General features: G+C 55.9%; 55 protein-coding genes, 1 tRNA gene and 2 pseudogenes (2 of these 58 running past the window's edge). 26 read left to right on the plus strand and 32 right to left on the minus strand.

Features of this window, described 5'->3' with window-relative positions; genetic code table 11:
- The 8 genes from MELB17_RS10855 to argH all read right to left on the minus strand — a co-directional run.
- A protein-coding gene (locus tag MELB17_RS10855; RefSeq protein ID WP_007350288.1) for a transporter substrate-binding domain-containing protein crosses the window boundary here: on the minus strand, positions 1-2,604 show its 5' portion. 240 nt of this gene lie to the left of the window's left edge; the window shows 2,604 of its 2,844 coding nt (coding positions 1-2,604); the start codon lies at positions 2,602-2,604; its stop codon lies beyond the left edge, outside the window.
- A 56-nt stretch (positions 2,605-2,660) separates the two neighbouring features.
- Positions 2,661-4,043 carry a GGDEF domain-containing protein gene (locus MELB17_RS10860; protein ID WP_007350289.1) on the minus strand — a complete coding sequence of 461 codons (1,383 nt, stop codon included), beginning with the start codon at positions 4,041-4,043 and terminating at the stop codon, positions 2,661-2,663.
- 39 nt (positions 4,044-4,082) lie between these two features.
- Positions 4,083-5,057 carry a tyrosine recombinase XerC gene (xerC, locus tag MELB17_RS10865; protein WP_007350290.1) on the minus strand — a complete coding sequence of 325 codons (975 nt, stop codon included), beginning with the start codon at positions 5,055-5,057 and terminating at the stop codon, positions 4,083-4,085.
- 3 nt (positions 5,058-5,060) lie between these two features.
- Positions 5,061-5,804: a DUF484 family protein gene (locus tag MELB17_RS10870; RefSeq protein ID WP_007350291.1), complete on the minus strand. Its 744-nt coding sequence runs from the start codon at positions 5,802-5,804 to the stop codon at positions 5,061-5,063.
- Between the two features lie 15 nt (positions 5,805-5,819).
- Positions 5,820-6,686, minus strand: coding sequence for a diaminopimelate epimerase (dapF, locus tag MELB17_RS10875; RefSeq protein WP_264673230.1), 867 nt, complete (start codon positions 6,684-6,686; stop codon positions 5,820-5,822).
- Positions 6,687-6,802: 116 nt separating this feature from the next.
- On the minus strand, positions 6,803-8,053 hold the full coding sequence (gene lysA / locus MELB17_RS10880; protein ID WP_007350293.1) for a diaminopimelate decarboxylase: 1,251 nt from the start codon (positions 8,051-8,053) through the stop codon (positions 6,803-6,805).
- A gap of 13 nt (positions 8,054-8,066) precedes the next feature.
- Positions 8,067-8,252, minus strand: a complete 186-nt coding sequence (gene lptM, locus MELB17_RS10885) for an LPS translocon maturation chaperone LptM (protein ID WP_007350294.1) — start codon at positions 8,250-8,252, stop codon at positions 8,067-8,069.
- A 4-nt stretch (positions 8,253-8,256) separates the two neighbouring features.
- A complete protein-coding gene (gene argH / locus MELB17_RS10890; protein ID WP_007350295.1) occupies positions 8,257-9,675 on the minus strand; it encodes an argininosuccinate lyase in 1,419 nt (472 codons plus the stop codon).
- Between the two features lie 115 nt (positions 9,676-9,790).
- Between argH and MELB17_RS10895 the strand changes: the two genes are divergently transcribed.
- The 6 genes from MELB17_RS10895 (at position 9,791) to MELB17_RS10920 (ending at position 15,907) form a co-directional block, all read left to right on the plus strand.
- Positions 9,791-10,861 (plus strand): sensor histidine kinase, encoded by a 1,071-nt coding sequence (locus MELB17_RS10895; protein WP_036184443.1) that lies wholly within the window; start codon positions 9,791-9,793, stop codon positions 10,859-10,861.
- A gap of 22 nt (positions 10,862-10,883) precedes the next feature.
- Positions 10,884-11,633, plus strand: coding sequence for a LytR/AlgR family response regulator transcription factor (locus MELB17_RS10900; protein ID WP_007350297.1), 750 nt, complete (start codon positions 10,884-10,886; stop codon positions 11,631-11,633).
- Between the two features lie 130 nt (positions 11,634-11,763).
- A complete protein-coding gene (gene hemC / locus MELB17_RS10905; protein ID WP_007350298.1) occupies positions 11,764-12,705 on the plus strand; it encodes a hydroxymethylbilane synthase in 942 nt (313 codons plus the stop codon).
- Positions 12,686-13,492 carry a uroporphyrinogen-III synthase gene (locus MELB17_RS10910; RefSeq protein ID WP_007350299.1) on the plus strand — a complete coding sequence of 269 codons (807 nt, stop codon included), beginning with the start codon at positions 12,686-12,688 and terminating at the stop codon, positions 13,490-13,492. The genes hemC and MELB17_RS10910 overlap by 20 nt, the downstream gene beginning before the upstream one ends.
- Positions 13,493-13,505: 13 nt before the next feature.
- Positions 13,506-14,669 (plus strand): uroporphyrinogen-III C-methyltransferase, encoded by a 1,164-nt coding sequence (locus MELB17_RS10915; protein WP_007350300.1) that lies wholly within the window; start codon positions 13,506-13,508, stop codon positions 14,667-14,669.
- Positions 14,666-15,907, plus strand: coding sequence for a heme biosynthesis HemY N-terminal domain-containing protein (locus MELB17_RS10920; protein ID WP_007350301.1), 1,242 nt, complete (start codon positions 14,666-14,668; stop codon positions 15,905-15,907). The genes MELB17_RS10915 and MELB17_RS10920 overlap by 4 nt, the downstream gene beginning before the upstream one ends.
- 20 nt (positions 15,908-15,927) lie before the next feature.
- Here the strand turns inward: MELB17_RS10920 and MELB17_RS10925 are convergent, their stop codons facing one another.
- From MELB17_RS10925 to rho, 3 genes are all read right to left on the minus strand, one after another.
- Positions 15,928-16,929: a 2Fe-2S iron-sulfur cluster-binding protein gene (locus MELB17_RS10925; RefSeq protein ID WP_007350302.1), complete on the minus strand. Its 1,002-nt coding sequence runs from the start codon at positions 16,927-16,929 to the stop codon at positions 15,928-15,930.
- Between the two features lies 1 nt (position 16,930).
- A complete protein-coding gene (gene ubiD / locus MELB17_RS10930) occupies positions 16,931-18,442 on the minus strand; it encodes a 4-hydroxy-3-polyprenylbenzoate decarboxylase (RefSeq protein ID WP_007350303.1) in 1,512 nt (503 codons plus the stop codon).
- Between the two features lie 178 nt (positions 18,443-18,620).
- Entirely contained in the window at positions 18,621-19,883 is a 1,263-nt protein-coding gene (rho, locus tag MELB17_RS10935; RefSeq protein WP_036184446.1) for a transcription termination factor Rho, read from the minus strand.
- 453 nt (positions 19,884-20,336) lie between these two features.
- Here rho and moaB point away from each other — a divergent pair, with 453 nt between their 5' ends.
- The 4 genes from moaB (at position 20,337) to MELB17_RS10955 (ending at position 22,956) form a co-directional block, all read left to right on the plus strand.
- Complete coding sequence (gene moaB / locus MELB17_RS10940) at positions 20,337-20,909, plus strand: molybdenum cofactor biosynthesis protein B (RefSeq protein WP_007350305.1); 573 nt, start codon at positions 20,337-20,339, stop codon at positions 20,907-20,909.
- An 83-nt stretch (positions 20,910-20,992) separates the two neighbouring features.
- On the plus strand, positions 20,993-22,207 hold the full coding sequence (glp, locus tag MELB17_RS10945; RefSeq protein WP_007350306.1) for a gephyrin-like molybdotransferase Glp: 1,215 nt from the start codon (positions 20,993-20,995) through the stop codon (positions 22,205-22,207).
- 2 nt (positions 22,208-22,209) lie between these two features.
- Positions 22,210-22,470: a molybdopterin converting factor subunit 1 gene (moaD, locus tag MELB17_RS10950; RefSeq protein WP_007350307.1), complete on the plus strand. Its 261-nt coding sequence runs from the start codon at positions 22,210-22,212 to the stop codon at positions 22,468-22,470.
- 3 nt (positions 22,471-22,473) lie between these two features.
- The gene (locus MELB17_RS10955; protein WP_007350308.1) at positions 22,474-22,956 is read left to right on the plus strand and encodes a molybdenum cofactor biosynthesis protein MoaE; all 483 of its coding nucleotides are present in this window, start codon (positions 22,474-22,476) and stop codon (positions 22,954-22,956) included.
- A gap of 23 nt (positions 22,957-22,979) precedes the next feature.
- On the opposite strand, the gene mobA is transcribed toward MELB17_RS10955, so the two are convergent.
- Complete coding sequence (mobA, locus tag MELB17_RS10960; protein WP_007350309.1) at positions 22,980-23,570, minus strand: molybdenum cofactor guanylyltransferase MobA; 591 nt, start codon at positions 23,568-23,570, stop codon at positions 22,980-22,982.
- A 205-nt stretch (positions 23,571-23,775) separates the two neighbouring features.
- Positions 23,776-24,102: a thioredoxin TrxA gene (gene trxA / locus MELB17_RS10965; RefSeq protein ID WP_007350310.1), complete on the minus strand. Its 327-nt coding sequence runs from the start codon at positions 24,100-24,102 to the stop codon at positions 23,776-23,778.
- Positions 24,103-24,379: 277 nt separating this feature from the next.
- On the opposite strand from trxA, the gene ppx reads away from it, so the two are divergent.
- On the plus strand, positions 24,380-25,906 hold the full coding sequence (ppx, locus tag MELB17_RS10970) for an exopolyphosphatase (RefSeq protein WP_007350311.1): 1,527 nt from the start codon (positions 24,380-24,382) through the stop codon (positions 25,904-25,906).
- An 80-nt stretch (positions 25,907-25,986) separates the two neighbouring features.
- On the opposite strand, the gene MELB17_RS10975 is transcribed toward ppx, so the two are convergent.
- Positions 25,987-27,927, minus strand: a complete 1,941-nt coding sequence (locus MELB17_RS10975) for an ATP-binding cassette domain-containing protein (RefSeq protein ID WP_007350312.1) — start codon at positions 27,925-27,927, stop codon at positions 25,987-25,989.
- A 37-nt stretch (positions 27,928-27,964) separates the two neighbouring features.
- On the opposite strand from MELB17_RS10975, the gene MELB17_RS10980 reads away from it, so the two are divergent.
- From MELB17_RS10980 to MELB17_RS10990, 3 genes are all read left to right on the plus strand, one after another.
- Positions 27,965-28,525, plus strand: coding sequence for a TIGR02444 family protein (locus MELB17_RS10980; protein ID WP_007350313.1), 561 nt, complete (start codon positions 27,965-27,967; stop codon positions 28,523-28,525).
- A complete protein-coding gene (locus MELB17_RS10985) occupies positions 28,522-28,902 on the plus strand; it encodes a DUF4124 domain-containing protein (RefSeq protein ID WP_007350314.1) in 381 nt (126 codons plus the stop codon). Before MELB17_RS10980 ends, MELB17_RS10985 begins: the two co-directional genes overlap by 4 nt.
- Positions 28,903-29,095: 193 nt before the next feature.
- Positions 29,096-29,812 (plus strand): FKBP-type peptidyl-prolyl cis-trans isomerase, encoded by a 717-nt coding sequence (locus MELB17_RS10990; RefSeq protein WP_007350315.1) that lies wholly within the window; start codon positions 29,096-29,098, stop codon positions 29,810-29,812.
- Between the two features lie 68 nt (positions 29,813-29,880).
- Here MELB17_RS10990 and MELB17_RS10995 read toward each other — a convergent pair whose 3' ends face one another.
- A complete protein-coding gene (locus MELB17_RS10995; protein WP_007350316.1) occupies positions 29,881-30,363 on the minus strand; it encodes an Rsd/AlgQ family anti-sigma factor in 483 nt (160 codons plus the stop codon).
- Positions 30,364-30,477: 114 nt separating this feature from the next.
- Positions 30,478-31,008 carry a disulfide bond formation protein B gene (locus tag MELB17_RS11000; RefSeq protein ID WP_007350317.1) on the minus strand — a complete coding sequence of 177 codons (531 nt, stop codon included), beginning with the start codon at positions 31,006-31,008 and terminating at the stop codon, positions 30,478-30,480.
- 59 nt (positions 31,009-31,067) lie between these two features.
- Here MELB17_RS11000 and fliL point away from each other — a divergent pair, with 59 nt between their 5' ends.
- Positions 31,068-31,511 (plus strand): flagellar basal body-associated protein FliL, encoded by a 444-nt coding sequence (fliL, locus tag MELB17_RS11005; RefSeq protein ID WP_007350318.1) that lies wholly within the window; start codon positions 31,068-31,070, stop codon positions 31,509-31,511.
- Between the two features lie 15 nt (positions 31,512-31,526).
- On the opposite strand, the gene gshA is transcribed toward fliL, so the two are convergent.
- The 3 genes and pseudogenes from gshA to MELB17_RS11020 all read right to left on the minus strand — a co-directional run bounded on the left by gshA (position 31,527) and on the right by MELB17_RS11020 (position 35,728).
- The gene (gene gshA / locus MELB17_RS11010) at positions 31,527-33,083 is read right to left on the minus strand and encodes a glutamate--cysteine ligase (protein ID WP_007350319.1); all 1,557 of its coding nucleotides are present in this window, start codon (positions 33,081-33,083) and stop codon (positions 31,527-31,529) included.
- Positions 33,084-33,122: 39 nt separating this feature from the next.
- Positions 33,123-35,482 (minus strand): annotated as a pseudogene (locus MELB17_RS11015) (Tex family protein).
- A 60-nt stretch (positions 35,483-35,542) separates the two neighbouring features.
- On the minus strand, positions 35,543-35,728 hold the full coding sequence (locus MELB17_RS11020) for an EAL domain-containing protein (protein WP_227498877.1): 186 nt from the start codon (positions 35,726-35,728) through the stop codon (positions 35,543-35,545).
- Positions 35,729-35,912: 184 nt separating this feature from the next.
- Between MELB17_RS11020 and rep the strand changes: the two genes are divergently transcribed.
- Complete coding sequence (gene rep, locus MELB17_RS11025) at positions 35,913-37,931, plus strand: DNA helicase Rep (protein ID WP_007350323.1); 2,019 nt, start codon at positions 35,913-35,915, stop codon at positions 37,929-37,931.
- Between the two features lie 45 nt (positions 37,932-37,976).
- Here the strand turns inward: rep and MELB17_RS11030 are convergent, their stop codons facing one another.
- On the minus strand, positions 37,977-38,390 hold the full coding sequence (locus MELB17_RS11030) for a c-type cytochrome (RefSeq protein WP_007350324.1): 414 nt from the start codon (positions 38,388-38,390) through the stop codon (positions 37,977-37,979).
- Between the two features lie 198 nt (positions 38,391-38,588).
- Here MELB17_RS11030 and MELB17_RS11035 point away from each other — a divergent pair, with 198 nt between their 5' ends.
- Positions 38,589-38,924: a hypothetical protein gene (locus tag MELB17_RS11035; protein ID WP_007350325.1), complete on the plus strand. Its 336-nt coding sequence runs from the start codon at positions 38,589-38,591 to the stop codon at positions 38,922-38,924.
- A gap of 58 nt (positions 38,925-38,982) precedes the next feature.
- A complete protein-coding gene (locus tag MELB17_RS11040) occupies positions 38,983-40,152 on the plus strand; it encodes a phospholipase A (protein ID WP_007350326.1) in 1,170 nt (389 codons plus the stop codon).
- Between the two features lie 117 nt (positions 40,153-40,269).
- Here the strand turns inward: MELB17_RS11040 and MELB17_RS11045 are convergent, their stop codons facing one another.
- The 12 genes from MELB17_RS11045 to MELB17_RS11100 all read right to left on the minus strand — a co-directional run bounded on the left by MELB17_RS11045 (position 40,270) and on the right by MELB17_RS11100 (position 51,712).
- A complete protein-coding gene (locus MELB17_RS11045) occupies positions 40,270-41,625 on the minus strand; it encodes a phosphomannomutase/phosphoglucomutase (RefSeq protein ID WP_036184448.1) in 1,356 nt (451 codons plus the stop codon).
- Positions 41,626-41,634: 9 nt separating this feature from the next.
- Positions 41,635-42,111 carry a bacterioferritin gene (bfr, locus tag MELB17_RS11050; protein WP_007350328.1) on the minus strand — a complete coding sequence of 159 codons (477 nt, stop codon included), beginning with the start codon at positions 42,109-42,111 and terminating at the stop codon, positions 41,635-41,637.
- A gap of 94 nt (positions 42,112-42,205) precedes the next feature.
- Positions 42,206-42,412 (minus strand): bacterioferritin-associated ferredoxin, encoded by a 207-nt coding sequence (locus MELB17_RS11055; protein ID WP_007350329.1) that lies wholly within the window; start codon positions 42,410-42,412, stop codon positions 42,206-42,208.
- Between the two features lie 76 nt (positions 42,413-42,488).
- A complete protein-coding gene (gene pepQ, locus MELB17_RS11060) occupies positions 42,489-43,793 on the minus strand; it encodes a Xaa-Pro dipeptidase (protein WP_007350330.1) in 1,305 nt (434 codons plus the stop codon).
- A complete protein-coding gene (locus MELB17_RS11065; protein WP_007350331.1) occupies positions 43,783-44,700 on the minus strand; it encodes a LysR family transcriptional regulator in 918 nt (305 codons plus the stop codon). Before MELB17_RS11065 ends, pepQ begins: the two co-directional genes overlap by 11 nt.
- Before the next feature lie 73 nt (positions 44,701-44,773).
- Positions 44,774-45,787, minus strand: a complete 1,014-nt coding sequence (locus MELB17_RS11070; protein ID WP_007350332.1) for an ABC transporter ATP-binding protein — start codon at positions 45,785-45,787, stop codon at positions 44,774-44,776.
- Positions 45,784-46,782, minus strand: a complete 999-nt coding sequence (locus MELB17_RS11075) for an ABC transporter ATP-binding protein (RefSeq protein WP_007350333.1) — start codon at positions 46,780-46,782, stop codon at positions 45,784-45,786. Before MELB17_RS11075 ends, MELB17_RS11070 begins: the two co-directional genes overlap by 4 nt.
- Positions 46,783-46,786: 4 nt before the next feature.
- Entirely contained in the window at positions 46,787-47,719 is a 933-nt protein-coding gene (locus MELB17_RS11080) for an ABC transporter permease (RefSeq protein WP_007350334.1), read from the minus strand.
- On the minus strand, positions 47,716-48,765 hold the full coding sequence (locus tag MELB17_RS11085; RefSeq protein WP_007350335.1) for an ABC transporter permease: 1,050 nt from the start codon (positions 48,763-48,765) through the stop codon (positions 47,716-47,718). The genes MELB17_RS11080 and MELB17_RS11085 overlap by 4 nt, the downstream gene beginning before the upstream one ends.
- A gap of 113 nt (positions 48,766-48,878) precedes the next feature.
- Positions 48,879-50,441 carry an ABC transporter substrate-binding protein gene (locus tag MELB17_RS11090; protein WP_007350336.1) on the minus strand — a complete coding sequence of 521 codons (1,563 nt, stop codon included), beginning with the start codon at positions 50,439-50,441 and terminating at the stop codon, positions 48,879-48,881.
- 178 nt (positions 50,442-50,619) lie between these two features.
- Positions 50,620-51,351, minus strand: a complete 732-nt coding sequence (locus MELB17_RS11095; RefSeq protein ID WP_007350337.1) for an LrgB family protein — start codon at positions 51,349-51,351, stop codon at positions 50,620-50,622.
- Positions 51,344-51,712: a CidA/LrgA family protein gene (locus tag MELB17_RS11100; RefSeq protein ID WP_007350338.1), complete on the minus strand. Its 369-nt coding sequence runs from the start codon at positions 51,710-51,712 to the stop codon at positions 51,344-51,346. Before MELB17_RS11100 ends, MELB17_RS11095 begins: the two co-directional genes overlap by 8 nt.
- A gap of 102 nt (positions 51,713-51,814) precedes the next feature.
- Here MELB17_RS11100 and MELB17_RS11105 point away from each other — a divergent pair.
- From MELB17_RS11105 to MELB17_RS11140, 8 genes and pseudogenes are all read left to right on the plus strand, one after another.
- Positions 51,815-52,126 (plus strand): annotated as a pseudogene (locus MELB17_RS11105) (YaeQ family protein); the annotation flags it as partial.
- A gap of 179 nt (positions 52,127-52,305) precedes the next feature.
- Positions 52,306-53,559, plus strand: a complete 1,254-nt coding sequence (locus MELB17_RS11110) for a site-specific integrase (protein ID WP_007348454.1) — start codon at positions 52,306-52,308, stop codon at positions 53,557-53,559.
- Positions 53,538-54,503 carry a tyrosine-type recombinase/integrase gene (locus MELB17_RS11115; protein ID WP_227498758.1) on the plus strand — a complete coding sequence of 322 codons (966 nt, stop codon included), beginning with the start codon at positions 53,538-53,540 and terminating at the stop codon, positions 54,501-54,503. The genes MELB17_RS11110 and MELB17_RS11115 overlap by 22 nt, the downstream gene beginning before the upstream one ends.
- Positions 54,500-55,510 (plus strand): tyrosine-type recombinase/integrase, encoded by a 1,011-nt coding sequence (locus MELB17_RS11120; protein ID WP_007348452.1) that lies wholly within the window; start codon positions 54,500-54,502, stop codon positions 55,508-55,510. Before MELB17_RS11115 ends, MELB17_RS11120 begins: the two co-directional genes overlap by 4 nt.
- A 4-nt stretch (positions 55,511-55,514) precedes the next feature.
- Positions 55,515-55,823 (plus strand): YaeQ family protein, encoded by a 309-nt coding sequence (locus tag MELB17_RS24360; protein WP_007350340.1) that lies wholly within the window; start codon positions 55,515-55,517, stop codon positions 55,821-55,823.
- A 134-nt stretch (positions 55,824-55,957) separates the two neighbouring features.
- Positions 55,958-56,034, plus strand: a tRNA-Arg gene (locus tag MELB17_RS11130).
- 276 nt (positions 56,035-56,310) lie between these two features.
- Positions 56,311-57,387 carry a type II toxin-antitoxin system RnlA family toxin gene (locus tag MELB17_RS11135; protein WP_007350341.1) on the plus strand — a complete coding sequence of 359 codons (1,077 nt, stop codon included), beginning with the start codon at positions 56,311-56,313 and terminating at the stop codon, positions 57,385-57,387.
- Between the two features lie 4 nt (positions 57,388-57,391).
- On the plus strand, positions 57,392-57,516 hold the 5' end (the start) of the coding sequence (locus MELB17_RS11140; protein ID WP_007350342.1) for a type II toxin-antitoxin system RnlB family antitoxin. Its footprint extends 214 nt past the window's final position; 125 of the gene's 339 nt are visible here — the first part of the coding sequence; the start codon lies at positions 57,392-57,394; the stop codon falls past the right edge of the window.

Genomic DNA, 57,516 nt, shown 5'->3' on the forward strand with positions numbered 1-57,516 from the left:
CCGCTCGTGCATACTCAACGTCTGTGCCAGCAGACGCTCACCTTCTTCCGGTTTGCCTTCCTCCTCGACTTCTTCGCCGGTAGAGGCCACATCAGGAAGAATAAGCTTGAACACCGAGCCTTCGTCAAGGGTGCTTTTCAGGGTCAGTTCTCCGCCCATCATCAGCGCCAGTTTACGGCTGATCGCCAGCCCCAGACCAGTGCCGCCGTAGCGCCTTGAGTTCTGGCCCTCCTGCTGCTCGAACGCATCAAACACTCGCTCTTGCTGATCCGTCGCAATACCAATTCCGGTATCGGTAACGGTGATTTCCAGCCGGTAACGCGGGTGCTCGGGCTCCCCTGGTTTGGTGCCCGGCGGATAGCTCTGCTTTGGCAAAGGGCTGGCCTTGGCGCGCACCGTCACCCCACCTTCATGGGTGAATTTTATGGCGTTACCGGCCAGGTTGAAAAGCACCTGGCGTAGCCGTGTTTCGTCCAGCATCAGCGCTGCCGGCATTTTCTTACCCACGCTGACCTCCAGAGTAACGCCCTGGTCGCGGGCACGCAGATCGAAAATGTGCAGCACATCGCCGAGCATTCTGCGCATCGATACCGGCGCATAATCCAGCCGCATTTTGCCCGCTTCAATTCGCGACAGGTCCAGAATGTCGTTAATCAGCATCAGCAGAGCGCGGCTACCCGCACGAATGGCGTCCAGATAATTACGCTGTTGCGGGTCTGTTACCGTATTGCTCAATAAGTCGCTATAACCAATCACCGCATTCATCGGGGTACGGATCTCGTGGGACATATTGGCCAGAAATTCACTTTTGGTTCGGCTGGCAGCTTCCGCTTCCCGCGCCAACCGCTCGGCCTCGATCTTGGCCGCCCGCAGCTCATCCTCACTGCGCCGCAACGCGTTTTCCGAGCGGATTCGCTCGTCTACTTCCCGCGACAGTTTGCGATTCCAATACAAGAATATCAGCACCACCACCACCGCCAGCAAAATCACCCGGCGCACCACGGTGTAATCGGTCGCCTGCTCAATATCCAGATGAATCCAGCGGTTATAGATGGTTTCGGTTTCCAGGCTTTCCATGCTGCTCAGGGCCTTGTTGAGGATGCGCTGCAAATCCGGATTGTCTTTGCGCACCGCCAGTCGCAATTCGTACTCGTAAGGCGTCACGCTGGTGATTCGCAGATTGGTTAATCCCAGGCGGGTAACGGTGTAACTGACCGCCGGAATGTGCGTTACCATCACGTCCAGATCGCCGTTCGACAGCGCCAGCAAACCCTCTTCCACGTTGGTCATGGGGTAAATATTCAGATTCGGATGATTAATCAACAGGTAATCGTGAGCGGCATGGCGATTCACCACCCCCACTTTTTCCTGGCGTAATTCGCGCAAGTCGCCGATGAAACGGCCGTCGTCACGGATCGCCAAGGCAATAGGCACGGTCAGGTAGGGCCGGGTAAACAGAAAATCCTGTTCTATGCGTGGGGTGCGTGAAATGCCCGGTAAAATATCCACCTCGCCGGTTTTGAGCTGTTCTTCAGCCTGCAACCGGCTAGTCGGCATGGTGTTCTGAAAGCGCACGCCCAGCTTGGCTTCCAGCCGCGACATTAAATCCGGTACCAGGCCTGCGGGTTTTCCATCTTGCTGAAACTCGAAGGGTGGCCAGTCTGTGCGGTACGCCACGACCAAATTAGCGTTGTTCTTGAGCCAGGCCAAATCCCGCGCCGACAGGTCGTTGCCGGGCTTTTCCTGGGGCGGCACTTCCGTAGTCAGCCAGGCTTCCAGCACCTGGCGGTGCTCGTTACGGTCAATGCGGGCTATGGCATCGTTGAGCAGCCGTAACAGGGGTGCGTCAGCTTCGCTCGCGGGCAATCGCAGCACAACATCAATGGTTTTCTGATCTGGCAGGACAGCCAGGCTAATGCCATTCACCCGCGCCGATTGCAGATAATCCGATACCACCGGCACCGGCCCCAAAAAACCCACCGCCTGCCCGGATAGCACCACGTTCACCGCCTCGGCAACGTCGGCGACCATAACCGGCTCAAAGTTCTCAACCGGGTCTAGTAGCGGATATTGATTCACATCGTTGTTAATCACCGCGACCCGGCTGTTTTCCAAGTCTGCCAGGCTGCGAATAATGCCGTCACCGGCGCGGGCGAACAAGCCGTAAGTTAACGACATCAAAGGCTGGGTATGAACAAAATCAGTGGCTGGCGGTGCATCGCTGAAACGGGTCACCAGTGCGGCATCCACCTCACTGCCCGGCGGCCGCGGCTCTACCGGCACACCCAGTTTTATTGACAGTTTGGCCAGGTAATCAATATAGATGCCGGCCAGGGAACCACTCCCGGTGTTGAACACCAGCGGCACCTGCTCCGCTTTAACCGACACGGTAACCCGCTCGTGTTCGGCCAGCCATAACCGGTCAGGGCTTTCGGGCGCCAGGCCCAAAGGCGGTTTAGAGGCAGGTTCATTCGATCGGCTATCGCTGGCAGGCAGGGTGCTGGCGGCAACCGGAGTACCCTGTCGCTCCACTGGTTCGGCGCGAAGCGGCGTGTGAAGCCCGCTTAACAGCCAGCACAATAACAGTGCATGTGCAGACTTCACTGAAGTTCCTCAAGATCTTTAGGTAACTGAACGCGATAATAGCCAGGCTGATTCGCTTATTCCTCGCTAATCATCACCTGGTTACGGCCGGCATTTTTGGCCTTGTAGAGCGTGCGATCGGCGCGTTCAAACAAGGTGTCTTCGTTATCACCGTTTCTGATGCTTGCAAGCCCTGCCGAAAAGGTAATAGTTACCGGCTGATTGCTAAAGTGGAACGGCAACTTGGCGACATTGTCGCGCAGGCCATCCATCACTTTTTTGGCCTGAGCACCCGTGGTTTCTGGTAACAGCACCACAAATTCCTCTCCGCCAATACGGGCAATGAAGTCTGTCGAGCGCAGCCCTTTTTTCAATTCCCGTGCCAGCAGTTGCAGCACCCTGTCACCCGCTTTATGGCCGAAGGAATCATTAATGCGCTTGAAGAAGTCGATATCGACAACGGCGATTGTTATGTCACCTTTATAACGCTGCCAACGGTCTACCTCGAATTGCAGTCGGTCTTGCCAGGAGTCACGATTGGGCAGCTGGGTGAGCATATCGGTGTTGGCTCGCCGGCGCTCCTTAAGAACCTGTTCCTGCATTAGCTCAGATTCGGTTTCCATGGTGACGATTTTCTGCTGCATGGCCTCCAGCTGCGCTGCCAATCCTTTTTCACGATCACTTTCGCGCTCGCGAAACTGAACCACTGACTGGGCTATGCAGTCTAAGTGAGTGGTCACAGAATGTTTCAACTGCCCGAGATTGTTACTGCTCTGAATATGCTCGCTCAGGCGTGTTATCCCACCTCGCAAATCCCGGCCCAGCGCCGCTGATGCACTCAGCCGGCCACTTTGAGCCGACGTATGCGCTACAAAGCTCTGGCGCAGCACCGCCAGACGGTCGTCAAGCTGTTGAATAAACTCATCAAACTGGGCCCGGCACTGCTTAATGGCTACCATCACCAGTTCCGCCACATCGCGCAGGCATTTACGCAACGCGCTCCAATCGTCGCTGTGGAGCAGAATATGCTGCAGAGCGCGGGCCTTTTTTTCCGCCTCTGCACCTATCGGTATCTCGCTGACGATTTGATCTATTAACTGACCAACCCGGCGTGCAATGCGCAGGCGTTCGCCGTTTTGGCTAAGGTCCATAGATTCTGCAGCAGGGCCTGCAGCGGAACCTTGTGAAGCAGATTCTGCTTGCTCCAGAAGCACCATCTGGTGATCAATCTTTGTTTGCAACAGCTGCCAGTTATCAACATTAATAGAGGGTTTGCGTACCTCGTCACGAACGCTATCCAGCAGCTCATCAAGCTCGCCAGACTGCCCTTTCAGACCCAGGCTGGTGCGCACCAACATGCGTTCAAGCAACATTCGGTGCTGTTGCCAATGTTGCTGACGGTGTTCGGCCGCATCCAATTCCTGTAGGTACTGGTCTTTCCAGGACAACTCTGCGCTCATTGGACCCCCTGCGCGCTACACGGCCGTGTGTTGATCAGCTTATTCATGATTAATTCGTCGCCGTTTTGCTCTGGGGTGGCTTTGATCATACACACTGGCAAGGTGTTGAAAGTCTAAATGAGTATAGACCTGAGTGGTTGCAATGTCAGCATGGCCCAGCAACTCCTGAACCGCTCGCAGATCGCCGCTGGATTCCAATAAATGGCTGGCAAATGAGTGCCGCAGCATGTGCGGGTGCAGTTTCTGGTCGGCGCCTTTAACCAAACCCCAGCGAGCCAGTCGCGCCTGAATACTTCGGTGGCTGAGGCGGTCGCCGCGGCGGCTGACAAATAATGCCTGCTGCCCGGCACCAGCAAGCCCGGGCCGAACCGCTAACCAAGCCTGCAGCGCCGCCAGCGCTGGTCGCCCTACGGGCAAAACACGCTGCTTATTACCCTTGCCAGTCACTTTTACTTGGGCGGCTGCCAGTTCTACAGTGCCCAAATCCAAAGCGGCTACTTCTGCCAACCGTAACCCGGCGGAGTACAGTAATTCAAAAATGCACACATCTCGCAATTCCAGCGGATCATCCGCCTGGGCATCCAGCAAGTGTGTCAGCTGGTCAACATCGGCCACCACAGGCAGTCGCCTCCCGCTTTTTGGCGCGCGAATAGCTTCCGCCGGGCTATTGTCGACCAGGCCTTCGCGTAACAGATAATGATAAAAACGGCGTATAGCGGAAAGGTGGCGGGCAATGCTGCGGCCGTTCAGGCTGGCACGGCTCAAGTGTGCAACGTAGCGGCGGATGTCGTGACTATTGAGGCTTCGCCAGCTGATTTCCGAGTGTTCTTGAGAATGATTCAGAGAGTATTCTTGATAGCCCTCTTGGAGCCAACGCTGCAGGCGCAGCAGGTCTCGCTGATAATGCTCGCAAGTGAGCGGGGACAGGCGTTTTTCAGAAGCAAGGTGGCGAATGAAGCCATCAACGCCTTGAAACAGGCCGGTGTTTTGCGGTTTGTCACCGGCCCAGTGCATGAGTCAACGAGACTCGGCAATATCGGTGAGCGGCAATGCTACCAGATGGCGCTGTACCATGGGGGGCAGCAACCGGCTTAGCGTGTCGCTGATATAGCTCAAAAACAGAGAGCCCATGCTCTGGTCAAAATAACCCGGCACACAGCTGCCGATGGCAAACACACCGACAAGTTCATGGTTGCGCAACGGCACAAGTGCCACCGAGGCAACCGGCTCGTCGCGATCAGGGAACAGAAAAGCGCGCTCGCTTTCGCGAAACTGGCCACATACTGCGCGGCCGCCATCCAGCAAATTACCCAGCCGTTTGTGCGCTACCGCCGGCGACACCACGTGCAAAGCGCCTTGAGCCGCCTGCGGCAGGGGGCCATCGGTAAACAAAATCACACTGGCCGCGTCCAGACCAAAATCACCGCGAATACTGTCATCGATCACCGCCGCCATGTCGTTCAGATTTTTGGCTTCGATAATCTGCATCAGCAAGCGTTTGCTTTTCTGGAACAACTGGTCGTTCTGGCGCGCTATGCCCACCAACTCAACCAGCTCATGGCGCAGCGTGTCGCGCTGCTCGCGAAAAAGATGAACCTGGCGCTCGACCAACGAAATAGCTCGCCCGCTATCGTGGGGTAAAGTCAGGTCGCGCAGCAGGTCGCTCTGTTCAACAAAAAAATCAGGGTTGTCACGCAGGTATTGCGCCACCTGTTCTGCATTTAGAACGCCGGCCTCTTGGCGGGCCGCTGAATCTGTCATCGTGTGCTCCTGGTTTCAGGATCGTTGCCTACCGGTTCTGGCGGGTTTACGGCGGCGCATGCCGGGCTCTGCGGGCAGTCGAAGCTGACCCTCAAAAACGCTGGCAACGGGGCCATCCATCATAACAGCGGCTCCCAGCCCCTGCCATTCGATAATCAGCCGTCCTCCGGGCAGTTCTACTTCTACCCGTGAATCGAGCAAACCTCGTAAACATCCTGCAACAACCGCAGCGCAAGCGCCAGTGCCGCAAGCCAAAGTTTCACCACAACCGCGTTCGAACACCCGTAAACGAATATGACTGCGATCCACAATCTGCATAAACCCGATGTTAGCTTTGGCGGGAAAACGCCAATGCTTTTCTAACAAAGGCCCCAGCGTTGCAACCGGAGCACTGTCGACGTCGTCGGTCAGTATAACGCCGTGGGGGTTGCCCATAGACACCACCGACAACTCTATGTTCTGGCCATTTACGTCTAGATTGTAAACCGGTGCAAATTCGTCAGCGCTGAACGGCACCGTGGCGGGTTCGAGCCTTGGCACACCCATATCAACCTTCACCAGCCCGTCTTTTCCCACCCGCAGCTCAATAATGCCGCCGGCTGTTTGCACCCGCATCACTTTTTTGTTGGTCAGGCGCTGATCGCGCACAAAACGGGCAAAACAACGGGCTCCATTACCACATTGCTCCACTTCCGAGCCGTCGGCATTGAAAATCCGATAGCGGAAATCCACATCGGGCAGCCCTGGCGGCTCCACCACCAGCAGCTGATCAAAACCGATGCCAAAATGGCGATCGGCCAGCTCGCGAATCATTTCCGGGCGCAGGCGAAACATCTGGCTGATGGCGTCAACCACCATAAAATCGTTACCCAGGCCGTGCATTTTTGTAAAACGCAGAACGCCCCCGAGAGCGGCGCTCGGACTACCAACAAAGGCGCCGCCAGCGCCGAGCCGGGAGGCAGGGCCGTCAACGTTGACCAAAGGTTCCCCGTCGCCACTCATAGCGGCAGGCAACTCTCGGGAGCCAATTGTTCTTCCACAGTTTCGCGGCGGCGAACCACATGCACCTGATCGCCATCGACCATCAATTCAGGCGGGCGATTACGGGTGTTGTAATTAGAACTCATCACAAAGCCATAAGCCCCGGCCGAACGTACCGCCAGCAGGTCACCGGCGTTCAAGCTAAGCTGGCGATCTTTGCCCAGAAAATCACCGGTTTCGCACACCGGGCCCACCAGATCCCAGGCTTTTTCGTCGCCGTTGCTATGAGGAGCCACCGGCACAATCGCCTGCCAGGCGCCGTAGAGCGCTGGGCGAATCAGGTCGTTCATGGCGGCGTCAATAATCGCGAAGTTACGGTGCTCTGTACACTTCAGGAATTCGACACGGGTCAGCAGTACGCCGGCGTTGGCGGCGATTGAGCGCCCGGGTTCCAGAATCAGCTCCAATTTGCGGTCGCCCAGGCGCGCAAGAATCGCTTCCACATATTCGCCGGGCTGCGGCGGTGTTTCATCGTTATAGGTAACGCCCAGGCCACCGCCCAAATCCAGATGTTTTATCTCGACCCCCTGCTCTGCCAGTTTGTCCACCAGTGCCAGAACCCGATCCAGAGCGTCCAGAAATGGCGCCACCGTGGTCAGCTGTGAGCCAATGTGGCAATCCACACCACGCACGTCGAGGTGAGGCAGGCTGGCGGCGCGGGCATATATCGCCGGCGCGACTTCAATATCGATACCGAATTTGTTTTCTTTCAGACCGGTAGAGATATAAGGATGAGTGCCAGCGTCTACGTCGGGGTTTACCCGCAGCGATACCGGCGCTTTCACGCCCAGCTCACCGGCAATGGCGTTCAAGCGGTCCAGCTCGATATCAGACTCTACGTTAAAACAACGCACACCCACTTCCAACGCGCGTCGCATTTCCCAGGGCTGTTTGCCAACGCCGGAAAAAACCACTTTGGCCGGGTTACCACCGGCTCGGATCACCCGTTCCAGCTCACCGGCAGATACGATATCAAAACCCGCACCCAGGCGGGCCAGCACGTCCAACACCGCCAGATTGCTATTGGCTTTTACCGCATAACACACCAGGTGCGGGTGATTCTGCAGAGCGTTGTCATAAGCGCGGTAATGGCGCTCAAGGGTCGCTCGGGAGTATACATAAGCCGGCGTGCCGTGCTGCTCTGCAATGCGCGCCAGCGGCACGCCTTCGGCCCAGAGCTCATCGTTCTTGTAAATGAAATAATCCATAAAAATTCCTGAATTAACGGGCCTGACCCGACGTTTCTGATATGGGCACGGGCGTCGGCTCCGCGCTTTTTGCTAAGGGTTCCTTGCTAGGCACTTCGCGGTAGAGATCGCCTTTCTGACCGCAGCCTGAAAGCCCGACCACCAACAAAAGGCCTAACAGCGCTGCGACTTTAACAACCGCGGGGGATTTCAGACCCATTACCTCAACCCTGCTTAAGTACGTTACGGGCGCGCTTAACGGCTGCCCGAACTTGCGCCGGCGCGGTGCCGCCAAGGTGGTCACGAGCCTGCACCGAGCCCTCAAGAGTCAGCACGTCAAATACGTCTTCACTGATAGTACCCGAAAAAGACTGTAGCTCCGCCAGTGTCATATCTGACAAATCGCGCTTCTGCTCTACGCCAAAGGCCACGGACCTGCCCACCACTTCGTGGGCGTCGCGGAACGGCATGCCTTTTTTGACCAGGTAATCGGCCAGATCCGTCGCGGTGGAGAAGCCCCGCTTGGCTGCTACCCTCATATTATCAGCTTTGGCGGTAATCGCTGGCACCATGTCGGCGTAGGCTCTCAGGCAACCTTTTACTGTATCTACGGTGTCAAACAGCGGCTCTTTATCTTCCTGGTTGTCTTTGTTATAGGCCAGCGGCTGGCCTTTCATTAACGTAAGCAAACTGATCAGGTGGCCATTCACCCGGCCTGTCTTGCCCCGAACCAACTCTGGCACGTCTGGATTTTTCTTCTGCGGCATTATCGACGAGCCGGTGCAAAAGCGATCAGGCAAATCGATGAAATCAAACTGCGCCGAGGTCCACAGCACCAACTCTTCGCTAAAGCGCGAAAGGTGAGTCATCAGCAGCGCAGCAAAACTGCAGAACTCGATGGCGAAATCGCGGTCGCTGACCGAATCCAGCGAGTTTTCCGAAGCACGGTCAAAGCCCAGCAGTTGGGCGGTCATCGCCCGGTCAATAGGATAAGTAGTGCCCGCCAGCGCCGCGGCGCCCAGGGGCATGATGTTCACCCGCTTACGGCAATCCTGCAGGCGTTCGCCATCGCGCACCAACATTTCGTACCAGGCCAACAAATGATGGCCAAAAGTCACCGGCTGCGCGGTTTGCAGGTGGGTAAAGCCCGGCATGATGGTGTCGGCTTCGCGTTCAGCCAAGTTCAGCAGCCCGGCCTGCAGTCGTTTGAGTTCCTCGGCAATCACGTCAATCTCGTCACGCAAATAAAGCCGGATGTCGGTGGCCACTTGGTCGTTACGGCTGCGGCCGGTGTGTAACTTTTTACCGGTAACACCGATGCGATCGGTCAGACGCGCTTCGATGTTCATGTGCACGTCTTCCAAACTGATGGACCACTGAAAAGTCCCAGCTTCAATGTCTGCTTTCACCGCCTTCAGCCCTTCCAGAATGGTGTCGCGCTCTTCGTCGGTCAGAACGCCCACCGCTGCCAGCATGGTGGCATGGGCAATGGAGCCGGTAATGTCGTGATGATAAAGGCGCTGATCAAAACCGACAGAGGCGGTAAAGCGCTCGACAAAGGCGTCGGTAGGCTCGGTGAAACGTCCACCCCAAGGTTTTTCCGAGCTTGAGGCCTGCTCTGGCGATTTGTTATCCGTCATCATCTATAGTTCCTACTGGCAGCCCGAGGTCACAGGGCCAAAATGGGTAAATAAGAAGTAGAGGGAGTATAACATTCTGACCCGGTTAAAGCAGACACCCGGTAACAGTGCGACCACCCTGGACTCACGATTTTTCGTGCCAGACCTATGCCGGGTGCGGGCCTTGTTTCTATTACTCGTTACCAGCGAACTCCTGGTGCTGGCGCTGGCAATGGCACAAACGCAAAACGGCTGGATTGACTGGGGATATTTTGGCTTGTTGTCGTTGTTTGTGCAGTGGACTGTACTCACCAGCATCGCCATGATCTGCCCTCTGCGTTCGCGGCTGGCGCAGCTGTCGGTGGCCAGCGCCACGCTGGCCATTGTTGTTCTGGTACTGGTGGATGTATTCGCTTTTAGCCTGTTTGCCGACCAGGTGCTAAATCCGGGGCTTGGCGCGCCTCAGTGGCATAACATTGCTAAAAAAATGCTGCTGGCGCTGCTGATTACCTTAATGGTGCTTCGCTACTTTTATCTTCAGCACCAATGGCAACAACAACAGGAAGCCGAACTGCAAGCACGTTTAAGCTCGCTGCAGAGCCGAATTCAGCCCCACTTTTTATTCAACAGTATGAATACCATCGCCAGCCTTATCGCCAGCGACCCCCAGCGGGCGGAAGACGCGGTGCTGGACCTGTCAGAGCTTTTCCGCGCCAGCCTGCGCACCAGCGAACAGCTGATTCCCCTGCAGCGCGAACTGGAACTGTGCCAACGCTATCTGGATATCGAGGCCCTGCGTCTGGGGGATCGCCTTCAACTGCAGTGGCATATCGCTGACGGCTTGCAAAACCAGGCTATTCCGCCCCTAACCCTGCAACCGCTGGTTGAGAACGCCATTTACCACGGCATTCAACCCCGTGCCCAAGGCGGCATTGTGCGGGTAGAAGCGCAGGCCAGCGGCGATTTTGTATACTTGCTCGTGCAGAACCCAAAACCCGAACCCGGCCACAGCGGCCACGGCGGCAACCGCATGGCGTTGGAAAATATTCAGGCCCGTATCCAGGCGTTATTCGGCGACCGCGCGGTGCTCAAACACAGCCATCAGGACGACATTTACACCGTAACCCTACGCCTGCCCGCGCAGCAGGTAGACCGACAGGGAGCGCAGCGACACACATCATTAACAGAAGCGAAGCGAGAAACATTATGAAAAGAAGCGCCACAAAAAGCCTATGACCAGCCAGAGAATTCTGATTGCCGACGACGAACCCCTAGCTCGCGACCGCCTGCGGAGGCTAGTCGAAGGACTTCCCGGATACAGCGTTTGCGGTGAAGCGGCCGACGGCGACAGAACACTGCAAGCCGTTGCAGAACTGGAGCCGGACATTGTATTGCTGGACATTCGCATGCCCGGCGCCGACGGCATGGGCGTGGCCACCCACCTGAGCCAGCTTGAGCGCCCGCCCGCGGTCATTTTCTGCACCGCCTACGATCATTATGCGCTGCAGGCGTTTGAGGTAAACGCTTCTGCTTACCTGATGAAGCCGGTACGCAAAGACACCCTGGCCAAGGCGCTGCAACGGGCTGCAAAAACCAACCGCTTGCAACAGCAGCCACCGGCCGGCACTGCCCCCGCCGGTGGCGAACTGGCCGTGCGCACGTATCGCGGCACCGAACTGATCGACTTGGCTTCCTTGATTTACTGCCAAGCTGACCAAAAATACGTCACCCTTCACCGCTTACAGGGTGACGTATTGTGCGACTACACCCTTAAAGAGCTGGAGCAACATTACGGTGACCACCTTTTGAGGGTGCACCGTAATACCTTAGTTGGCACACGATTTATTCAGGCGCTGCACCGCAACGTTCGCGGCCAGGCGATTCTGGTTCTGCGTGATGGCCTTGGCGAGCTGCCGGTTAGCCGCCGCCACGCCAGCGAACTACGCCAGTGGCTGCAGGACTATCGACCTGGTAGACACTAGCGAAAAACCTGATCTGCATTAGCGATGCGAACTGGCCTACGTTAGCAACCAACCTGACCAACCCTAGCGAGACTTTTTTTGGGCGACAAGGTACCCTTAATTCACATTTAACGAACCGACAGTGAGCGTCATGTCCGCAAGAAATCTTCGCATTGCAACCCGCAGCAGCGCACTGGCGTTGTGGCAGGCAGAATTTATCAAAGCCGAGCTGGAACGATTGCACAGCAATGTCACAGTGGAACTGGTTAAGATTAAAACCTTGGGTGACAAGATTCTGGACGTGCCGCTGGCCAAGGTGGGTGGCAAAGGCCTGTTCGTCAAAGAGCTGGAAGAAGCCATGCTCGACGGCCGCGCCGACCTGGCCGTGCATTCCATGAAAGACGTGCCCATGGCATTCCCCGAAGGGTTGGGACTGGTGGCCATCTGTGAGCGTGACGACCCCACTGACGCCTTTATCAGCAACCATTTCAGCAGCCTGGATGACCTACCGCTGAACGCGGTAGTGGGCACATCCAGTCTACGCCGCGAATCTCAATTGCGGGCCAACCGCCCGGACCTGCAAATTCGCGTGCTGCGGGGCAATGTAAACACCCGCCTGGCAAAGCTCGACGCCGGCAATTACGACGCCATCATATTAGCCAGCTCGGGCCTGAAGCGACTGGGTTTCGAAGCCCGCATTCGCAACTGCATGCCAGACACGCTAAGCCTGCCGGCTGTGGGCCAAGGGGCTTTGGGCATTGAATGCCGGCTTGACGATCAGGAACTGCGGGCCATGCTGGAGCCGTTGAATCACACCGACAGTGCGGATAGGGTCAAAGCTGAGCGCGCACTGAATACTCGCCTTAACGGTGGCTGCCAGGTACCCATTGCGGCCTATGCGCTGCTGGAAGACAACGATATGTTGTGGTTGCGCGGCCTGGTGGGCGCGGTGGACGGCAGCCTTATTTTCCGCGCCGAAGGCCGCGTACACCGCAGCGAAGGGGAACGCTTGGGCCGCGAATTGGCCGAGGACCTGCTGGCACAGGGCGCTGACAAAGTACTGGCTGAAGTCTATGGCTACACTCCGACCTGAGTCTGCGTTACTACCCCTTGCCGGGCGGCGCATTCTTATCTGCCGCCCGCAGCCAGAAGCTGATCGCCTGGCGATCGCCTTTCAGGCAGCCGGTGCACAGGCCGAGTGCTTACCGCTGATTGACCGCGCGCCGCTGGCACTGAGCGCAGAACACCAGGCCCACATTCAAAACCTGGACCTGTTTCAGCACATTGTGGCGGTAAGCCCTTACGCTGCGCGCCAACTGCTGGAGCAGGTTGATGCCTGGTGGCCGCAACTGCCTGTAGGCATTCACTGGTATGGCGTTGGCGCCGGCACCGCTGCTGAACTGTCACGCTGCGGAATTACCGCTCGCAGGCCCGCACAAGGCTGGACCAGCGAAGCTTTGCTGGCATTGCCGCCGCTACAAAACCTGGCAAACCAGCGAGTTCTGCTGGCCCGCGGCGGCGACGGTCGCGACTTATTGCGGAACACACTGCGCCAGCGGGGCGCTCAAATAACTGTGCTACCCTTATATCGACGCTTTTGTCCACAGTATTCCGCGGCACAATTGGCGCATGCTCTAGATGGCTTTAACCCGGACGCCGTGATTACCTTATCGGGTGAAACCCTGAAAAATCTCGTCGCGCTGTGTGCGAAGAACGACCATAATCTGTATCGGAAACTATTGATTGTGCCCGTGGAGCGGGTAGCCGAGCAGGCTCAGACAGCCGGCTTCATTAACCCACATGTTCCAGCAGGCCTGACAGACAACAACATAGTGGCCAGTGTGACAGCACGACTCACTGGCCAGACGGTGGCCCTGTAAAAGCGAAGTAAGGATGCCCGTGACCAACACACAGAAACAACTCCCCGCCCCCATAGTCCAACAACAGCAGCCGGAGCCAGCGCGTACCTGGCCGCTGTGGCTGATCAGCATAATTGCGTTGGTTCTGGTGCTGTTACTGGTGCTTTGGAACTGGCAGCAGTGGAATAACAATCAGGCCAGTCAGCAAGTCCTTAAAGACCTGCAACAGGAAACCGCCCAGCTTGATTCACGCTACGGTGAACGCGGCAGTCAGCAGGCTCAGCGCCTGCAGTCGCTGACCGACGCGGTGGCCGCACAGCGAGAACTGATTGCCACCCAGCAGCGGCAGATAGACCACAACGCCACCACGCTGCTGGAAGCCGGCAATCGAACTCGCACCGACTGGTTGTTGGCCGAAGCCGAGTATCTGTTGCGGGTAGCCAACCAACGCCTGCTGATCGAGAAAGACATAAAAGGTGCGGCTTCTGCGCTGCAGGCTGCAGATGACGTATTGGCCGAGTCGGATGATATCGGCGTGTATCCGGTGCGCCAACAATTAGCTCGGGAAATGCTGGCACTAAAAAGCATTGTCGCGGTGGATAGAACAGGCCTGTACCTACAACTGGAAGCCGTTATAGATAGTATTCATCAGCTTACCAACCAGGCGTTGATTCATGAAAACGCGTCTGGCTTCATGCTTTCAGCCGATGCCTCCGACGTCGACGCGAGCGAGCCCAGCATGGCGGTTCGCGCCTGGCAGTCATTTACCCGCACGCTCAAACAGGTTGTTGTTGTAAGGCGGCTGGACGAACAGGTAAAACCCTTGTTGTCGCCGGATCAATCCGCCTACGCCCGTCTGAATCTGCAGCTGATGCTGGAAGAAGCCGAACTGGCGGTACTGCGCGGCAACCAGGCGTTGTATCAGAAATCCCTGGAAAAAGCCCGTACCACGGTGCAGGAGTGGTATAACGCCGATAACGCCCGGGTTGGCGCTATGGCAGACACTTTAGGTGAGCTTGCCAGCCGTAATGTAGACCCTGAACTACCAGACATCAGCCGTTCTTTGGGACTGCTAAAACAGCGTGTTGCCGGCCGCGGCGCGAACAATAATAGCGATCAGGATGCCTCCGCAAACAGCGATGACCAGAATGGCGATGCGCCAGTCAATGGGGCCACCGGCAACGGAGGCAACTCATGATAGGTTTGCTGGTCATTATTGTACTGGCACTGCTGCTGGGAACCGGGCTGGCGTTCGGCCTGCAGTATGACTTGGGCTACATTCGAGTCAGCTTTGGCAATTATCTGGTCGAAACCAATTTTTGGGTAGGCCTGGCACTGCTGGTGGCATTGGTCGTACTGACAGTCATGCTGATTGGCCTGGTGCGGCGCTTACGCAACGGCACCAGCATGATGTCGGGCTGGATAGCCCGCGGCAAAGAGCGCCGTGCGCGCCGCCGCACCACTCAAGGGCTTTTAGCGCTAGCCGAAGGCAACTGGCCGCGAGCAAAAAAGATGTTGACCTCATCGGCAAGCAACGCTGATACGCCGCTGATCAACTATCTGGCAGCGGCACAGGCCTCGTTTGAGTGCGGTGACCACGAAGCGGTAGACGAACTGCTGCGCAAAGCGTTTGAGAGCACGCCGGGGTCTGATCTGGCCGTCGGCATTACCCAGGTCCAGTTGCAGTTGGCGGGCAATCGGGTGGAACAGGCCTTGGCCACGTTGCTGCGCCTGCGCAAGCAGTCACCTCATCATCCATTTGTACTTAAGCTGCTGAAAACCGCTTATTTGCGTTTGGAAGACTGGCGTGAGCTTTCCAAATTGCTACCGAAATTGCGCAAGTACAACATTCTTGTTTCAGCCGAACTGGACGATCTTGAGCGCCAGACCTGGCACAACCTGTTGGAAAAAGCCGCCAGCAAGTGCCGTAAGGAACAAGCCAGCAATCCCGCCTCCAGCCTGGATTCACTCACCGGTCTGTGGGATCAGTTACCCAGCTCTATGCGCCGTGACGAACGCACAATCTTCAATTACACCAGCCTCTTGGCTGGCCTGGGGGATGAGGCGCAGGCCGAAATACTGCTGCGCAAAGTGCTGCGTAATCACTGGAGCGACGAGCTGATTAATCTTTACGGCCGAGTAGAAAGCCAGGCGCCTGACGAGCAACTACTACTGGCCGAACAGTGGCTGAAAAACCGACCCAATAACGCCGAACTGCTGCTGGCGTTGGGTCGGTTAAGCTTGCGCAATGAGCTGTGGGGGAAGGCACGAGAATACTTTGAAACCAGCCTGAAACTGCAGCGCAAGCGTGAGACCCTGGCCGAGCTGAGCCGCTTGAACGCTCACATGGGACACGACACCGCCAGCATAAATCTGCTGATGCAGAGCCTGGAAAATGATAATGGCCTGCCCCGCCTGCCTATGCCAAGAGCCTGATGGCTGAATATGCGCTGCGGCTATGACCGCGGCGCATATTCCAACACATCTGAAAAGAACACGTCCGCAGGCATTCCGGCATCTTTTAAGGCGTCCATCAGGGTGTAGACCATGGTGGGCGAGCCACTGGCGTGTACTTCCACATTGCTCAAATCAATGTCTGCGCCCAACACAGCGTGCGCCAGCTGGCCATGGTGCCCAGACCATTCGTTGTCTTCGTTGTCACCCACAACCGGCACAAAGCGGAATGGCGGCCAGTCTTTGGCCCATTGCTCGGCCAAGCTTTGCAAATACAAGTCCTGTCGTTGGCGCACGCCCCAGAACAACACCACCGGCTGGTTGTAATCGGTGCTGCGCAAGTACTCTATCAGGCTTTTCATTTGCGCAAACCCGGTGCCTGCTGCGATTAATAGCAGCGGCTTTTTGGGTATCGCCGCCAAACAGGCTTTACCATGGGGCAATTCCACCATCACTTCGGCGCCCACTTGCAGCGCGTTTACAATAATCTGCCCCGACGCCCAACCCGGCGAGGCCTGAATGTTCAATTCTATATTGGCCTGCTGCGGACTGCTGGCAATGGAAAAATAGGCAGGGCCGGCGTTATCCAGATGAATTGCCAAATACTGGCCAGCATGGAACGCCAGCTCGCGGCGCCGCAGTAATTGCAGTTCAATCCGAAAAATATCGTGATTGAGTGGGCGGGCGTCCAGCACTTTAGCCAGGACTTTCCGCGGCGGATTACTTCCAGCAGCGATCACAGACGTTATCTCCAGTTCCACATCAGCCAGGGCCCGAGTACGACACAGCATCAGGCGGCTGGCAACAGCTAGTGTATTTTGATTTCTCGTGTTTACAGCCGTGCCGGCAAGCATGTGAGCTTCACAGGTCTCGCACACACCGTTGCGGCACGCCATGGGCACTGCGATACCTGCAGCAGCCGCGGCGCTAAGCAGATCGTCACCGGCATTTGCCCGGTACTCCAACCCACAAGGCTGTAACCGGACCCGGTAACTGTCTGCCATATCAGTCTGGGCGGCCGGACACGGTTTCAACCCCGGAATTCGCCGGCAAGGTAATTCCCAAGCTATCCCACAGTTCATCCACCCGCTGTTTTACCTCGGGAGTCATGGCAATGGGCTCACCCCACTCGCGGTCGGTTTCACCAGGCCACTTATTAGTCGCGTCCATGCCCATTTTCGAGCCCAGACCCGATACCGGTGAGGCAAAGTCCAGATAGTCGATGGGGGTGTTTTCCACCATCATGGTGTCACGTGCCGGGTCCATACGAGTAGTCATGGCCCAGATAACGTCTTCCCAGTTGCGGGCATTGATGTCGTCGTCAGTCACAATAACAAACTTTGTGTACATAAACTGGCGCAGAAATGACCACACACCCATCATCACCCGTTTAGCGTGTCCCGGGTATTGCTTTTTCATAGTTACGATCGCCAGGCGGTATGAACAGCCCTCTGGCGGCAGGTAGAAATCAACAATCTCGGGAAACTGCTTTTGCAGAATGGGGATGAACACTTCGTTCAGCGCCACGCCCAGAATCGCCGGTTCATCGGGCGGGCGACCGGTGTAGGTACTGTGGTAAATAGGGTCTTTACGATGGGTCATGCGCTCGACCGTGAACACCGGGAACTGGCTAACCTCGTTGTAATAACCGGTGTGGTCACCAAACGGGCCTTCCGGCGCCATATCGTCGGGGTAAATAAACCCTTCCAACACAATCTCGGCGCTTGCTGGCACCTGCAGATCGCTCAACCCGGCCTTCACCAACTCGGTACGGCTGCCACGAAGCAAACCTGCAAAGGCGTATTCTGACAGCGAGTCCGGCACCGGCGTCACCGCTCCCAGAATCGTTGCGGGGTCCGCACCAAGAGCGACGGCCACCGGATACGGCTGGCCGGGATTGGCTTTCTGCCAATCGCGAAAATCCAGCGCACCACCACGGTGGCTAAGCCAGCGCATAATCAGGCGATTGCGTCCGATCACCTGTTGCCGGTAAATACCCAGATTCTGGCGTTCTTTATGGGGGCCACGAGTAATGACCAGCGGCCACGTAACCAGCGGGCCAGCATCCCCCGGCCAGCAGTGCTGCACGGGTATCTGGTAAAGGTCGACTTTGTCTTTCTCTATCACCACGTCTTGGCAGGGTGCAGAGCGCAAAACTTTAGGGCTCATGCGCATAACCTGTCGGAACAGCGGCAGTTTTTCGATGGCGTCTCTGAAACCCTTGGGGGGATCAGGCTCTTTCAAAAACGCCAGTAGTTTGCCGATATCGCGCAGCGCGGTAACGTTCTCCTGCCCCATACCCAAAGCAACCCGCCTAGTGGTGCCAAACAGGTTGGCCAGCACCGGCATCGAATACCCTTTAGGATTTTCAAACAGCAAGGCCGGTCCGCCAGCACGCAGTGTGCGGTCGCAGATTTCGGTCATTTCCAGGTGGGGGTCTACTTCGACTGAAATGCGTTTGAGTTCGCCCAGCTTTTCCAGCTGGCTGATAAAATCCCGCAGGTCGTTGTATTTCATGCTTTGCTCCGGTTAGTTCCGGTCATGTACGTGAGTTCTGGGAGATTGGTTCTGGTTAAGCGTTCAGACAATTTAACTCGGAGCTCGAACAGGATGAAGGGACCGCATTCTGGCAGCCGTGCCGGGAAAAACTTTTCTCCGGCACGGCGCAGCACCCCAAACAAATGCGCAAGGAATCTTAGCGGCGTTTCATAGACTGGAAAAAATCGTCGTTCGTCTTGGTGTCTTTCAGCTTATCCAGCAAAAACTCGATTGCTGCGGTGTCGTCGTCCATAGAGTGCAGTAGCTTGCGCAGTATCCACACTTTCTGGATGTCGGCTTCGCTCATCAGCAGGTCTTCGCGGCGGGTGCCGGAGCCACGGATGTTGATAGCCGGATAGGTACGCTTCTCGGCAATCTTGCGATCCAGGTGGATCTCCATGTTGCCGGTGCCTTTGAATTCTTCATAAATCACTTCGTCCATTTTGGAACCGGTGTTCACCAGAGCGGTAGCCAGAATGGTCAGGCTGCCGCCTTCCTCAACATTACGCGCGGCTCCGAAAAAGCGCTTGGGCTTTTCCAGGGCGTGGGCGTCAACACCACCGGTCAATACTTTGCCGGAGGACGGGATCACGGTGTTGTAAGCCCGGGCCAGACGGGTGATGGAATCCAGCAGGATAACCACGTCTTTCTTGTGCTCAACCAGGCGTTTGGCTTTTTCAATAACCATTTCTGCCACTTGTACGTGGCGGGCTGGCGGCTCGTCAAAGGTTGAAGCAATCACTTCGCCGCGCACGGTGCGCTGCATTTCCGTTACTTCTTCCGGGCGCTCGTCAATCAGCAGCACAATAATGTGACATTCCGGATGGTTACGGGTGATTGACTGGGCAATACTCTGCATCAGCAGGGTTTTACCGGCCTTGGGCGGCGACACAATCAAACCACGCTGGCCCTTACCAATAGGCGCAACCAGATCCAATACGCGAGAAGACAAGTCCTCCGTGCTGCCGTTACCGGCTTCCAGATGCATACGCTCGTCTGGGAACAAAGGGGTCAGGTTTTCAAACAGGATCTTGTTACGGGCGTTATCGGGCTTGTCGAAGTTGATCTCGCTGACCTTCAACAGCGCAAAATAGCGCTCGCCGTCTTTGGGCGGGCGAATTTTCCCGGAAACGGTGTCACCAGTGCGCAGATTAAAGCGGCGAATCTGACTGGGTGACACGTAAATGTCGTCAGGACCCGCTAGGTAGGAAGCATCGGCAGAACGGAGGAAACCAAAACCGTCCTGCAGAATTTCCAGTACGCCATCGCCGTAGATGTCTTCTCCGCCTTTGGCGTGGCGCTTGAGTATGGTGAAGATAACGTCTTGCTTGCGCGAGCGTGCAAGATTATCGAGGCCCATTTCTTGCGCAATTTCGAGCAATTCGGGCATGGAATTCTGTTTGAGTTCAGTAAGATTCATAGTTTATTGAATTTTCAGGAATGGAAGAAAGCGAACGTTAGGGTGAAGGGGTGCCCCGGAACGAATTGATAAGTACAGTCTAAAGAACGGGATGCTGGCCAGATGGAGCAACCGGGAGATAATAAATTCCGGAATATGAGTACAGAAGCCAGAGAGTGGGAACAATCGTTCGCCGGGCAGCATCGATAATCTGCTACCTCGGCGCCGAATGTCAAGGCCAGAGCCGAAAAAACCATTAATTTCGCAAGAGATTGCGCGTTCAGGCCGTTTTATCCAGGCTTCGCTTACGTTCAGAGGCTTGCCTTGGGCGTTTCCTATGGGTCTTGGGCGGTTCCCCGTAAGTCTTGGGCGGTTCCCTACAAAGAGGTATTCCCCTTCCATTAACGCCCCGCGATGCGGATACTAAAGGCCAAACTCTTTAACGCTTTTTATCGCTAAAAACAGGAGCCGCCCATGAGCAGCAAGCCAAGCCACGAACTGATTCCTATGAATATAGCCATATTGACAGTGTCGGACACCCGCGGCGAAAGCCAAGACAGCTCCGGCCAGTTTCTGGAAGATAGCGCGGTCGAGGCCGGCCACCATTTGATTGCGCGGCGCATCTTGCCAGACGATGTTTATTTGATGCGTGCGTTGATCAGCGACTGGATAGCCGACCCACAGGTTCATGCCGTTATCATTACCGGTGGTACAGGCTTCCATGAGCGCGACAGCACGCCGGAGGCCCTTGGGCCCTTGCTGGACAAAACCATCGAAGGTTTTGGTGAGGAATTCCGCCGGCTGTCAGCCGCAGAAATTGGCACCTCGACCATCCAGTCCCGAGCGTTTGGCGGACTGGCCAATCATACGGTCATATTCTGCCTGCCTGGCTCTACCGGCGCCTGCCGCATCGGCTGGAACGGTATTCTGGTCACCCAGCTGGACAGCCGTCACAGCCCTTGCAACTTTTCGGCACTGGTCGGGCGCAAGCCAGATCGGGCAATGGCACGCCTGGGCCAAGTGATTGGTAAACGCGCTGTGCGTTAGCGACTACGATAGAAAGTGCGCTAACAGCCAATCAGTCATCCAATTTTCACGCCTAACCACCCCTAACAAAGAACGCAGATACCATGGCCGCCGTCGATCTGACCCCTGTTGAAGATGCTATACAGCATTTGCTGACCCTTGCTGCACCGCCAGCGGCGGTTGAGCTTGCCCAGGTTCACCGCACTCTGGGCCGGGTGTTGGCTCGAGATTACACCGTGCCCGTTGATGTGCCGCCAGCCGATAACAGCGCGGTAGACGGCTATGCTTTGCGCGCAGAGGATTTTCGACCCGGAAAGCCGCTTTTGGTTTCGGCGCGCATTCCCGCCGGCCAGGCACCGGGAGCGTTGGTTGCCGGCACCGCCGCGCGGATTTTCACTGGCTCCGAAATTCCACCCGGTGCCGATACCGTTGTGATGCAGGAGCGGACAAAGGTTGATGCCGATGGCGTGCTAATCGACGGCGACGTAAAACTCGATCAGAATATCTGCCGTCGCGGCCAAGACCTGGCCACGGGCGACTTGGCTCTGGCCCAAGGCACCCTGATTCGCCCCCAGGAAATGGGCCTGTTGGCCAGCATGGGCATTGCCGACGTTGAAGTGTTCAAAAAGCTGAAAGTGGCAATACTCACCACCGGCGATGAACTGGTTGACCCGGGCACACCGCTCGAAGCCGGTCAGATCTACAACACCAACCGCTACACGTTGTTAGGCCTGCTGGATCAAGCAGGCTGTGAAGTGGTGCTGTGTGAGAGCGTGGCGGACACCCGCGAGGGTACCCGATCAACTCTGCAGCGGGCAGCAAAAGCCGCCGACCTGGTGATCACCAGTGGCGGCGTGTCTGTGGGTGAGGAAGACCATGTGCGCGCAGTATTGGAAGACTCCGGCCAGCTCTCGCTGTGGCGCATGGCGATCAAACCCGGCAAACCGCTGGCGTTTGGCGATATCGGCGGCACTCCGGTACTGGGCTTACCCGGCAATCCGGCGGCGGTGCTGGTCACATTTTTAGTGGTGGGCATGCCGTATATTCGCCAGCGTCAGGGGCGCCTGCACATCCATCCGTTAGGCCAGCAAGTCGCGGCCGGGTTCAGCGTTGGTTCTGCCTCCGTACGGCGGGAATATGCGCGCGCGCGGCTGGAGCAGGACCGGGGCAATACAGTGGCCAAAGCGTTCCCCAACCAGAGTTCTGGGGTTCTCAGTTCAGCCTGCTGGGCTGACGGCTTGGCATTAGTGCCGGAACACAGCACCCTAAGCCCTGGCGACATCATCACTTACTTTCCGTTTTCTGAATTGGTGAGCTGACCATGCCTGAGCAGACCCTTAGCGTCCGTTTTTTTGCCCGCTTACGCGAAGAACTGGGCACCGAACATTTAACCATGCCGGCACCCGCAGGCCAGACGGTCGCAGACCTGCTGGCCACCCTGGCCAACCGAGGTGGGCCCTGGCGCCAGCTGAGCACCGGCCAACCGGTGATGATTGCCATCAACCAGGCCATGGCAAAACCACAATCGCCCGTTAAACCAGGTGATGAAGTAGCGTTTTTCCCACCCGTGACAGGAGGTTAGCAAATGCCGCAAAAGTCTTCTGCCTGTTCACAGGCTGTGCCCAGCGTCAGTATCCAAAACGCGGATTTTGATGCAGCGCAGGAGTACGCGCAACTGCGCGACAGCGGCGCGGGCACGGGCGCTATCGCCACATTTACCGGACTGGTGCGCGACAGCGGTGATCGCCAAGGCGTAACCGGGCTGTTTCTGGAACACTACCCGGGCATGACCGAACAGGTCATTAGTGATTTGATCGCACAGGCTGGCCAGCGCTGGGATGTGCGCAAGGCGCGAGTGATACATCGCATAGGCCGCTTACCCCTTCAGTCACAAATTGTATTTGTAGGCGTATGCAGTGCCCACCGGGGCGACGCCTTTGCCGCCTGCGAGTTTATTATGGACGCGCTAAAAACATCGGCGCCATTCTGGAAGAAAGAGCTGACAGATGCAGGTGAGCATTGGGTCGAGCAGAAAGCATCAGACGTTGCGCGCGCAGAAGGTTGGTAGCAGAACCGTCAATCCTTTAGGTCTTACGGCCGATTGCGGTTGGTGAACAGCTCAGATAGCCCAGGGCAATCTACAGATTGAGCCTGCTGGCTGCGGGCAAACACCATGACCCGACGGTTATCGTTACACAGCTGCTGCTCAAGCGCAGCCGCCATAGCCACCGGATAAACCCCGTGTAACGGATGGTCGCGCCCTTCGCACCTGGCTATCACCGGCCGACCGGGAGCGCTGCGCCAGGCCTGTAACAGCTGCCGCAGTAGCGCCGGGGTAACGCCGGGCGTGTCGCAAGGGCAAACCAGCACCGCCCCGTATCCGCGGCCATCGGCCTCCTGCAAACCTGCTAACAGGCCCGCCAGTGGCCCTTGCCCGGCAAACTCAGGAGCGTCAGTAAACACTTCCCCCAAGCGGCTGTATTCCTCGATGGAACGGTTGGCGCTGATCAGCGGCGAACCGGTTGCGGCTCGTAAAGCCTCTGCAACCCATGCTGCCATAGGCCTGCCGCGCCAGTGCAACATGCCTTTGTCTTTGCCATCCATACGCGTGCCCGCGCCTCCTGCCAGCAGCAGGCCAACAACCGGCAAGGGTGCTTGGGAACTGGTGGTGTCAGTGTTCATCACGTTCTCTTATGGCCGCTTTTCCTCTCGCCGTCGTGTTCATTGTCGCCGGTTTCCGCATTATTACCGTGATCAGCATTTCCGCTATTGTTATTACAGGCGTCAGGGGCGCGGCTGGCACCATAAAAAAACCGCCCGAGAGCAGCGCTCCGGGGCGGTTTTTCAGCCTGGCTTTTCAGTCGGGCTTTTCAGTCGGGCTATGCAATCAGAGATTGCTGTCCAGAAACGCTGCCAGCTGGGACTTAGACAAAGCACCCACTTTGGTCGCGTCCACATTGCCATTTTTGAACAGCATTAGCGTAGGAATACCACGGATGTTGAACTTGGGTGGCGTTTGCTCGTTCTCATCAATGTTGAGCTTACAAACTTTCAGCTTGCCGGCGTATTCCTCGGCAATTTCTTCCAGCACCGGCGCGATCATTTTACACGGGCCACACCACTCAGCCCAGTAATCCACCAGTACCGGCACATCAGACTGCAGTACGTCCTGTTCAAAGGAGACATCGGTTACGTTAACAATATTTGCGCTCATTCTGATTTCCTGTTTCTGGCATCTGCCCGGTAACAGATGCAGTTAGCTGTATTGACTATCGCTATCATTTTGAAAACTGCGCGACAACTCACGCTTTTCATGGACTATGCTTTCAATGGCCAATACTTTACGCCATTGCTCCAGCTGTTGTGAAGCCTTCGCTGACAGGCGGGGCAATTCCACGCTCGTTAAACCACAGGCAGTCAGGTTGGCTGACAGGCCATCGGGTTATCGCTATAGTACGCCCTACGTTCATCCCACAAGGATTCATAACCCCGTGACGGCAGAACCCAACGCCGAAAACGTTTCCGCGCCTCCTGATATGCTTGCCGCTATCGATATGGGCTCAAACAGCTTTCACATGGTGGTTGCCCGCCTGGTGCACGGTGAAATTCGCACCATGGAAAAAATGGGCGAAAAAGTTCAGCTCGGAGCCGGGCTTGACGCCCAGAACCACCTGACCGACGAGGTTCAGGAGCGGGCTCTGGCGTGCCTGAGCCGCTTTGCCCAGCGCCTGCAGGGCATGCCTCCAGAAGCTGTACAAATTGTTGGCACTAACGCCCTGCGCATTGCTCGCAACGCCAACGAGTTTCTCAGCCGCGCTGAGGAAGTGCTGGGCTACCCGGTAGAAGTGATTGCCGGGCGTGAGGAAGCACGACTGATTTACCTGGGCGTTGCCCACACCCTTTCTGACGACACCGGCCGCCGGCTGGTGATCGACATAGGCGGTGGCAGCACCGAATTTGTGATTGGCCAGCGCTTTGAGCCGGAAGCCCTGGAAAGCATGCACATGGGCTGCGTGTCGTTTCGTAATCGCTACTTTCAGGACGGAAAAATCAGCCGCCGCGGTTTAGACAACGCCATCACCCACGCGGAGCAAGAGCTGCAGAGTATTCGCCGCCAGTATCGTGCGATGGGCTGGCAAAGCGCCGTGGGTTCTTCAGGGTCGGTAAAAGCCATCGGCCAGGTTCTGGCCACACTCAAGATTACCGATGGCACCATCACTCTGGAAGCCATGCAGGAATTGCGTAAACGGCTGGTTAGCATGGGCCACGTTGAGCGTTTAAGCGAAATGGGTGTGCGCCCAGACCGACAAAGTATTTTCCCTGGCGGTTTCGCCATTCTAATGGGCGCGTTTCAGTCACTGGGCATTGAAACCATGAGCTTTGCCGATGGCGCGCTGCGCGAAGGCCTACTGTACGGAATTGTTGGGCGAATACGCCATGAAGATGTGCGGGAACGAACCATTTCTGCATTACAAGAACGCTACCACGTTGACCAGCTGCACGGCGCCGCCGTGGAAGCCAGCGCGGTGGCGGCCTGGGCGCAGGTTGCGGATACCTGGAAGGTGAACAGTTTCAGCGACGAAGATACCCTGCGCTGGGCCTGCAAGCTGCATGAAATCGGCTTGACCATCTCACACAGCCAATACCACAAGCACGGCGCTTATCTTTTACAATATTCGGACTTGCCCGGTTTTACCCAACAGTTCCAGTGGGATCTGGCGGCCTTGGTGCGCGGGCACCGGCGCAAGTTTACCCCAGCCATTTGGGCCGGAACTTTAGCTGAAGACATCCCGCGCTTGCGCTATCTATGCATACTGGTGCGCCTGGGTGTGCTGCTACAGCACGCCCGCAATCTGGAAGAACCACCAGAGCTGACGTTGAAAGCGTCGCCGAACAAGCTCAGCATCCGCTTCCCTGAGGGCTGGCTGGAACAACGCCCACTAACCTTAGCAGACCTGGAAAATGAACGGGGCTACCTGCTACGTCAGGACTTCAGTCTGGACATTATCACTGAATAAAAAATCACTGAATAAGAAGTCACCGAGTAAAAAACTGACGCCGGAAGTGCAGGTTTCTGCTGCAAAGTGGTAAAGCAACCTTAACTTTCCAGCTCCGCTTCCAGAGCTTCGACCGTTTCACTGACGTCCAGCCACTGAGCCTCTACAACTGCCATTTTTTGGCGCGCCTCTGCCTGCCGACCCAACAGCGTTTTCAACTGTTGTTTGCCGCTGTCACTGTACAGCGCCGGATTGGTCAGCTCGGCGTCCATCTCCGCCAGCGCAGCCTGCATGCTATCCATCTTTTTTTCCAGTGTGGCCTGCTGTTTGCGGAACGGGCTGATTTTCTGGCGCACAGCCGCCTCGGCGCGCTTGCGGACCTTGCGGTCATCGGCACTTTCACCATTGACTGCCGCGTCCTGGCCGCCCTCTGCGACAACAGACTGTCGCTTCGGCGCCTCGGTGTCGTCTTTGCGGCGATCAGCCAGCCAGCGCTCATAATCCTCGAGGTCGCCCTGGTACTCAACGACACGTCCATCGTTCACCAGCCAGAACTCGTCGACGGTGTTGCGCAGCAAGTGGCGATCATGCGACACCACCACAATGGCGCCATCAAAGTTCTGCAGGGCCATGGTGAGCGCCTGGCGCATTTCCAGATCAAGATGGTTGGTAGGCTCATCCAAAAGCAGTAGATTGGGCCGCTGCCAGGCGATCACTGCCAGCGCCACCCGAGCTTTTTCGCCGCCGGAGAAGGAACGTATCGGTGACAGGGCCGCATTACCATGAAAGTCAAAACCGCCGAGAAAATTGCGAATACTCTGATCCGACGCCCGCGGGCTTAAGCGCTGCAGGTGCAGAAAGGGGCTGGCGTCCAGATCCAGGGATTCGAGCTGATGCTGGGCAAAATAGCCAATGGCCAGATGCTCGCCGCAGGTGCGCTCACCGTTAATCAGCGTGGCCTCACCCCGCAGACTGTCCATAAGGGTGGATTTACCCGCACCATTAGGGCCAAGCAGACCAATGCGGCTGCCGGGTAACAGGCTCAGGTTCAGGTTACGCAGAATAGTCACGTCGCCGTGACCGGCCTGGCCTTGGCGAATACTCAGCAGCGGGTTTGACACCTTTTCGGCTAACGGAAATTGAAAATTGAACGGTGAATCAATGTGTGCAGGCGCAATTTTTTCCATGCGCTCCAGAGATTTCACTCGGCTCTGGGCCTGACGAGCCTTGGTGGCTTGAGCCTTGAATCGGTCAATAAAACGCTGAATTTCAGCAATGCGCGCTTGCTGACGCTCAAATCCGGCCTGCTGTTGGGCCAGGCGCTCGCTACGCTGGACTTCAAAGGCTGAGTAATTACCGCTATACAGTGCCAGATCGCGCCGATCAAAGTGCACGACATGTGTCGCGACTCTATCCATGAAATCCCGGTCGTGGGAGATGAACAGCAGCGTTCCGGAGTAGCGCCGTAGCCAGTTTTCCAGCCAAAGACAGGCGTCCAGATCCAGGTGGTTGGTCGGCTCGTCCAACAGCATCAAATCGGACGGGCGCATCAGCGCCTGAGCCAAATTCAGACGAATCCGCCAGCCTCCGGAAAAACTCGAAACCGGGTGATCAGCATCGCCATCACTGAAGCCCAACCCGCGCAGCAGCGACTCGGCGCGGCGCGATGCAGACCACGCCTCGTGCAGGTCTAGCTCGCCATGGATACGGGCTTGGGCCAGGTCGTCCTGCGCGGCTTCCGCTCTTGCCAGTTCGTGTTCCAGGCGGCGCAAATCGAAATCGCCGTCCAATACAAAGTCTCGCGCGCTACGCCCGGTCGCCTCAACTTCCTGAGCCATGTGAGCGATGCGACAGCCTCCGGGCAGAGAAAAATTGCCATGCTCTGGCGCCAAATCACCCAATAAAAGCTGAAACAGACTGGACTTGCCGGCACCATTGGCGCCCACAATGGCCATGCGCTGGCCCGGTTGCACGGTCAGGCTCACGCCTTCTAGCAACCACACACCACCTCGTTGTAAACTAAGATCACTAATTGTTAACATGTTTTAATTCTGGCACTTTAATAATTTCAGGGAAGCCTTGGAAACTGCACCGGACGATATTGCGGTCATACCGCAAACCGCGGCCAGCCTGGCACTGCCGGCAGATTTGCAGACCGACACAGAGCTTTGGTCTTTTGCCTTATCATGCTGGCAAAAACCGGGCGTAGCGTCTGCCTGCCTGTCATTGCAACAACAAGGCTGGAGTGTGACCCGCATTCTATGTGCGGCCTGGAAGGCGAATCAGCGCAGAACTTACTCCGGGCTAGAAGCCGTTACGGTAACAGAGTGGCGCAACCGTGTAACCGTGGCACTGCGTGACATAAAAAGGGCACTGCCGAAAGAGTCGGGAAGTTGTTATGACTTGCGCTCAGGCGTGGCTCGCCTGGAACTTGAAGCAGAGCGTGTCGAACTCGCTCTAGCGTGGCAAACACTGAACACTGAAACAGAAGAACCGGCAATGCAAGATCGCAACATTTTGATCATCGGCAATCTGACAGCAGCAGCGCCTTGTGCAAACAGCGCACGAGCAGCTGCCTCAGATATTCATCAACTAGCGTCTGCTTTGACTTTTTCGCGCCCCGGAGCGCAATCAACATGATGATTAAATGGCTGGTACGGCTAGCCTTTCCTGCCTTGGGCGTATTGTTATTGCTGATTATTTTTGGCTTGGGAACGCCCGAGCAAGTGGCACAGCCATTGGCTGAAAAAACACAATCGACAGAAATTCCCGCCTTCGAAACCCTGGTTCCAGAGTCAGTGGTGATAGATTCGCCCGACATTATTTTCAAGTGGCAAGATACCAATGGCAACTGGCATTATGCTGACCAGCCACCGCCCCGGGGGCCCTGGAACACGTTGGCCATAGAACGGCCGAACCCACCCCGTGGCACGGCTGTCAGCGCAGAGCCTGGAGTCGACTGGCAGGCACCGTATAAAGCCCCATTCAACATGGGCGTAGGCGCTTCAGGAAGTTAGTCGGTGCCTCATGAGATTAGTAGGTGCTTCGGACAGTTAAGTGAGTTGCCACCCGGGCATTAACAGATGTTCAGTGGCATAAAGCCGATGTTATAGTTACCTTTTCGCCAGCATTATATCGGATACCCTCAATCAGCCAGCGCCGGCCAAGCCCGTGCGTTGCGACTTATTTATTAATATAAAGGATGGATTCATGAAGAAAACGCTGTTTGCACTGACGATTGCCGGCCTTGTTGCGGGCTGCTCTTCCGCTCAAGAAGCACCTAAAGACCCCGCGTTGGAATCCAACAGCGAAAAAGTCAGTTACGGCATGGGCCTGGTAATGGGTGAGCGCATGGGTAACGACCTGCCAGACCTGCAGATGGAACAGTTTCTGCAGGGCATCCAGCACGGCAACAACGGCGACCAGGCACAGCGCCGGATGACCCAGGAAGAAATTCAGGAAGCGCTGATGGCTTACCAGCAGAAACTGCAGGAAGATCAATCCAAACAAATTGAGGAAATGGCGCAGAAAAATGTGAATGCGGGAAACGCTTTTCTAGCTGAAAATGCCAAGCGCGAGGGCGTAAGAACCACCGATTCCGGCTTGCAGTACGAAGTGCTTGAAGCCGGCAATGGCCCGCAACCAGGCGCCGGCGAAACGGTAACAGTCCACTACACGGGCGAATTGTTGAATGGCGAGGTGTTTGACAGCTCCCGCGAGCGCGGTGAACCGGTCTCATTCCGCCTGGACCAGGTTATTCCCGGCTGGACAGAGGGCCTGCAGCTGATGAACGAAGGCGCGCGTTACAAACTCTATATTCCGTCAGACCTGGCATATGGGCCGGGCGGCAATCGCGCGATTGGTTCCAATGAAACATTGGTGTTTGACGTGGAACTGTTGGCGGTTAATCCGGACAGCGCCCAGTAACTGATTGTTGCAGTCAACAGCTAACATCTGGGCGCCAAGAGCTTGCCGCCCAGGTTTACCAATAGTTCTCAGGCTGGCTCTACTTTGTCTGCGTTAGCGGTGTGCAGATGAGCAATCAGAAGGTCTTCCAGCTCAAAACGACTGGCCAGGGTTTCACCCACTCGCGATAACTCCGTAAACAACGCCTGCATTTCCGACTCGGAGAGTTCGCGGCCATCTATCTTGTCATTGAAATCAAGAATCACCTGGGTGGTTTCGGTAATACGCGGATACACCTTCGCGGCCAGTTCCAGACCCACGTCGTCGTTAAATTCTCGCGCCTCACGCACCAATTGCTCGTAGATTTCAAAGTGCCCAGCGGAAACGTAATCCATCAACATTTCACACAGCAGAACCAGTTTTGGCCTCAGGCTCTCGGTCTGGGAATAGTCGTTTTCGGCAGACAGCTCACAGTAGCGCACCAATACATCTTGACGCTCCTTAAGCCAACGGTCGATCAGATCACTGACCCCGCCCCACCGTTCACGGGCATTTCGACAATGCTCCAACATAACGCCTGTACTCCACTTGGTGTTCTATCTGGCTAATACCTTCTGAACATGCAGATAAGTCTATGCAAGTTACCCTATGGCAGTGACCAGCCGCAACCGTTTGTGGCTGCGACCTTACCAGGGCCGCTTCGGCGCGGAGCGCAAACACAAATAAAGACCGACCAGCGCCACGCAAACGAAAAACAGCGCGCTCCACCCCGGAATGCTCAGGCCCAGAAAACGCCAGACCACCGCCGCGCAGTCACCGGTCCCGCGAACCGCGGTCGCCAGTACTTCCGACCAAGGCAGCACATCCAGCATGTAATCCACCGATGGGCCGCAAGCCGGCACTTGGTCCGCAGGCAAGCTTTGCAACCAGAGCTGGCGACTGGCCAAGCCCAACCCCGTGCCCGCAGCCAGTGCTAGAAAAAGACCGTATATTCGTGTGGCGATCGGCCCCGGGCCGTTTAGCCACGCCAACAGGCTGACCAACCCGGCTGCCATGAAGGCAAACCTCTGTAGCCAGCACAAAGGACAAGGCTCCAGCCCCATCACATGCTCCATATAAAATGCCACCGCGAGCAGTGCGGCACACACCAGAAAAATAACAGCAAACATGATTCTGCTGGTCAAAAGATCACCTCGAAAATAGGAATGGGACTGCATCTGTGCTACCAGCCTGTTATTGTAATAATCGTTGTAAAACTATCGCGGTTACCAGAGTTATGACTGTATTGAAAAAAGTGATGCCAAAAATCTTCATCGCCCTATTTCTGCTGGCGCTAGCAATTCTCGCCTACGGTGAAGAGCCCGACGAACCGGCTGAACCAGCAAAACCGACTATTACCGATTATATATCACTGGAGCCCGCGTTTGTGACCCACATAGGACCGCCAGGCGGCAAGCTTTCCTATCTGAAGGCCAGTGTTAGCTTGCGCGCCGACGCCAGCACCACTCGCCCCGCCGTAGAAGCCCATATGCCACGCATACGCCATGAGCTGGTGCTGCTATTTGGCGAACAAAGCGATGTTGATGCCCTTACCCGGCCAGACACTCAGCAGACACTGGCAACAGAAGCCACTGCCCGCGTTAATCAGGTACTGGAAAACCAGCACACCGGTGAAGTTGTTAGCGGTGTGCTGTTTACCGAGTTTGTAGTGCAGAAGTAACCCATACTCCGGTGTTCAGCTTTGCTGATACTGGCGCAGGTAATCGGCAAAGCTTAGCGTATCCGCTTCTTCAATCTGTTGCTGCTGTTGCAAGGACTCAAGGCTAAACCCTTTATATTGTTGCTGCACGGCGTCTGGCAGCGGCTGCGCGAGCAAGCTGTGCTTGTGCTGGTGGGACATTTCCAGCGTCCAGTCGCGGTGACCCAGGCCACTGCTGGTCATTGCATCCAGGACCTGCTGCGATGGCAAACACCAACTGCCTTCCAGTTTTTGCCGCTGCTCCGCCAGAGCCCGCACATAGGTGGTGTCGCCATTCCAACCGTCGAGCTGTTCCGCCAGTGGCTGCAGCGAATCCAGAAGTTCAAGCGCCGTCTCTCCGGCGTTGACACTGCGACTGCCCAGCTGCAACGCCAAGTCGCGCCCGCGTCCGCGCGCTACAACATCCTTGAAATTGTTATCCAGCCGGGCACACTCATCATCACCAATCCACGGGCTGTCCTGTAACAGGCAATCCAACAAAAATAGGTCAAGAAAATCCACTTGCGGCGCGGTAATACCCACGGCTGCAAACGGGTCCAGATCCAGACAACGCACCTCGATGTACTCCACTCCACGGCTCATCAACGCGTGGATGGGTTTTTCGCCACTGGCGGCGGTGCGCTTCGGCCGTAAGGCACTGTAATACTCGTTTTCAATCTGCAACACGTTGGTATTGAGCTGAATGTATTCACCGTCGCGGTTTATGCCCAGTTTTTCATAGGGCGGCCAGGGCGTGTGAATGGCTCGCTCCAGAGTGCGGGTATAGGTTTTTAGCTCGTTAAAACAGATGTTCAGAGATGCCTGGGCATTGTTGTGGTAACCCAAATCGCCCATCCGCAGTGAGCTGGCCTGCTCACCATAAAAAGTATTTGCATTAAAGCTGCTGAGGTTGTGCCTGACGTTGGCAACAAAACTCTGGTCCAGCGCCGGTGAAGCGCCAAACAGCAGCATTAACAGCCAGCTACGGCGGCGGAAATTACGAATCAACCAGAAGTACTGCTCGGATTTGAAATCTTGCAGGCTCAGTTCGCTGCCGCCCACAGCCCGCTGCCACTGCTGCCAAAACCCTTCGGGTAACGACACGTTGTAATGGGTGCCGGCGATACTTTGCATCATTCGCCCGTAGCGCACCGCCAAGCCTTGGCGATACACGTGTTTCATCTTACCCACATTGGAGCTGCCGTAATTGGCGATGGGAATACTGCTGTCACCATCCAGGCCACAGGGCATACTGGCGGCCCAGAATACTTCGTCGCCCAAGTTCTGCTGCACAAATTGATGGGTGTGGCCCAGCGCTTCAAGCATGCCGGCGGTGGTGTCATACACCGGCGTAATCAGCTCCAGCAGAGATTCCGAATAATCGGTGGTAATGCGTGGGTGGGTTAACGCCGAACCCAGAGCGTGCGGGTGCGGGGTTTGTGCGATGAAGCCGCTGGCATCGGCACGCAAACCTTCTTTTTCAACACCTTTACGAAAGCCCTGCCACTCGCTGGCGGCAAACTGATTAAATATGTGATGGCGTGATTGAGCCATGAAAAACTCCTGCTGCAACCGCTGTGGTTGCCAAGTAAATTAACGGTCGCGCTTGTTGGCCGACGCCATGGCCTGAGCCAGAGCTCCTGCCATGGCGCCTTGACCCTGACCCGGATTCTGATTCTGATTCTGACTCTGATTTGCAGCCGGCGCCGGTTTACGCGCGCCAGCCGCATTGTTGCGATTTGGACTTGGGGTTTTGTCACCACGGGGCCGTTCAGCCGGCTGCTGGCCAGGCTGATCACCCATGCGCATGGTCAAAGCGATGCGCTTACGCGGAATATCCACCTCCATCACCTTCACTTTTACGATGTCGCCAGCTTTCACCACTTCCCGCGGGTCTTTTATAAAACGGTCTGCCAACGCCGATATATGAACCAGGCCGTCCTGGTGCACGCCAATATCCACGAAGGCGCCAAAATTGGTGACGTTGGTGACCGACCCTTCCAGCACCATTCCCGGCTCCAGATCTTTCAGGGTTTCTACGCCTTCTTCAAAACTGGCGAAGCGGAATTCCGGCCGTGGGTCGCGCCCCGGCTTTTCCAACTCGGCGAAGATGTCTTTGACCGTAGGCAAGCCAAACTGCTCGGTCACATAATCCTGCGGGTTCAGGCTGCGCAAAAATGCTACATCACCCACCAGGTTGTTCATATCCCGGTGATTTTTAGCGGCGATGGTTTCCACCACGCGATAAGCCTCCGGGTGCACCGAAGACCGATCCAGCGGATTATCACCATCGCCGATGCGCAAAAAGCCCGCCGCCTGTTCGAAGCTGCGAGCGCCCAGACGCGGCACTTTCATAAGCTGCTTGCGGTTACGGAATTGACCGTTCTGGCTGCGATAATCCACGATGTTCTGGGCAATGGTTGGATTTAACCCAGACACACGGGTTAACAGCGGCACCGACGCGGTGTTCAGATCGACTCCTACGCCGTTTACACAGTCTTCTACCACTGCATACAGGCTGCGCGATAGCTGTACCTGCGATACGTCGTGCTGATATTGGCCCACACCAATAGATTTTGGCTCATTTTAACCAGTTCCGCCACGGGTCCTGCAAGCGCCGGGCATGGATACCGCGCCGCGAATGGTGACATCCAGGTCCGGCAATTCCCGCGAGGCGAATTCCGATGCTGAATAAATAGACGCACCGATTCGCTGACCACAATGCGCGCCAATTTCAGTTCCGGGTAACGCTTGCACAGATCGGCCACCAGTTTATCGGTTTCCCGCGAGGCAGTGCCATTACCAATAGCCACCAGTTCGATGTTGTACTGGCGACACCATTTGCGCAATTGCTCTATCGACGCTTCCCACTGGTTTCGTGGGGCGTGGGGAAATATAGCCCCGTGGTCCAACACCTGCCCTATGCCGTCAATTACGGCCACTTTCACGCCGGTACGCAGGCCTGGGTCCAGGCCCAGAGTGGCACGGGGCCCGGCCGGAGCCAGCAACAACAAATCTTTGAGGTTATCAGCAAATACCTGGATAGCCTCGGTTTCAGCAGCCTCTCGGATCTGGCCTATCAGGTCAGTTTCGAGCTGGCCAGACAGCTTTACCCGCCAGGTCCAGCGCACCACTTCGGCCAGCCACTTGTCGGCCGCCCGGCCCTGGTCGCGGACATTCCAGTGGGCGGCAATGTAAGATTCCGCCGGGTGCGGCTGGCGACGATCATCGCTGTTTTCTCCAACGGCAATGGTGTAGCTCAGGATGCCCTCGTTGCGGCCACGTAGAATAGCCAGAGTACGGTGTGACGGCACTTTTTTTAACGCTTCGCTGTGATCAAAGTAATCACGGAATTTGGCGCCTCCGGCCTCTTTGCCGGCAATAACGGTGACTTTCAGCTGGCCTTGCTGCCAGATGAAACCGCGCAGTTGGCCCAGAAGTTCGGCGTCTTCTGCGAAACGCTCCATCAGAATGGCACGGGCGCCTTCCAAGGCCGCCTTGCTGTCAGCCACATCGGCGTTAACGAACTGCTCTGCCAGAGCCTCTGGCGCTTGTGTTGGGTCGTTATAAAGGCCATCGGCCAGTGGTTCAAGACCGGCCTCACAGGCAATCTGGGCTTTGGTACGGCGCTTGGGCTTGTAAGGCAGGTAAAGATCTTCCAGACGGTTTTTGGTGTCTGCCCCGTTAATGCTGGATTTCAGCACATCGGTCAATTTGCCCTGCTCGTCAATACTGGCGAGGATGGTGGCGCGGCGGTCTTCCAGTTCGCGCAAATAGCGCAGGCGCTCTTCCAGGGCTCGCAACTGGATGTCGTCAAGCGCGCCGGTCAGCTCTTTTCGATAGCGGGCAATAAAGGGCACAGTCGCACCGCCGTTTAACAGTTCAACGGTGGCATTAACCTGCTCTTCACGTACACCAAGCTCATTCGCAATGCGTCGGGAAATACTGTTCATGCTACCTCTGCTAATCACGTTCGCTGACAAACAAAGTGGCAAAGGTACAGCGGCACAGGATTACAGGCAAGCAGACTGCCTCTGATTACGGAGGAACTGCACCAGCTGGCCCCAAGGCATCGGCCGGGCAAAATAGTAACCCTGTACGTGGTCGCAATTCAGTTGCCGTAAAAACTCCATCTGCGTGTAGGTTTCCACGCCCTCTGCTACTACGCTCATTTTCAGGCTGTGAGCGAGGCTGATCAAAAAAAGCTAAAGGCGATACCATCTGCGAATCCATGAGTTTGTAAGATTTCCTGTACCAATGCGCAGTAATTCAAGCCATACAATTCATTAACAATAGCTTACTTTCCGGTAGGGTGCCGACTGCCCAGGTGCTGTAGAATAGGCATGATATTAACGCACTTTGCAACCAGGCTGCTGTGACGCCGTGACAAAACTCAATCCCAGACAACGCGAAGCCGTGCGCTATGCCGATGGCCCCATGCTGGTACTAGCGGGCGCCGGCAGCGGCAAAACCAGCGTAATTACCCGCAAAATTGCGTTTCTAATTGAACAACTGGGTATTCCTGGCCGGCACATTGCGGCCGTGACCTTCACCAACAAAGCGGCACGAGAAATGAAAGAGCGTGTTGGCCGCATCATCGATCGAAAGCTAACCCGTGGATTGACCGTGTCCACCTTTCATAACCTGGGCCTGAACATCATCCGCGAGGAACATGATCATGTTGGTTATCACCCCGGATTTTCCATTTTTGATGCCGAAGACGCCAAAGCCCTGCTGCAGGATTTAATGCTAACCCATGGCAGCACCGACGCTGGTGATGAACTGAATCCGGTACAGATGACCATCTCTTCATGGAAAAACGCCATGCGTCCGCCTGCCGAAGCACTGAGCAAGGCTGCAGACGAGCGTGAACAGAGAATCGCAATCATTTATGGATACTACAACGAGTACTTGAAAGCATACAACGCCGTCGACTTCGATGACCTGATTCTGCTGCCGGTGATGCTGTTTCGCCAGCACCCGGACGTGCTGGCGAAATGGCAGCGTAAAATTCGTTACATGCTGGTGGATGAGTACCAAGACACCAATGTGTGCCAATACGAGCTGGTGAAGCTCTTGGTGGCAGGGCGCGCCGCTTTTACCGTAGTGGGTGATGATGACCAGTCGATTTACGCCTGGCGCGGAGCGCGGCCGGAGAACCTGGCACAGCTGGAACAGGATTTCCCCAGCCTGAAAGTGGTTAAGCTGGAGCAGAATTACCGCTCAACAAGCCGCATACTGCGTGCCGCCAACACGGTGATTGCCAACAACCCACACGCCTTTGAAAAAGTGCTGTGGAGCGATCACGCCATTGGTGAAGAAATTCGCATTATCCGTTGCCGCAATGAAGAAGCAGAAACCGAGCGGGTGGCCACCGAAATACTAGACCAGAAGCTGAAGCAAGGCCTGGGATTCAAAGATTTTGCGGTGCTGTACCGGGGTAACCATCAGGCCCGGCTGCTAGAGGTGAAGCTACAGGGCTATCAAATTCCCTATCGCATCTCCGGCGGCCAATCGTTTTTTGCCAAAAGCGAAATCAAAGACGCTATGGCGTATTTACGCTTACTGATCAATCCCACTGACGACGCCTCTTTTTTACGAGTGGTTAACGTGCCCCGCCGGGAGATTGGCCCACGCACACTCGAGCAATTAAGCCACTACGCCCGCGCTCGCAACGTCAGCCTGTTCAAAGCACTGGGCGATATGGGCGCGCAAAGCCACGTGACCGACAAGGGCCTGGAGCGTCTGCGTCGCTTCGCCCACTGGGCAGACGCCACCTGTAAAAGGTTACACAGCGATGACCCTGTGCAGGTAATCAAGCAGTTGTTTACGGATATAGAGTATGAGGAATGGCTGCACCAGCATTCTGGCTCGCCCAAGCAGGCGCAGTGGCGCATGGAGAATATCTGGTACCTGGTGGATTCCATCCAGCGCATGCTTGACGATGGCAAAGGCACCGCGGACGAAATTGGCGTGGAAGACGCCATTACCAAGCTGATCCTGCGTGACATGATGGAGCAGCGCGAGGAAGAAGACGACAGCGATAAAGTACAGCTGCTGACCCTGCACGCCTCCAAAGGCTTGGAATTTCCGCACGTGTTCATCATCGGCTTGGAAGAAGAAATTCTGCCGCACCGGATGAGCATTGAAGAAGAAAATATCGAGGAAGAACGGCGGCTGATGTACGTGGGTATTACCCGGGCGCGAGAAACCCTGACCCTGACCTATGCTGCGTCGCGCCGGCAATATGGCGAAAAAATGGAGACCATTCCAAGCCGCTTCCTGGACGAACTACCGGAAGATGATGTGCGCTGGCTGGGTTTAGGGGAAGCAGACGTCGAAGTGAACCAAAAGAAGGGAAAAGCGACGCTCAGCGCCCTGTTGGGGGACTTGGGCGCCTGACACCGGGCAGCCCGCATCGGCGAACGGCCCGGCTTTTACGCAGTGTTACTTGCTCTCTGCCACCAGGTGTTCAACGGCTGCAGCAATCTCTTCATCCGGGCAGCTGGCACAACCACCTTTCGCTGGCATGGCGTTATAGCCATTAATAGCGTGGGAGATTAGCGTGTCTAGGCCCTGCTCGACACGCGGCGCCCAGGCACTGGCGTCACCAATAACCGGCGCACCGGCTGCACCCGTGGTGTGGCATGCCAGGCAAACGGCACCATAAACCTCCGAGCCAGAGCGAGGGCCAGCACTGGCTGCAACCGTTGGAGCTGCCGCTGCGCCACAATCTTCACCCTGCAAGCAGAGACTGCCTACCGGCTGGATACGGGACAGAATTTCGTCATCAACATTTGCCATAACGGCGCCGGCTGTCAGACCAAAACCAAGCAGAACAGCGGCCAGAATTCTCTTCATCTTCACAATGCACCTCGCATTCAAGCGTTATAATAATAAGTTGCCGCATTATAGCGGCTGTGCGTCGGCAAAAAAACCAACACGCAGACTGATACATCAATTTCAGCACCGTTTGTTGCTATTTGGTAAATCACAAGACCTGTCGCGCCGTTATGGTTACCATACGTTCCAGGCCCGTTTATCGCTCAGGAATTCACCATGACAGAACTCAGTCACTCTTCTCACCGCTTGCGCAAGCCGCTCTTAATTCTAGAGTTTACCGCGCTAGCTACACTACTGGGTTCTATGATCTGGTTTGGTTACAGTACGCCGCCGGGCGAAGTTCTGGCGCCCGCCTGGCTGTTGATACCTGCTGTGGCCAGCCTGCTGGTTTTTACCAGTTTTATTGGCCTGATGTACCTGCGCTGGGTGGTTACCGCAGGCGCAGAGCGGCAAAATCGTCCTAAACTGATTTTCGCATTGCTGGCATTGACTATGTCCAGTGTGTGGTTATACGGCATAGCAAATACCTGGATCAGCCTGAACGCCCAGTAAAACGCCACCATTTGCACGCCGTTTTTCTTCCGCTAAAGGTCAAAGAGACATTACCACCATGCTATTCACACCTGCGTTAACAGTTATCCGGCAGCGCCGCCACGTGTTGGCAACGGCACTATCCACAGCACTAGCCGCCGCATTGTGCACCTTGGCCTGGGCGCCTGCGACCAGTGCCCAAACCGACGCTGAGCCCATGGCAGATCAACCGCTGTCCGCCCAAGACTGCGCACTGATTCGCGATGGACTGCAGCGCCTGGCCTGTTTCGATGAGATTTACCAGCCTGATCAGGCCCGCGACAACGCCAGCACCGAGCAACGGCAGCGGGTCGAAATCGCCACCGAGGCACTACCACCAAGCAAACGGGCAATGGAAGAAGCGCTGGATAACCCAGGAGCAAACGACGAAACTGCGGTGATGTCGTCGATTCTGGACCGCTACCTGGAAGCGGAAGAATCCCTGTTTTCATTCTCTGGCAGCTTTATTCGCCACCGCCCGAACTACATTCTGCCAATCACCTGGTCTGACCAACCAAACCAGACGCCCACAAGCCCGCGCCTGGGCGTGACCGGCTACGATTACGACCTTAAGCAGGAAGAAGCCAAGTACCAAATCAGCTTCAAAGTTCCGCTGCTCACCGGCTTTATGGATAAACGCACTACGCTTTGGTTCGGCTACACCCAGAAGTCTTTCTGGCAGCTTTACAATCAGGATGAGTCCGCGCCGTTTCGTGAAACCAACTACGAGCCTGAACTATTCCTGCGCTACCAACCCGACTGGGACATTGGGCCGGGCCGCCTGAATACGGTGAATCTGGGCATTAACCACCAGTCAAACGGTCAGGCCGAGCCGCGCTCGCGCAGCTGGAACCGCATTGTTGGCATGGGAACTTACACTTACAACCGTTGGCTGTTCATGGTTAAACCCTGGATACGCTTGCCAGACGGCAACACCGACGACAACGACGATATTGAAAGCTATCTGGGCCATGGCAGTTACCACGCAGTGTACAAACTGACGGAAAACCGCACCTTCTCACTGAAGCTGCTGAACAACCTGCGCACCTCAGACAACAAAACCTCGGTAGAGTTTGGCTACAGCTTCCCCATGGGCGATACCATCAAAGGCTTCGTGCATTATTACAACGGTTACGGTGAAAGCCTGATTGACTATAACGAGCGCATTCAGAGGGTCGGATTGGGGATTATGCTGAACGACTGGCTGTAAACCTTAGCGCAGCGCCAGGGACAGGACCAGAAGTATAAATAAGCAAAAAGGCCCTGCCCGGTTTGATTGTCCGGTAGGGCCTTTGCACAGATTCCACAGAGCAAATTACAATCACGTTTACAGGGCGTTCAAACGCTCCATTTCCGCCAGCAGTTCGTCGGTTTTCTCTCGCATCAACGGTATATCGCCACGGGACTCCACGTTCAGCCTTACCACCGGTTCGGTGTTGGACATCCGCAGATTAAAGCGCCAGTGGTCGTACTCCACACTCACGCCGTCTACGTGGCTCACACTCTTCGCCTCGGCGCCGTATTTTGCTTCGATGGCGGCAATGACAGTAGCGGGGTCTGCGATCGTACGGTTAATCTCGCCGCTGGCCGGGTAGGCTTCAATGCGGGCATCAATCAACGATGACAGCGTGCAACCAGCCTGGCACAAGCGCTCGGCCACTAGCAGCCATGGAATCATGCCGCTGTCGCAATAAGCAAAATCCCGGAAATAATGGTGGGCACTCATTTCACCGCCGTACACCGCATCTTCATCGCGCATACGCTGCTTGATGAACGCATGGCCGGTTTTGCTTTCGACGGCAACTCCGCCAGCAGCCGCAACCAGGTCCAACGTGTTCCAGATCAGGCGCGGGTCGTGAATCATCTTACCCGGGCCGGTCTTGCGCAGAAACTGATCGGCCAACAGGCCAACAATGTAATAGCCTTCAATAAAGCGGCCATTTTCATCGAAGAAAAAACAGCGATCGTAATCACCGTCCCAGGCGATGCCCATGACAGCGCCACTGGCTTTTACCGCATCTGCGGTGGCTGCGCGATTTTCTTCCAGTATCGGGTTGGGAACACCGTTGGGAAAGTGGCCGTCTGCGTTGTGGTGTACTTTCACAAATTCGAACGGCACGTGCGCCTCAAGCTCATCAATCACCAGCCCGGCACCGCCGTTACCAGCATTAACCACCAGTTTCAGCGGCTTTAGATCTGCACCGTTAATATAGCCCAAAAGGTGATCGATATAGGCGTTCATGGTTTCCAGGGTTTCGTAACGGCCCTGATCTTGGGCATCCGCAAACGGTTCCAAGACGCGGTCACGGATGTCGTTCAGGCCATTGTCTGAACTGATCGGCCGCGATTCTGGCCCCACCATTTTCATGCCATTGTGGTCACGGGGGTTATGGCTGGCGGTTACCATAATGCCGCCATCCATGTCGTAATGGCTGGTGGCAAAGTACACCATTTCGGTACCACACAGGCCGATGTCGTACACGTCTGCGCCCGCAGCCATTAAACCCGAGCACAATGCCTGGCTGATCTCGCGACTAGACAAGCGAATGTCATAGCCAACAATGATTTTTTTCGCGCCGGTTACTTCCACATAGGCACGGCCAATAAGCTCCGCGAGCTTAGGGTTCAGCCGGTCTGGAACACGGCCACGAAGGTCATACGCTTTAAAGCAGGACAGATCCATTGTCGACATTTACTCCGCTGCGGCAGACTGTAATTGGATGTAGTTTTGAATGCCCATCTGACTGATCATTTCCAGCTGGGTTTCCAGCCAGTCGATGTGCTCTTCTTCACTGTCCAGAATGCTGCGGAACAGCTCGCGGCTGGTGTAGTCCTGAACAGACTCGCAGTGAACGATGGCATCTTTCAGATCTTTGTGTGCAAGGTGTTCGATTTTCAGATCGCTTTCGATCATTTCCTGAACGTGCTCACCAATCATCAGCTTGTTCAGATCTTGCAGGTTCGGCAGGCCGTCCAGAAACAGGATGCGTTCGATCAGCTGATCGGCGTGTTTCATTTCGTCAATAGACTCTTCGTACTCTTTAGCGGCAAGCTTAGCGATGCCCCAGTCTTTGTACATGCGTGAGTGCAAAAAATACTGATTGATGGCCGTCAGCTCGTTGCCCAACACTTTGTTTAAAAACTGAATAACCTGTTTATCGCCTTTCATAGCGCCTCTCCCTAAAGATTTTCATCACGTCAGGCAAGAATAGCGCGTTATGGCGATAGTTAAAATCGCTGGAATGATAAACCTGGTCGGGTAATCAAACCGGGTGGGCCAGCATACCCGCCAGAGCCATATAATCCGGAGAGCTGTGATCGCGGAGGATTTCGCGAGCGGTTTGTGCACAGCGGCCGCACTGCGTGCCCACGCCCAGTTCTTTACCCAACTGGCGCATGGACGTTACACCGTTGTCCGCTGCGGCACGGATATCACGATCGGTTACGCCGTGGCAAAGGCAGACATACATAGGGCTCTCACTTACGCGATTAAATGTTAGTGATAATTATTAACATTCCGATCTTAAAGTTCAAGCCCTTTGTAGATTAATTTTCAGTCAATCTGCTCAGGTTTCGTGCTCCCGTCTCGGTAACCAGCACGTTGTCTTCCAGCCGCACACCCCCATAGCCCTTCAGTTCGCCCAGTATCGCGGTATTGATATGCTGCGCCAATGGTCCTTTTAGCAAGGGTTCCAGCAGCGAAGGGATGAAATACAGACCTGGTTCGATGGTCACTACCATGCCGGCTTCCAACGTTCGTGTCAGGCGTAAAAACGGCGCTTCCGCTGGCGACGGTACGGGTTTTCCAGCCACATCGTGCACCTGTATGCCCAGAAAATGGCCGATGCCGTGGGGGAAAAACACCCGGGTGATACCCTGCTCTACCATGGTTTCATCGCTGATACCGCTTACCAGCCCACTGGCACTGAGCAGCGCAGCGACACCGGAGTGAGCCTTGCGGTGAATAGCCAGGTACTCAACACCCGGTGCAACCATCTTGCACAAGTGTTCGCGCAACAGGTCCATACCTTTTACCAGTGCTGCGAACCGGCCTTCGCCCGCGGCCGCGTAAGTACGGGTAATGTCCGAGCAGTAACCGCGGTAGCGCACACCCGCATCCATCAACAGGCTGCGGGACTGCGCCGGTGCCGTGGTGTCGTAATACTGGTAATGAAGAGTACCGGCGTGTTCGTTCAAGCCGATAATACTGTGATAAGGCGCCTCTGTTTCACGCTGCAAGGTAGCCTGCTGATACGCCAGGTTGATCTTAAATTCACTGGCGCCATCGGCGAACGCAGCGGCTGCAGCCTGGTGGCCTGCCAGAGCAATATTATTGGCACGGGTCAGGCACGCCACTTCATAGTCGGTTTTGTGCATGCGGGTTTCATCCAGAGCCACCGTCAACGCCACCGGATTATGGTCACCCGGCACGCCCGCAAGCAGGGTTGGATCGCCCACAACGGCCAGCCCTTTACCCTGACCAGTCTCGGCCGGCAATGGCGGCAGAGCGCGTTTGGCAATGTAGCGAATGTCCATAGCCTGCTGCCAAGGCTCGCTTGGCAGCTGTAAAGTCGCGTGCCAGAAATCCACCGGCTGATACAGCCACAGTACCGGCGTTGTATCTGCCTGAATCAGCAGCCATGCGTGTTCGTAACCGGTCAGGCCGGTCCAGTGCAGGAACGGGCCAAAGCCCTGGAAAGGCGCGCCCTGGTCGTCGCCGTAGCGCACGGGTGTTGCGCCAGCGCTGATCAACAGGGCGCTGTAGCCGTGGTCCGCCAGCGCTCGCTGGTAGCGCTTCTGCAACTCGGCAATGTGGTCAGGTTGCAAGGCCAGAATTTGGTTATCGGTCATATTGAGTTTCCAATGTGTTCCAGAGTGTATTGAATTCCTGGGTACGGGGTTGGCTCAGGCGCAGCAATCGAATTTCCAGTTTTACATCCCAGCGCTCATCGCCGGCGCGCACCAGGCTGCCAGATTCTTCGCTTTTTTGTGCCATGCGCTGGGGCAACCAGCCCATGCCAAAGCCCTGCTTTACCAAGGCTTTCACGCTGGCCGACTGGGCGTTTTCATTCAGCGGTAACAGATTGGCGGTGGTCTTCTGCCGCGCCAGATGGGTGGTAATAGCGGGCTGTAAAAACCCCCGGGGATGGTAAGCAATCAGCGGTACCGGCTGGGCAGCGCTGCCCGGCAGAACAAAACGCGGGGCGCCCTGTTCGTCGCCAATGCTCACCGGTATCAGTGCCTCCTTTGACAGGGTCAGGGAACGGTAGGCGCTGCTTTTCAATCGTTCACGCCAGGGCAGGTCGTCATGCCAGTAGCACAGCACCAGATCGCAGTCGCCGTTGTCGAGCGCATCCAGAAATTGCTCGCCTATCCAGTTGGTGGCCTTCAGGTTCAGTTGCAGTCTCTCGGCTACCCCGGCTTGGTGCGCCCAGGTCTGGTAAAAGTGGGAGAACAGACCCTGGGTAGAACCTACACTGATGCGAGAACCGGCTTCGGATTCAAGGTGTTTTACCCGCTCGTGGGTGTCACGAACATCGCGGGTGACCCGCGCGCACAACTCGGCAAAAACCTCACCCGCAGGGGTCAGCGACAGTGGCAACGTCTGGCGGTTAACCAAGGTTGAACCCATGGCGTCTTCCAGCAGGCGAATACGCCGGCTGAAGGTAGGCTGGCTGACGTGTTGAAGCTCAGCCGCACGGGAAAAATGGCGGGTGCGGGCCAGCGCCATAAAATCTTCCATCCAGCGTACTTCCATTACCCCCCCACGGCTTCGCGGACCCTTGGCTTTACATCAAAGACGCCATGATAACGCATCGGCTACTGGGTTTTCACAAACGGCCTTCTTCGACCCCGTGGCAGGCCACTTGGCCACCGTCATCTGTGGCAAACAATTCCGGGATTTCCTGGCGGCAGCGATCATTAGCGTAGGGACAACGGCCATGGAATACGCAGCCCGACGGCAAATTGACCGGCGTAGGCACTTCGCCCTGCAGGCGAATGTAATTGGGCCGGCCGTCTTCCAGCCGCGGTATTGCGGACAGCAATGCCTGGGTGTACGGGTGCCGCGGGGAGGCAAACAACGCTTTGGTGGGCGCCAACTCACACACCCGGCCCAGATACATCACCGCCACACGGGTGCCAAAGTGCTCCACCACCGCCAAATCGTGGGTGATGAACAGATAGGTCAGATTGCGCGATTCCTGGGCGTCCATCATCAGATTCAGCACTTGCGCCTGAATAGACACATCCAGTGCCGAAATGGGTTCGTCCGCCACAATAAACTCCGGGTCTACCGCCAAGGCGCGAGCTATGGCAATACGCTGGCGCTGGCCGCCGGAGAACTCGTGGCCAAAGCGGCTGCCCCAATCCGGATCAATACCCACCGATTGCATTACCTCCTGTACTTTATTAAGCACGTCGGCTTTGCTCCACTCGGGGTGGTGGAAGTGAATGGGTTCTTCCAGAGTTTGCTGAATGGTCATCCGCGGGTTCAGCGAGGCGTAAGGGTTCTGGAAAATCATCTGCATTTTGCGGCGGTACGGCAGCAGCGCTTTGCCTTCCAGCGTGTCGATGCGCTTGCCTTCATAGTGCACTTCACCAGCGGTGGGCGACAGCAAGCCCATAATAGTGCGAGCAACCGTAGACTTGCCGCAGCCAGACTCGCCTACGACGCACAAGGCTTCGCCTTTGAACACCTGCAGATTCACGCCGTTGATGGCGTGTACCGCTTCCTGTTTACGCTGAAAGCGTCCGTTTTTGAAGCTGACCTGCTCCAGCAGGCTACCAGACAGATCAAATTTCTTTTCCAGACCGCGAATATCAACCAACGGCGAGGCGCTCATGGGGTCACCTCCCGGGCTTGCTGTTCTTGTGCAATCAAACGTTCCACCTCATAGCAGGCCACATCCACATTACCGGCCCGCACATACTCGGGCATGGTCCTGCGGCACTCATCGGTCGCGAATGAGCAGCGCGGGTTGAACGGGCACCCGCTGGGGACATTCTTCAACGACGGCATGGCGCCGGGAATCTGGAACAGCCGCGCACCAGGCTCGCCCATTTGCGGCAGTGCGTTTATCAGCCCCTGGGTGTAAGGGTGCTGGGCATCGTTGATGATTTCCCGGGTAGGCCCCTGCTCGATGATACGACCGGAGTACATCACCAGCATGCGCTGGGACACCTGGGACACCACGCCCAAATCATGGGTAATCAGCATCAGCGCGACGTTTTCCTGTTCGCACAAATCCAGCAGCAGAGCCATAATTTCCGCTTGAATGGTCACATCCAGAGCGGTAGTGGGTTCGTCGGCAATAATAATTTCAGGGTCTAGCAGCAAGGCGATGGCAATAATCACCCGCTGGCGCATACCGCCAGACAGTTCATGGGGATATTGGTCCAGGCGCTTCTCGGGGGACGGAATCTGCACCTTACGCAGTTTATCCACCGCAATGGCCCGCGCGTCTTTGGTGCTGATCCGGCGGTGAGCTTTGATGGCTTCCACCATCTGGGTGCCAATGGTCAGCACCGGGTTCAGGGTCATCATCGGGTCCTGAAAAATCATGGCGATGCGATTGCCGCGGATTTTCCGCAGTTCACGCTCGCTCATGGCCGCCAGGTCTTTGCCTTCAAACAGAATCTGCCCGCCGGCAATGTAGCCCGGCTGCGCTATCAGATTGAGAATGGAAAATGCCGCCACGGATTTACCCGCGCCGGATTCGCCCACCAGGCCCAGCCGTTCGCCTTTGTCCAGCGAAAAACTGATGCCCCGCAGGGCTGTCAAATCGCCACCGCGCACGGCAAAGCGAACATCCAGATTTTTTACTTCCAGCAATGCCATCGAATTATCCCTTGTACAGCCGTGGGTTCATTACATCGCGCAGCCAGTCGCCCAGCAGGTTGATCACCAGCACCAGCACCACCAGCACCAGGCCGGGCAGCAGGGTGATCCACCAAGAACCGCTCTGAATGTAATCGAAGCCGGATTTGATCAGCGAACCCAGTGAAGGCTGGGTTTCAGGCATACCCAGGCCAAGAAAAGACAGCGCCGCTTCGGAAATAATGGCGTTGGCAATTTGCACCGTACCGATCACGAAAATCGGCGAAAGAGTGTTGGGCAGAATGTGACGGAACATAATACGGTTGGTGCGAAAACCCATCACCTTGGCCGCGTCTACATATTCCTTTTTCTTCTCTGCCAGCACCGAGGCTCGCACGGTGCGGGCAATTTGCGGCCACTCGGCCACGCCGATGATAAAAATCAGCATATAAATGGCGATTTCACCAAACATCAGGCTGCCAAAGCTGGCCTTGAACACCGCGCCCACAATAATCGCCACCATCAAGGTAGAAAACGACAGCTGCACGTCGGCGATGCGCATCAGAATAGCGTCTACCCGGCCACCCAGGTAGCCCGCCAGCAGGCCGAACATAATACCCAGAGCGGCTTGCAGAATGACCGCACCAAAACCAATCATCAGCGACACCCGGGTGCCGTACAGAATGGTCGACAGCATATCCCGGCCCTGGGCGTCGGTGCCCAACGGGAAGGCCCCGTCGGCGCCGCTCATGCCAACCGGCGGCAACTCTGAGTTCATGATGTCGATCAGCGCCAGATCGTAAGGATCAGTCGGTGCTAACAACGGTGCGAAAATTGCCGACAGAACCATCGCCAACAATACGATGAAGCTGGCAATGGCTACTTTGTCACGTTTAAAGCTGTACCAGAGGAAAGAGTCGCGGACGCGAGCCCAACGGGAGACAGTCGCGGTCATCATGCTTTTTTACCTGTCAGTTTTACAGTGGGGTTCACCAGGCCGTAGATCAGATCCACAATCGTGTTGGTAATCACAAAAACCAGCCCCACCACCATCAGGTAGGCCACAATCAGCGGAATGTCGCTGCGGGTAATGGCTTCCAGAAACATCAGGCCCATGCCCGGCCACTGGAATACGGTTTCGGTAAGAATGGTGTAAGCGACCATGATGCCGAGTTGCACACCGCCGACCGTAATCACCGGCAGCATGGTGTTTTTCAAGGCGTGCAGAAAGTTAATGCGGCCGGAGGACAGGCCCTTGGCGCGGGCGTAACGAATATAGTCGCTTTGCAGCACTTCCATCATTTCCGCACGAATCAGCCGGATAAACAGCGGCAACATGATAGACGCCAAAGACACACAGGGCAGCACCAGGTGCCAAAGGCCGTCCCAGGAAAAAAATCCTGAAGTCCAGGTACCGAACAAATGGGTAAGCTCGTCGCCGCGGCCGTAAGACGGCAAACCGCCATCGGTAGACAGTGCACCATTCAGCCAAGTACCCCAACCGGTCTCCGTTGGAAACAGTTCGATCGTGACCCCAATCGAAAACAGCTGAATCAGCACAATGGCGGTCAAGAACACCGGAATTGAAATACCCACAGTGCTGATGCTCATAAAAAATTTTGACAAAAATGCTTGCGGTCGAATGGCTGCGTACACACCAATAGGCACCGAAAACACCAAAATAATCAGGCTGGCACCAATCACCAATTCCAGGGTGGCCGGAAGGTGTTCAGCAATAACCTGTAACGTAGGCTTGCCATAGAAGTACGAAATGCCCAGATCTCCCTGCAAAGCATTACCGGCAAAGCGCGCATACTGCACGTAAATTGGGTCATTCAAACCCATGTCTTCACGTATGGCATCGCGCTCTTCCAGCGACACCGACATGCCCACCAGTTCCTGCAGCGGGTCACCCAGGCCGTCCTGAATGGCAAACGCGATCATGCTTATCACGAACATGACCAGAAATGCCTGAGAAATCCGTTGAACCAAAAACGCTAGCATGAAAAATGTCCGGATTAGGCGTCAATAAAAAAGCCGGTTACAGGCGCCCTGGAGAGAGTGGGTGCCCGCAACCGACCGGGTTTTACGGGTTGATCAAGTGTGATTAGAGGCGATTACTCGACCACTAGGTCTCCCAGGTACGGGAAGTTCATCACGTTCAATATGGGTTCAAGTTTTACGTTCTTCTTTGAAGCCCAAGCCAGATCCTGCCAGTGCAGGGGAATGAACGCAGCGTCGTCATACAGTTGCTTTTCTGCGTCTTGCAGCATGGCAGCGCGTTTTTCACGATCGGTTTCCACATTGGCTTTTGCTACCAGCGCGTCTACTTCCGGGTTGCAGTAATAACCCGCGTTGTACTGGCCAGCGCCGGTGTCGGCGTTCGGGCAGAAGGTCAGGAACTCGAAGAAGTTCGCAGAGTCTTCGGTATCGGCGTGCCAGCCAATCAGCATCATGTCACCTGAACGAGCATCAAATTCAGGCCAGTACTGAGCCTTGGGCAGGGTTTTCAGATCAACCGTGATGTTAATGCGCGCCAGCATGGCCGCAGCCGCCTGGGCAATCTTGTCGTCATTCACGTAGCGGTTGTTAGGCGACATCATGGTAATGGTAAAGCCATCTTCGTAGCCGGCTTCCTTCATCAGTTGTTGCGCTTTTTCCACATCATAACGAGGTTTCAAAGATTCGTTATGGCCAGAATAGCCGGCCGGTGACATCTGCGCCGCAGGGGTTGCAAAGCCTTTCATGATTTTTGCCGCAATGCCTTCCTGGTTAATGGCGTAAGCCACCGCCTGGCGCACTTTGGGGTTCTTGAAGGCCTCAACACGATCTTGGTTCAAGTGGAACAAGATGATGCGGGTGCCGCTCATGGTCACCAGATCCGTGTCTTTATCGCGTTTAATGCGGTCCAGATCGGTTGGCGGTACCGGAGCAATAAAATCCACACCGCCCGACAGCAACGCCGATACGCGGGTGTTGTTTTCCTTGATGGGGGTCAGCACGATTTTCTTCACGTTGCCGGGCGATGCTTCATCCCAGTAATCGGCGAAGCGCTCAAATTCCGTGCGCACGCCTTGCTGGCGCGATGTAACAATGTAGGGACCAGTACCGGACAAGTTGCCAGAGGCGAACGAACTACCGTGCTTGGTAATGGCCGCCTTGCTTTGGCCGTCTTCAGTTTCACCCGAGTAGAACTCGCTGTCCATCGGAAAAATGTAAGTAGCGGTATTCAGCAACAGCGGGTAAGGCTCGGCGGTAACCAGTTCAAAGGTGTAGTCATCAATCACATTGATGCCGGTGAAAGGCGCGAAGATCGCTTTAAAATCAGAGCTTTGCTTCAAACGTTCGTAAGTAAACTTTACGTCTTTGGTGGTCAGTTCATTACCGGAATGAAACTTAACGCCTTCGCGCAGATTGAAACGCATGGTTTTGTCATCCACACGTTCCCAGCTTTCTGCCAGACGAGCGTCAAAACCCAGGTCTTTGTTCCAGCGGATCAGCGGGTCAAAGGTCATGTGGGACAGCTGAAGCATGCCGCCAGACAACTGCTCGTGGATGTCCAGGGTGACGGGATCGGCGTCGTAGGCCATTTTCAGTTCTTTAGTCGCTTCAGCAGACAGCGCCAAGGGCGCTGCGGCCAAAGCCATAGAGCCAACAAATGCGGTTAGTAGCTTTCTCATCGCGTTTTCCGTTGCTGTTTTAAGAATTGTACGGACGAATCGGCGCCCAAGGACGCCAGATACCTAGTAGTAACCTAGTCAACCCACAGCAAAACGGCAATTGAAATTGCGACATACCCCTATACGCAAGATGCATATAGGCGTTTGAATAGACACCCGGGCTAAAGTGAAGAACCTGTCAAAGGTTAAAAAGAACCGGCAGCAGCAGCGCGGTAAACAGCCCGGTCAGGCTCATGCCCAATGAAGAAAAAGCCCCTGCGGTACTGCTGATTTCAAACGCCCGCACGGTGCCAATGGCGTGGCCATTCAAGCCGAGGGCAAAACCGATCACCCGCTCATCCGTAATGTTCAGCAGGCGGGTGGCTACCTCAACACACAAAGTGGTAAACACGCCCGTAATCAACAGAGCCGCCATCAGCATCGGCACCGAACTGCCAATGATGTCACCAATACCCAAAGCGATGGCTGCCGTAACCGATTTTGGTGCCAGCGACGCCATAACCGTTGGCGACGCACCCAGCGCCCAGGCAATGACCAGCGTATACCCAACCGCCAACGAGGCGGCTATGGGCAAGGTGAGAACGATAGGCCAGAGCATGGCACGAATATGATGAATGTTTTGATACAGCGGCACGCCCAGCGCCACTGTAGCCGGGCCCAACAGTAGCATTAGCCAGTTCGCACCTTCACGATAACTGTCTGGATCTAAGCCTAGTAGCGCAATCATGCCGGCCAGAATGGTGGCTGCGGGCACAACCGGTGGCAGCCACACCGGGCGGCCAATAGCGATGTACACACTGTTCGCCGCAAAAAACGCCAATATAGTCATCGCGATGACAAGCATCGGCGTGTCTGCCAGCACGTGAGACAGCGTCAGTAAACGCTCCCAAACCGTCAACGGACTATTCATGGTTGCTTGATCCAGAGGGCAGTTTGCGCGCCAGCACATTTAATAGAACCAAGGTGGTGACCACACTCAAAAAGGTGCCCACCAGCAAAGACACACTCACCGCCAGCCACTGCCCGGTGAACTTGCCGGAGATGAAAAATATCTCTGTCAGGCCCGGCATAATCAGCAAAATAAGCACCGAAATCAGAGCCTGGCTGGCACCGGCCACAGCATTACCCACGCCGCCAGTTACCATCAAATACAGGGTAAGTAACATCAACCCCAGAATACCGCCGCTAATCGGCACCAGAAACACCAGCCGCAGTGATTCCCCTAGCAGGAAAAACAGCACCAGAATCAGAAAACCCCGTAATATCGACATAGGTGGCGCCCGGCTATCCCTAAAATGAATTACACTCGTCGCGCGCATTGTCCCCCACGCACCGAAAGGGCGCAAATAGCCCGCGATTACCATAGGAACCCCATGGCGCTCAAAGCTACCATTTTCAAAGCCACGCTGAATATTGCCGATATGGATCGCCATTATTACGCCGACCACCAGCTGACCCTGGCCCGCCACCCGTCAGAAAACGACGAACGCATGATGGTGCGGCTGCTGGCGTTTGCGCTGAACGCCAGTGACCAACTGGAGTTCACAAAAGGCCTGAGCACAGACGACGAGCCGGAACTGTGGCAAAAAAGCCTGAGCAACGAAATTGAACTTTGGATTGAACTGGGCCTGCCCGATGAAAGCCGCCTGCGCAAAGCCTGCAACCGCTCAAAACAGGTGATTCTTTCGGTTATGCAAAGCTTCGCATAACTACAATTATCCTCACCCTATAATTATGCAAGGTTTGTTGGGCTATTCCGGCAAAGGCCAGTGGCGACGAAGCTTTTAGCTGTGTTGTAGCTATCGAGCTTTGCATAAAAACAGTGTTTCCTGTGGGCTCGTCCCTAACCGCAGGAGCACACACCATGCCCGCCGATAAAACCCTCACAAACCTTGTTCGCTACAACTGGCTGATTGATAGTCCGCTCGAGAGCGTCGTTTCATCCTACATTAAGGCGCTGCGAGGCCAGCGCTACGCTGATCGCACCATCAGAATCTATTTGGGCTGCCTTGCCCATTTTGGTTTCTGGCTTAAAGCTGAAGAGCTCGAGTTGACGCACGTCGATTCATCCCTTATTAAACGGTTCGTGCGCGAACACCTCCCGGCGTGCACCTGTCCCGTACCCTGCTACGATTCTGTAGGCTGCTCCGGAGCGGCGCTTCGGCATCTGCTCAAAATACTGATGCGTTCACAGCCATCGCCAACGATGGCGAAGGATCCAGTGACGATCGAGCTCACTCGGTTCGCCGAGTACTTAACGGATACTTGCGGGCTATCATCAGCCACCCGTGACAGCCGAGCTCAACACGTTGGGGCGTTCCTCTACGACGTAGGCGTTACTGATACCGTGAGCGTCTTGTCGCTGTCGGCGACCGACATAGATGCTTACTTTTCGACGCTGACGTCGCGCCTACGGCCGGCATCGCTGCGTATCGTGTGCAACAGTCTGCGTAGCTACTTTCGTTACCGTGCCGTGCGCGGTGACGAGACCGACGGGCTAGCGGCAGCGCTTCCACGAATCGCAGACTGGCGCCGGGCCACGTTGCCCAAGGTATTGTCGGACGCCGAACTAACGGCCTTTCTGGATGCCTTCGATCGCACGGACCCCGTTGGCCTGCGTGACTATGCCATCGCGCGCTGCCTGCTTGATCTGGGTTTACGCGGTCACGAAGTAACCTACCTCACGCTGGAGTCGATCGACTGGCGCAGGGCAATACTGACCATCAGCGGTACCAAAAGTAAACGCATTCAACAGCTTCCCCTGCCTGCGTCCACGGGAGAGGCGGTAGCGCAGTATCTGCGACAGGGACGCCCGCAGACGACGAGCCGCAGACTATTCGTCCGGCACCGGGCACCGCTCGACACGCCACTGAGCGTTCCGGCCATTCGCAATTCAATGAACCGCGCCTTTGTTCGTTGCGGTTTGCGCGATCAGTTCTGCAACACACACGTGCTGCGGCGAACGATGGCAACGCAGCTACAGCGCGCTGGGGTCTCAGTCAAAGAGATCGCCGACGTATTGCGTCACAAGAGTCTTGACACTGCCTACAGCTACGCCCGCGTTGACGTGGAGCAATTGCGCGCGATGGCACTGCCGTGGCCCGGGAGCCCGTCATGAGCGCCCGGTTGTCTTGGATGGCGCGGGTCGAAGCGTACCTGGCGTATCGTCGTCGTAACGGATTCGAGCTAACCATCGACGCAACGCAGCTTCAGTCATTTGCCCGTTTCGCGGATGAGGTCTCTCCTGAAGGGCATCTGACGGTGCCGCTCGCTGTCGCATGGGCACAGACTTCGCAGCTTAAGGCGTCGTTTACCTGGGCGCGCCGCATCGGGATTCTTCGCGGTTTCGCCCGCTTTTGCCAGCGCGAGGATCCGGCGACGGAGGTTCCACCGCGAAGTCTCTTTGGTTCGGCCCACCGGCGTCTCATCCCACACATCTACACAGAAGCCGAACTGTGCACACTGCTTGAAGCCACGCATGGCTTGGCGCCCACCGAGGGATTGCGTCCAGCAACTTGCCACTGTGTTTTTGGCTTGCTCGCCGCGACCGGGCTACGCATCGCCGAAGCACTGACACTAACCGCGGCTGACGTCGACATGGACAGTGGCGTTTTGCATATCCGCGAAGCGAAGTTCCATCAGCAGCGTCTCGTACCGCTGCATCCGAGCGTTACCGACTCGTTGCGCGCCTATGCACGACAGCGAGATAGGCTCGTGCCACGGCCTTGTTGTGACAAGTTCTTCCTGCGTGATGATGGCAGCGGCGTAAATCAGCCCAGCATGCTGTATGCCTTACAGAGGCTGTGTCAGCAACTGGACTGGCAAACGCGCGGTGACTATCAGCGTCACCGCCTGCATGACATCCGGCACACCTTCATCGTGAGAAGCATGCTGCGCCTCTATGAAGAGGGCGTAGATATTGATCGTGCCATTCTGGCGCTATCAACCTACGTCGGGCACGCCAAGGTGAGCGACACCTACTGGTATGTCACCGGCATTCCCGAACTGATGGCGATCGCCGCCGAACGCTTTCACCTCTATACGCAAGGAGAGGCGTCATGAACCCCTTGCTCACCGCTCCCACCGAATTCGGCGCGTTGCTCCAGCGCTTCTTCGCCGAGCGCTTGATCCAGCAACAGAACGTCAGCCCCCGAACAGTCGCTGCCTATCGCGATACCTTCAAGCTCTTGCTGAACTATGTGGGACGCGCAACGGGCAAGCCACCTGCCATGCTGGCACTGTGCGATGTCGATGCGGCCTTGGTGCTGAATTTCCTCACGCATCTCGAGACCGAACGGCACAACACCATTCGCACGCGCAATGCAAGATTGGCGGCGGTTCGTGCCTTTGCCCACTACGTCGCCTCACAAGCGCCGCCAGCTCTGCATCTTGCACAACAGATTCTCGCGATACCTATGAAACGCTTCGAACGACCCATGCTTGAGTTCCTGTCTCGCGACGAGGTTCGCGCGCTGCTTGCAGCCCCGGGTATAACGACCTGGTGCGGGCGCCGCGACACCGCCATGCTCACGGTGCTTTACAACACCGGCGCTCGGGTTTCCGAACTGATCGGCATCCGGGTGGCCGATATCACGTTGGCGGCAACCGCCTCTGTGCGCCTACATGGCAAGGGCCGCAAACAACGAACCGTGCCTCTATGGAAGGAAACGGCGAAGGAAATCCGGCAGTGGCTAAAATACGCCGACTTGCATGTCGAGCAACCCCTCATTCCAAACCGCAGCGGATTGCCAATGACGCGCACCAATGTGGCCGAACGACTGAACCTGGCCGTCAGCACCGCGACAAAGATGTGTCCACAGTTAGCAGGCCGCAGGATCTCGCCGCATACCTGGCGCCATACGACGGCCATGCACCTGTTGCAGGCGGGCGTCGATCTGACCGTGATCGCGTTGTGGCTCGGTCACGAAAGCCCCGTCACCACTCACGGCTATGTCGAAGCGGACATGGGCATGAAGGAGCGGGCCCTTGCCGCCATCACCCCACCTGCGACCCAGCACAAGCGCTACCGCCCGACGGACGCACTCCTCCAGTTCCTGGAAAGTCTCTGAAATTATGCAAACCTCCGCTCGCGCTCCGCCCCTGAAAATACCGCTTGTGTTCCGACGAACCTTGCATAATTATCGGGTGCAGATAATATACACCTACGGCGGCCGCGGCGTGCCCATATGGTGGGACAAAAATAAAGCAAAACTGGCACGCTTTAACAACCTGACTTGCGTGAATCTGGACCCGGAAGCCACCGAACAACTGGCAGGCCTGGCACAGCGCGCCATGAGCCTTCAGGTAACCATTCAGGACGGCGAAGTGACCTTCAGTAATGAGCACGGGCTTGTGGCTCTAACGCCCGAGCCGTTCGCTTAACTAAGCTGAGTTGGCCTCTTGTATAGAAACAAGCTAGCAAATTAAGCGCCACTGCCCAGCAAAGGCTGGACAGTGGCCCGCGGCAAACGTAACATTGCGCACTCGAAATTAGCGCACAGCCGTTAAGCTCATAAGCGCCCGTAGCTCAGCTGGATAGAGTACTGCCCTCCGAAGGCAGTGGTCACAGGTTCGAATCCTGTCGGGCGCACCATATTATGTAACAAAAACCGTCACTTACGGATCATGCCGGGTGGCGGTTTTTCGTTACGACTAACTCTAGGTGACATATAGGTGACACTCGGAGGAATCTGAAGCATTAGGTGACAGCTTCATTGTGGGTCTAAAAACTCTGTGCTGGCACACACCGACTTTAAGAAATGGTAACACCGCCCCCAGCCACAAGGTTTTTGGGGCGACAACCCTCTTATATTATGCTTAAGTGCCTTTAAACCAAGAGCTGCAACACCAAGGCACAGGGAGTGGAACAATGTCCGACTACAGAGATCTCAATCTAAATCGCGAAGTTTTAGACGAAAATATTGGGAGCTTCCTGGGCTCATATGGGTGCGTTTTAGATGATAAAATTCAAACACTAGACCGCGGCAAACGTCGTGTAGCGTTTGGCAAGCCAGGCGCTGAGTTTGCCATGGTTGACTTACATCTCAACAATACAGGCACAACGACTATCCAGTGGAAGCTGGGTAAGAATCAGCCTCTCGGCGAGAAGCTTGCCGCTTACCTGAAGAGCACTATTGATCCAGCTGAATTTGAGAGCGTAAATTATTCTCTCAAAGGGATCAGCACAGGATCTTTCGATCCTATTCTAGGCTGTATTGCTGAGTTAGATGATATTGAAGTTGTCGTCTTAAGGGACGAGGTCAAGTGCAAACAAGTGACTCTAAAAAGCATTGTGCACCAGGATAAACTAACTTTGACGCATCATCGAAGTACCAGAGTCCTGCAGATTCAAGGTAAGCCCCTGTCCTGCTACCGCCGCGTTGTTTTTATGCTGATCGACCTTTTAGATCTTAAAGGACTAACACAAGTCCTGTACCGAAAAGATGACAATAGCGCTGAAATAGTCCGGAAGGAGATGGCCGAGGATTACCTGAAGACGGTATTCACACGCAGCTACGACCACTTGCCGGACAGCGTGAAGAAACTACTGACCTCTAGCTGCTGCATAAAGCTGGCGTCACCGCAGCTTCCTGACTATTGTTTACTTCTCTACCCTGACTTGCGCGCCTTAGAAGGAGTGCTGAAAGAATTAATGAGCGGTTACAACATGTCGGTAGAGGACGCAGAGTATGGATTTGGCAACTTCTTCGACAACCGCGGAGGCGTGTGCTCCTTGAAAGCAGAATACAGCGCGCAAGTCGCGCATACCCACATGGAAGATGCATTCAATAGGGGCTACAGTTTTTATAAGAAGCACCGGCACACTCTGTTCCACATGGAAGAGTTTGCAGATGGCAGCAGGATGATCGATACGCTAGATAAGGCAATTAGCCTTTCTAAAGACGCCTACGAGGCGATAGATAGCCTATATACTGCTAGAATGTGAAATTATGATTAAAAAAATCCGTATCGTAGGTGGGATCGCTGTCGTTACAGCTACAGCAGAATTTCATCCATTGCGCCAGTTAAAAAGGCTGGCTAACGAACTTGAAGCTATTGGCTTTAAGGGCAGCGT

This window comes from Marinobacter sp. ELB17, assembly GCF_000169375.1.
In the GTDB taxonomy this organism is placed as follows: domain Bacteria; phylum Pseudomonadota; class Gammaproteobacteria; order Pseudomonadales; family Oleiphilaceae; genus Marinobacter.

Coding starts and splice junctions, on each gene's coding strand:
- MELB17_RS10860 (WP_007350289.1), bottom strand. CDS start 4,043: ATGAGCGCAGAGTTGTCCTGGAAAGACCAGTACCTACAGGAATTGGAT.
- xerC (WP_007350290.1), bottom strand. CDS start 5,057: ATGCACTGGGCCGGTGACAAACCGCAAAACACCGGCCTGTTTCAAGGC.
- MELB17_RS10870 (WP_007350291.1), bottom strand. CDS start 5,804: ATGACAGATTCAGCGGCCCGCCAAGAGGCCGGCGTTCTAAATGCAGAA.
- dapF (WP_264673230.1), bottom strand. CDS start 6,686: ATGCACGGCCTGGGTAACGATTTTATGGTGGTTGACGCCATCAGCCAG.
- lysA (WP_007350293.1), bottom strand. CDS start 8,053: ATGGATTATTTCATTTACAAGAACGATGAGCTCTGGGCCGAAGGCGTG.
- lptM (WP_007350294.1), bottom strand. CDS start 8,252: ATGGGTCTGAAATCCCCCGCGGTTGTTAAAGTCGCAGCGCTGTTAGGC.
- argH (WP_007350295.1), bottom strand. CDS start 9,675: ATGATGACGGATAACAAATCGCCAGAGCAGGCCTCAAGCTCGGAAAAA.
- MELB17_RS10900 (WP_007350297.1), top strand. CDS start 10,884: ATGACCAGCCAGAGAATTCTGATTGCCGACGACGAACCCCTAGCTCGC.
- hemC (WP_007350298.1), top strand. CDS start 11,764: ATGTCCGCAAGAAATCTTCGCATTGCAACCCGCAGCAGCGCACTGGCG.
- MELB17_RS10910 (WP_007350299.1), top strand. CDS start 12,686: ATGGCTACACTCCGACCTGAGTCTGCGTTACTACCCCTTGCCGGGCGG.
- MELB17_RS10915 (WP_007350300.1), top strand. CDS start 13,506: ATGCCCGTGACCAACACACAGAAACAACTCCCCGCCCCCATAGTCCAA.
- MELB17_RS10920 (WP_007350301.1), top strand. CDS start 14,666: ATGATAGGTTTGCTGGTCATTATTGTACTGGCACTGCTGCTGGGAACC.
- MELB17_RS10925 (WP_007350302.1), bottom strand. CDS start 16,929: ATGGCAGACAGTTACCGGGTCCGGTTACAGCCTTGTGGGTTGGAGTAC.
- ubiD (WP_007350303.1), bottom strand. CDS start 18,442: ATGAAATACAACGACCTGCGGGATTTTATCAGCCAGCTGGAAAAGCTG.
- rho (WP_036184446.1), bottom strand. CDS start 19,883: ATGAATCTTACTGAACTCAAACAGAATTCCATGCCCGAATTGCTCGAA.
- moaB (WP_007350305.1), top strand. CDS start 20,337: ATGAGCAGCAAGCCAAGCCACGAACTGATTCCTATGAATATAGCCATA.
- glp (WP_007350306.1), top strand. CDS start 20,993: ATGGCCGCCGTCGATCTGACCCCTGTTGAAGATGCTATACAGCATTTG.
- moaD (WP_007350307.1), top strand. CDS start 22,210: ATGCCTGAGCAGACCCTTAGCGTCCGTTTTTTTGCCCGCTTACGCGAA.
- MELB17_RS10955 (WP_007350308.1), top strand. CDS start 22,474: ATGCCGCAAAAGTCTTCTGCCTGTTCACAGGCTGTGCCCAGCGTCAGT.
- mobA (WP_007350309.1), bottom strand. CDS start 23,570: ATGAACACTGACACCACCAGTTCCCAAGCACCCTTGCCGGTTGTTGGC.
- trxA (WP_007350310.1), bottom strand. CDS start 24,102: ATGAGCGCAAATATTGTTAACGTAACCGATGTCTCCTTTGAACAGGAC.
- MELB17_RS10975 (WP_007350312.1), bottom strand. CDS start 27,927: ATGTTAACAATTAGTGATCTTAGTTTACAACGAGGTGGTGTGTGGTTG.
- MELB17_RS10985 (WP_007350314.1), top strand. CDS start 28,522: ATGATGATTAAATGGCTGGTACGGCTAGCCTTTCCTGCCTTGGGCGTA.
- MELB17_RS10990 (WP_007350315.1), top strand. CDS start 29,096: ATGAAGAAAACGCTGTTTGCACTGACGATTGCCGGCCTTGTTGCGGGC.
- MELB17_RS10995 (WP_007350316.1), bottom strand. CDS start 30,363: ATGTTGGAGCATTGTCGAAATGCCCGTGAACGGTGGGGCGGGGTCAGT.
- MELB17_RS11000 (WP_007350317.1), bottom strand. CDS start 31,008: ATGCAGTCCCATTCCTATTTTCGAGGTGATCTTTTGACCAGCAGAATC.
- fliL (WP_007350318.1), top strand. CDS start 31,068: ATGACTGTATTGAAAAAAGTGATGCCAAAAATCTTCATCGCCCTATTT.
- gshA (WP_007350319.1), bottom strand. CDS start 33,083: ATGGCTCAATCACGCCATCACATATTTAATCAGTTTGCCGCCAGCGAG.
- MELB17_RS11030 (WP_007350324.1), bottom strand. CDS start 38,390: ATGAAGAGAATTCTGGCCGCTGTTCTGCTTGGTTTTGGTCTGACAGCC.
- MELB17_RS11035 (WP_007350325.1), top strand. CDS start 38,589: ATGACAGAACTCAGTCACTCTTCTCACCGCTTGCGCAAGCCGCTCTTA.
- MELB17_RS11040 (WP_007350326.1), top strand. CDS start 38,983: ATGCTATTCACACCTGCGTTAACAGTTATCCGGCAGCGCCGCCACGTG.
- MELB17_RS11045 (WP_036184448.1), bottom strand. CDS start 41,625: ATGGATCTGTCCTGCTTTAAAGCGTATGACCTTCGTGGCCGTGTTCCA.
- bfr (WP_007350328.1), bottom strand. CDS start 42,111: ATGAAAGGCGATAAACAGGTTATTCAGTTTTTAAACAAAGTGTTGGGC.
- MELB17_RS11055 (WP_007350329.1), bottom strand. CDS start 42,412: ATGTATGTCTGCCTTTGCCACGGCGTAACCGATCGTGATATCCGTGCC.
- pepQ (WP_007350330.1), bottom strand. CDS start 43,793: ATGACCGATAACCAAATTCTGGCCTTGCAACCTGACCACATTGCCGAG.
- MELB17_RS11065 (WP_007350331.1), bottom strand. CDS start 44,700: ATGGAAGTACGCTGGATGGAAGATTTTATGGCGCTGGCCCGCACCCGC.
- MELB17_RS11070 (WP_007350332.1), bottom strand. CDS start 45,787: ATGAGCGCCTCGCCGTTGGTTGATATTCGCGGTCTGGAAAAGAAATTT.
- MELB17_RS11075 (WP_007350333.1), bottom strand. CDS start 46,782: ATGGCATTGCTGGAAGTAAAAAATCTGGATGTTCGCTTTGCCGTGCGC.
- MELB17_RS11080 (WP_007350334.1), bottom strand. CDS start 47,719: ATGATGACCGCGACTGTCTCCCGTTGGGCTCGCGTCCGCGACTCTTTC.
- MELB17_RS11085 (WP_007350335.1), bottom strand. CDS start 48,765: ATGCTAGCGTTTTTGGTTCAACGGATTTCTCAGGCATTTCTGGTCATG.
- MELB17_RS11090 (WP_007350336.1), bottom strand. CDS start 50,441: ATGAGAAAGCTACTAACCGCATTTGTTGGCTCTATGGCTTTGGCCGCA.
- MELB17_RS11095 (WP_007350337.1), bottom strand. CDS start 51,351: ATGAATAGTCCGTTGACGGTTTGGGAGCGTTTACTGACGCTGTCTCAC.
- MELB17_RS11100 (WP_007350338.1), bottom strand. CDS start 51,712: ATGTCGATATTACGGGGTTTTCTGATTCTGGTGCTGTTTTTCCTGCTA.
- MELB17_RS11110 (WP_007348454.1), top strand. CDS start 52,306: ATGCCCGCCGATAAAACCCTCACAAACCTTGTTCGCTACAACTGGCTG.
- MELB17_RS11120 (WP_007348452.1), top strand. CDS start 54,500: ATGAACCCCTTGCTCACCGCTCCCACCGAATTCGGCGCGTTGCTCCAG.
- MELB17_RS24360 (WP_007350340.1), top strand. CDS start 55,515: ATGCAAACCTCCGCTCGCGCTCCGCCCCTGAAAATACCGCTTGTGTTC.
- MELB17_RS11135 (WP_007350341.1), top strand. CDS start 56,311: ATGTCCGACTACAGAGATCTCAATCTAAATCGCGAAGTTTTAGACGAA.